The following is a 54,597-nucleotide window of genomic DNA, read 5'->3' as shown; positions in this document are numbered from 1 at the left end:
GCGCCGCACTCGGGCGCGTGGTGGACGAGGTGGTCACCGCCCATGAGCGGGTCCTCACGGTCGATCTGCACCACGTGGTCCTCATGGACCGTGAGGGGCTGCTGCACCTGCTGGACCTGCACCGGCGGGCGGAAGCCTGGGGGCTGCGGGTCCTGGTCGTGGGCTGGCAGCCCCAGCCCCAGCAGCTCATGGCCGACATCGCCGGAATCCGCGGCACCCGATCGGCGACGGGGGAACGGTACGCGCTCCCCGGGTTCCGCCGGCTCGTCGAAGAGCGTGTGCACCAGGCCCGGGCCCTCACCGACTCCGACTGGCCGCCCCGTTCCTGAACGGCGCAGTGGTGTTCTGCGAGGAGACGCGCGAGCTGTTGGACCCGTACCGGTCCGTGGACATCCGCGGAACGTCGAACGGGTCGAGGACCGGGAGGAGTCGCTGCCGCGCAAGCCCTCTCAGAAGTACCTCGGCGAGGACCCGCCGGCCGAGCCGAGGGGGTTCCCTTCGGCGTCAAGGCCGTTCGACTGCCTTCAGGTTGAAGCAGTCGGCGGGCCGGGAGCGGGGCCGGGAGCTCATGAAGAGCCCGAGGGGCGGGGCCGTATGCTGCTGCGGGCGCGGCAGGCTCGGCTGATGCCTCGCACCCGCGCTTCGCCGCCGGGTGACCCCCCTTCCACATCAGGTACCCGACGAACGGCCTGGAGGCTGACCGATGATCGCTCTGACCGCAGTCGGAGGAGTGGCCCTCATCGAACTGGGCATGGCGCTGACTCCGGGCCCGAACATGATCCACCTCGCCTCCCGCGCCATCACGCAAGGACGCAGGGCCGGACTGGTGAGCCTCAGTGGGACCGCCGTGGGATTCGTGTGCTACCTGCTGGCGGCGGCCGCGGGCCTGTCCGCGTTGTTCGCCGCCGTGCCGCTGGCCTTCACGGTGGTCAAGCTCGCCGGGGCCGCCTACCTGGCCTACCTCGCCTGGGGCATGCTCAGGCCGGGCGGCCGCTCGCCCTTCGCACCGGCCCAAGACCTGCCTCCGGTCTCCGACGCCCGCCTGTTCTCGATGGGGCTGCTGACCAACCTGCTCAACCCGAAGATCGCTCTCATGTATGCCGCCCTGCTGCCCCAGTTCCTGGACCCGCAGGCAGGTCCGGCCTGGGCGCAGCTCCTCCAGCTCGGTGCCGTGCAGATCGTCGTGGGGATCTGCGTGAACGCCCTGATCATGCTCAGTGCCGCGCGCGTGTCGGGTTTCCTGGCCGCCCGGCCCCGCGCCATGACCGCCCAGCGGTTCACGGCGGGCGGACTGCTCGGCGTCTTCGCGCTCCGCACCGCCCTGACCCGCAGCGCCGTCTCCGCCTGAGGCGGGCCCGCGCCACCGAGGCCTCGCCCCTGCCCTGATCCGACGGCGCGGCCACGCCGCGCCGCGATCCGGCCCAGCGGTCAGACGGACGGCACCCAGCGTTCGGGCACCGTTTCGGTCTCCCGTACCGCGCCCTGCCGGCGGGCAGCCGCCAGCCGGGCGCCCTGTTGCGCGACCGGCGCCAGGTCGGTGGGGGTGCATCCCGATTCCGGCGGCACGGCACGTTGACCCATCAGTTCGACCCGGCGGGCCTGCTCTTCCGGGAACACGTCGGCGGGCAGGAACCACGAGGCGGCGCCGGTGACGTCCACCTGGCGCAGCAGGCCCTCGGCGACGAAGTGCAGCCGGTAGCCGAGGTAGAGCAGGTCGGTGTCGAAGAGCAGGGTGCCGGTGACCTGTCCGTGGGCCTCCCGCGCCCAGCTCGCCAGCTTGCCCACGGCAAGCGGCAGTCGGCGGGCCCGGCCGATCGACGCCGCGTATCCGTCGGCCTCCACCCCGCCCTCGGTGAAGCGTCCCGTACCGGTGAGGGTGACGGGGCCGGGCTCGGCTCCGGTGCGGAACTCCAGGCGTCCGTCACCACCGCCGTCCGCGGTGTGGCGGCTCCACAGGCCGAAGTACCGTGCCGTGCTGAGCGCTGCCGTTTCGAAGGCTGCCGCGACCACGGTGACCCGGGCGGCCGGGTTACCGTTGAGGAGGGCCTCGGCGGTTGCCAGGGCGTGGTCCCCGCCGCCGGCCACGATCCAGCGGTCGGCGGTCGTCGCCGCGATCCGCCCGTACACCAGGGCGTCACCGAAGCAGAGCGGTCCGGCGGCGTGCTCGGTGACCCACAGGAAGGCGGCGAACGCTCGGATCGCCTCGATCGGCGCCGTTGACGCGGTCAGCAGCGCCGGGTTCATGCGGTCCAGCAACGCCAGCACGTCCGCCGGGCCGCCCCGCTGGTTGAGCAGGCCGACCAGTGCTCGCGCCGCCCCGCTCGCCACCGGACCCTGCCTGACCAGATCGGCCAGCAGGACACCCGCGGCCCAGTCGAAGGAGTGCAGCGCGGGGCCGGTGCCGGGCACGAGCTGTGCGGGCAGGCCCGGGGCGAGCGTCGGTATGCCCTCGACGTCGACGATGACCCGGTCGGCGGCCCCCGCGGGGTGGACGGCCGCGACCAGACGGCGTTCCTGGTCCACGGCCAGCTCAGCCGTGCCGTTGACCACCGGGCCGGAAGCCGCCAGCTGGTCCAGCCACATGCGGACCGCCATCGTCGGCACCCGCTCAGTGGGCGCGGCGTACGCGTAGGGGTCGAACCCGTAGGCGCTCAGGTGGCGCAGCTGATCGGGGGTGTGGCCGAGGTCGGGGAGAACGCCCCGGTGGAACACGCTGCCGCAGTCGTCGACCAGCACCGCCCCCGCCGGGCGGGCCAGGACGGCCGGCCCGCCTCCGATCATGATCTGCACAGCCTGATGGTTGCCGTCGCTCATGGCCGCTCCCCCGCGTCAGTGATCTTCTGCGCCAGGGTAGTCCGACGCACTGATGACCGCACCCTTTTATCGTCACTGAGACGATAATAAGTTATTCTCGGCTCATGAACGAAGCACCCGACGAGAACACCGGCTCCACGGACAGCTCAGCGGCCGAACACGCGCAGCGGGTGGCCGCCAAGGTCACCGCGGAGGCCGCGGGCGAGGAGTGGAAGCGGGATCACCACATGACTCTGACCTACTTCTTGGCCGGCGCGCGGTCGGCGTACGAGGAAGAGCACCACGCCCGCCGGCTGGACGACTGGAGGCAGCGGCTCGTCGACTGCCTGGAGGCGGACGCCTACGCCGAGGTCGCCGAACTGCAGGAGCAGTTGCAGGGCTGGATCCTGACGGAGCTCCGGAAGCGCGACACGGCCCTGGACGCGCTGCTGAGGGCGTACGCCCCGGCCAAGCCGCCGCGCGAGCCGCGTTCGGTCTTCCCCATGCCGGCCTCGGAAGTCCACGACGGCAAGGCCGAGTTCTACTTCGCCGACGTCTTCGACTTCGTCACCGGCTACCTGGCCCACACCATCCGCCGCCCGTTGGACGGTACGACCGCCACGTGGTGCCCGCGCTGGTGGGACCATTTCGAGGCGGGGGCCCGGCTGTCCGCACTCTGGCTGGCCTGGGAGCACCTGCGCCACGACCCGGCCCTCGGCATGACGACCTGGTGGATCCAGCACGCCGATCCGCACTTGCGCGTCCTGATGGACCCCCAGCAGGGGCCGTTCGCCGCCTGCTCGCCCGAGGGTCACACCCGGACACCGTTCGCACAGCTCCCGGTGGACCCGTACGACCCGTCCCAGTGACCCGACCCGGAGGAACCGGCCTGGACGGCGTCCCCGGCCGGGACTTCGGAGCCGTCCTCGTGGGCATCCTCGGACCATGGCCCTGAAAATATCGTGGCTGAACCACGCGATAGCCGATGCCGGTCTCATCACCGTCTACTGGTTCCCCGAGGGGGCCGGCGAGACCGGGGACGGCGTCCCGGGCGGGCTGGTCTCCTCGCGCTTTTCGCGCACCCGGGTGGTGGCGGCCGGCACACCGCAGGAGGTGACCGCCTGGAATGTTGCCGCCCTCACCTACCTGCGCGAACTCACCGAAGCCGTCGTCGAACTGGAGCAGGTCGAGGAGCGGGTCCGGCGCTGGCGCAGGCGGCTGGTGGGCCGGCGCTGGGCCGAGGCGACGTACAGGAAGGCCAAGGCGGCCTTCCTGGAACGGGTGGAGCCCGCGGCGGCCGCCTACCGGCCGGTGCGGGAGGCCGTGGAGCGGCGGATCGCCGACCAGGAGGCCCAGCGCGCCGAGGCGGGCCGACGGGCCTTCCGGGAACAGGAGCGGCGGCGTGCGGAGGCCCGGGCCCGGTTCGAGGAGTGGGAGTGGCGCCAGGCCGCCGCGGACCGGCCGCTGCCCGGCGGGAGCACGCCGCGCGAGCTGGCGGCGCGGGGCGAGACACCGGAGTCCTGGCCCGCCGAGCTGCGGGAGACCGTCGGTGACGTCGACGCCTGGTGGCAGCGTGTCCGCGCCTCGGTCCGCAACGAGCGGGCACGCGAGGAGGCCGTGCGCAAGGTGACCGGGGTGATCACCGCGACCGCGGCGGCCCTGGAGGCGGCCGGCCGGCCCGGCATCATCACCGTGAAGGACAAGCCGTACGAGGTGCGCCACGGCTGGTGGGTGCACTTCACCTGGTCCGGCCTGCCGGACGCCACCTGGCTGAGGACACCGCCGGACATGCCGACGGGACACCTGTACGCAGGGCGGTGGCGCGACGGCTCGTACCACCCCGACCGGATCCTCCTCGTACGGAGGCCCTCCGGTGCCTACGCTCTGGCGGTCGTGACCAGCGAGAGCATCGCGAACGGACTCGCCACCCGGTACACGTGGTGGGAGCGGGAGATCGAACAGTTCGCGCAGGCGCTGGTCCCCGACGGACTCGTCCACTACACGGCCCACACCTTCGAGCCCGCGGTGCGCCTGCGCCTCACCGATCACGCCGACCCGGCCGTCTTCGTGCCGTACGCCGACGCGGTCGCACGCCGCGCGACCGCGGCCTTCCGGGCGGTGGCGGCCGGTCAGTCCTGACCTGCTCCGAGGCGACCCGTACCGCTCAGTCCTCCCAGTCCTCGTCGTCGCCGCCGCGCATCGTGCGCCATCCCTTGAGGTCTTCCAGCGCCTTCCGCGCCAACTGGGCGTACTGCACCGGGCACTCCCACAGCTCGCGGGCCGAGAGCTCCGCGGGCACGGGGGTGTCGGGGTGGTCCTGCGGCGCGTACAGGTGGACCACGGCGCTGAACCGGGACTGCACGGTGGAGTCGGCGGTGGACCAGGGGTGCTGGGGGTGCTCGCAGGAGGCGTCCAGGTCGACGGTGGCGAGCGCGGCGGCCAGGTCGCGCGCGTACGAGGGCGGCAGACCCTCGTACGTCTGGGCGATGCCCATCCACAGGCACAGGAACAGGCCGATCCGCTCCTCGTCCCGCACCTGCCCGGTGAGCCAGCGGCGGGCGGACCACAGGGCGACCGGGCCGGTGTTGTTCTCCCAGCTCCGGCTGATCGCCTCCTGCACGGCGACGAGGTCGAGGCTGCCGTCGTCCCGGACGAACCGCGCGTCCAGATGGGAGACGTCAATGCCGCCGAAGAGCTCCCGGTGCGCCTCGTGCAGGCAGCCCAGGGCCTCATCGGCGAGGTCCGCGAGGAACCCCTGGCAGTCGAACACCGCCAATTCCTCCGCGTCGAGACCGTACTCCTCGGCGAAGGCGGCCCGCCCCTCCTCGGTCAGCATGCTCACCCCCGCCTCGACCTGGTACTCCGAGTCCAGATCCGCGGGGTGGGCATCGGGCGGACAGGCGCAGGAGGCCCGGTCCAGCTGCGCACGGAGCCCGTCCAGGGCCTCTGTGTACGACGCGAACAGGGACTTGCTGAAGACCCGTGCGCCGACGTACCAGCAGGTGGCATGCAGGAGGATCGTGTACCCGGTCCGCTCCCGGCGGCCCTCCGGGGTGTCGCGGCCGAGCGCCTCCACCGCGTCGCCGGCGAGGACGGCGAGGGTCGATTCGGGATCCACGTAGGGGTAGTCGCAGACGATCCCGGACAGGTCCGAGATCAGTTCGCGGTGGTCAGCGGTCAGTATGGGCGTCACTTCAGTCACATCCGTAACCGACGATCGCGCAGTCCGACTGGTTCCCCCAGCGCGTGCGGTGCCCCGGGGCGCCGTCCGCGCACCGAAGCAGCGGGACAGGGCGGCCGGGTGCCGAACCCGTCGGCGGGGGCGGCCCGTTGTCAGTGGGCCCTTTTACAGTGGCGCCATGGAGATCACCAAGCGGACCCTTGCGGAGGCCTGGCAGCGGACGGCCGCGCGGCACACCCTGCTCGACGAGGTCGGGCTGCCGCCCGTGACGCTTTCGCACGACGAGCTGGAGGAGTGGGCCGAGCGCGCCGAGGGGACGGCGGACGACGGCCTGTGGCTGCTGCTGGACGAGGACGGCACGGTGCACGGCCGTCACGGCCCCTACCGGGAGGTCTTCGCCACCCGCGACCTCGAACAGGCGCTGTACCTGATCGCCGAGGCCGCGATACGCGGGCGCGGCGGCAGCCTCGAGGAGGTGGCCGGCGCGCTGGACCTGATCGATCCGGCGTGGGGCAGGCGCTTCCGCAGTGGTGGCCTGGACGACACGGGGACGGTCGAGGCCTGTGGGCGCGATCCGCTGGAGGGGCTCGCCTGGATGGCCGGGTCCTGGCGCGAGCAGGACCCGTACACGACGCTCGCCTTCTTCCGCGCGGCGCCCGGGCAGGTCATCGACCCCGAGCGGCTGGCCCTGCTGTACGGGGCCGATCCCGCGCAGGTCGCGGCCGGTACGCGCCTGAAGGACCTGAAGGCCGTGGACGGCGGCCGGGTCCACTGGGACCGCGCGTGGGAGAGCTGCTGCTTCGGGCAGGCGGGCGGGTGGACGTTCCTGCTGCACCACGACACGCCGCCGGGATCCTTCGCCGACAAGGAGGCGTACGCGGCCCTCGGGATCAAGGAGAGCGTGTGGCTGAGCGCGACCTCCGCGAAGGCGATCTACACCTTCGACTACGTGCGGGACGGCCGCCGCGTCAGCGACGACGACCATGGCATGCTGGAGCTGATCTGGTACGAGCGCGGCCGCGCCCCCTACCTCCGCGGTGGTGAACTGGACTTCCTCAACCGGGCCTTGCGCCGGGCCGAGCTGGACCACCCCGAACTGTCCAGCACGTTCGAGCTGTACTTCCACGCCTTGGAGGAGTCCCTCGGCCTGCGTCTGCCGCGCCGGGACTTCGCGGAGGGGGAGGTGCGGGCCGCCTACTGGGCGGGGGCGTAGCCCGGAGCGCGGCGAGAGGACGCCCGGGCGGCCCGACCGCTGGGCCGGCGCTCCGTCAGATCACCAGCGGGGCCTCCGACCAGCGGCGGACCCGGTACGGGCTCCACCACAGGTGGTCGCCGAGACGGAGGACCAGGGTCTCGCCCATGAGGTCGTCCAGGATCGGCCGTGGGATCGCGTCGGCGCGGGCGCCGTCGGTGAGGGCCTCGATGGCCTCGTGGTAGTCCGGTTCGTCGATGGTGAAGCGGCGCAGTTCGCCGTAGCGCCGGTCGCGGACCTGGATGAAGCCGGGGCCGTACCGGTAGACGCATTTGCAGATGTAGTACGCGTTGCGCCACGTGAGTGCCGTCGCGGCCGGGTCGGCGGTGCCGAGGACGGCGGTCGGCGGGTGGAGATGGCCGTAGTGGCGCCAGGCGTCGGGGTCCGGGCCGGTGTGGATCTGCCAGTCGACCGAGATGGCCAGGCTGGACAGGTCGCCCACGAAGCTGAGCGCCCGGACCGACCAGGCAGCGTCGGCGGTGTCCGTCACGTCGACCGGGCGGGGAAGCGTGACGTGCCGGGCCCCGGCGGCGAAGAGCCGTCGGGCGGCCTCGCCGCCGGGGAGGTCGATCTCGTAGCGGCCCAGGGACATGCTGGGCAGCGCGCCCACCTCGGGGTCGTAGTCACGCGAGGCGGTCACGGTGAAGGGCGGGGTGCCGGTGAGTGCTGGAGTCATCGTCGTCTCTCCGTCGGGCAGTCGTCTGGCAGGCGTCAGGCGGTCGTCGCGGCGAGTTCGCCGTCGCGGGCGGAGGTGTGCCGCATGAAGTCGATCCGCAGGAACTCCTCGTTGAGCGCGGGCGGCGCGATCTGCACGAACTGCCCGCTGTCCTCGAAGACCACCCCGAGCGCACGCCAGCGCGTCAGTACCTGCCGCAGGGCGTCCTCGCCCACGTGGTGGTCCTCGTGCAGCTTGCGGGCGGCCGCCTTCACCGTGTGCGGCTGGTCGAGCAGCCGGAACAGGGCCAGCTCGAACGGGTCGGTGAGTTCCAGGTGCGTCCAGTCGAAGGCCCGGCGCTTGCTGACCAGCACGATCCGGTCCTCCAGATCGCAGTGGGTGAGACGGCTGCCCGCGTAGTTGCGCTTCCAGTGCGAGATGCCTTCGTCGAGACGGTCGACGACGTCCTCGCCGATCCCTCGCGGCGGCACGTCGAAGACGTACGCCAGGTCGAACATCTCGGCGTCGGGAAGGTCGTAGGTGAGCCGGTACGGTTCGGCCGCGCGCAGTTCGGAGAAGCCGAGCCCGGGGTTGTTGAAGTAGGGGCTGAAGCGCTCGATCGCGATCCGCGAGGACGGGCCCACGGGCGGGTTGAGGTGTTCCAGCGCGGGCAGTTGGGCCACCACGTCGTCGTAGTCCTCGACGTCCTCGCCGGGGAAGCCGTGCAGGTAGTTCCAGGCGACCGAGAGGCCGACGGTGGCGGCGTCGCGGAGCATCCGGACGTTCTGGCCGCCGGTCACGCCCTTGTCCATGAGCGTCAGCACCCGGCTGTTGAGGCTCTCGATGCCCGGCTGGACGAATATCAGGCCCGCGTCGGCGAGGGTCTGGAGCTGCCCCCGCCGCATGTTGGACTTGATCTCGATGTGCATGCGCAGGTCGAACCCGCTGTCGATGATGCGCGGCAGCACCGTGTTCACGTACCCCATGTCCAGGATGTTGTCGACGACGTACATGTCCAGGACCCGGTGCTTGCGGGCCAGTTCGATGATCTCGTCGTAGAACACGTCCGGGCTCTTGCTGCGGAACTGCATGAACGAGCCGTTCAGCCCGCAGAAGGTGCAGTGGTGCTTCTCGCCCCACCAGCAGCCCCGCGCGCCCTCGACGACCAGCTTGGGCTCGACCCAGTGCCGCGCGTGGGAGGAGGCGAGGCGCTCGAAGTACCCGGCGTAGTCCGGCGGGAGGATCGAGGCGGGCGGCAGCGGTTTGGTGCTCATGGCGTTGACCACGGGGGCGCCGTCCGCGTCGCGCCAGCACAGTCCGGGTACCTCCGACAACGGCTCGCCGGCGTCCAACGCCCGCAGCAGCGCGGGGAAGGACACCTCGCCCTCGCCGCGCAGGACGTAGTCGACGAAGGGGAAGTTGCGGTGGACGGTCTCGCCCTGCTTGCCGTCGCAGTTGGCGCCGCCCATGGCGGTGATGATGTGCGGGGCGAGGCGCTTGACGTACTTGGCGGCCGCCAGGGCGGCCGTGTTCTGCTGGAACGTCGAGGTGAAACCGACCACGTCCGGGGCGAGTTCGACGATGCGCTCGGCGATGTACCGGACGAAATCGGGCGCGGTCACGTGCAGCGCCTTCGTCATCTCCATCCGGGTTCCACGGACCCGGCTGCTCATCGCTTCGGTGAACTCGGAAACGCGCCACTGGGGGTCGTCGTAAAGGGCGGAGGAGAAGACCCAGTCGCCGCAGCCGAGGAAATAGGAGCCGAGCGCGTAGTAAGAGTAGTCCTCCAGGGTGAATTCCGTGTTCTTGGTGATCCAGTCCACGTATTCGATATTGGCGTGGAGCACGTCCGCCGTTCCGTTCGGGACGCGCTCGTCGACGCTGCGCTTGAGAATTCCGAGAGCCAGCGACGGGAGATCGATCGGGGCCCAGGGCATGTTCACCAGGAGTACGCGCATGGCTGGCCTCTTCTCATGTGGTCCGGTGTGTTCCGGTGTGACAGGGGCCGGCCGCGCACGGGGTGCGGGGCCGGCCCCTTCGTGCTACTTCTCCTCGTCCTCCATCTCTTCCGCGGAGCGGAGGTAGACGACGACTCCGACGCCCGGCTTGCGGCTCTCCTCGTCGCCCTCGAGCGGGTCGCCGTGGATGATGTCCTTCTGCATGCTGTTCACCTCCTCCCCGGGTGCGGGGACGGCTCGGCCGGCGCGGGTGCCGAAGGCAGCCCGCGGCCGAGAAATCTGAGGGACCGCCGGATCACGGCCAGGTGGTCGGCGCCGTCGTAGCCGTCATGGCCGGAGTCCAGCCACATCAGCTCGTGGGCGACCCCGCCCGCGCGCAGCACGGCCAGGTACGCCTCGATCTGCTCCGGCGGGCACTTGGCGTCCCGCCGCGCGGCGACGACGAGCAGCGGGGAGCGGATCTCGGCCGCGTACGAGGACGGGGAGGCGCGGGCGTAGGCCTCGGGCACCTGGTCGGGGGTGCCGCCGAACAGCGCCGTGTCCAGCGCCTGGAGGGCGGGCGTGGAGTGCCGGAAGGCCGTCACGCAGTCGGCGAGCGGTTTGACGGCCACCCCCACGTTCCACAGGTCCGGGCGGGTTCCCATGGCCAGCAGGGTCAGGTAGCCGCCCCACGACGTGCCGCACAGGCCCACGGCCCCCTCGCGGCCGATGCCCCGCTCCAGCAGCTCGGCCCGGGCCCTCACCAGGTCGGCGACCTGGGTGTGGCCGACGCCCTCGGAGTAGGCGGAGCGCCAGCGCGGACCGTACCCGGTGGAGCCCCGGTAGTTGACGCGGGCCACGGCGTAACCGGACCCGACGAGGGCCTGCACCATCGGGTCGTAGGCGTCGCGGTCGTGGTCGGCCGGACCGCCGTGGACGAGGAAGACCAGCGGGTGCGGTGCGGGACGGTCGGCGGGTGTGGTGACGAAGGTGTGCACCGGGCCGTCGGGGCCGGGCGTCCACAGGTCCTGGCGGTGGCCGAACCGAGGGAGGCGCCACTGGCTCTGCCCGGGCAGCGGCGCACCCGACAGGGACAGCGCGCGCGGCACGTTCACCGCGTCGGTCCAGAGGTAGTGCACGTCGCCGTCGGCCGCCGGCGCCGCGTCGAGGATGCTGCCCTGCGGGGTGGGCACCGGCGTCAGTTCGCCGCGGTCCAGGTCGGCGGTGAACAGCCGACTGCGGCCGTGCCGGTCCTGCCGGAGCAGGACGCGCGCGGCGCCCGGGCCGGGGTACCAGCGGGCGGTCGTCTCGGTGTCGAACGAGCACCAGGGCAGCAGCTCCAGTCCGCGACCGGGGGCCCAGGTGCCGAGGTGGTAGCGGCCGGCGCGCTCGCGCATGACCAGCAGCAGGGTGCGGCCGGGCGTCGGGCCGGGCCCGGAGGACGGTGCGGGGCCGGGTAACGGTACGGGACCGGGCAGCCGCGTCGGGCCGGGTAACGGCACCGGACCCGGTAACGGCGCGGGCATGGGCGCGAAGCCGAGCGCCCAGGTGCGTTCCCTGGTGCCGGAGAGCACCGCGACGGTGGTCCCGTCCGGGGTCAGCAGCGTCACGGCGTGGGCGGAGTGGGCCGGTCCGGACACCGCCAGCAGCCCGCCGTCCGGCGCGAGGTCGCACAGCGTGCCGGAGTCGGTCGTGTGCAGGACGCAGGTGCCGGTGCCGCCGCGCCGCCCCGTGTGGATGCTGAGCCCCTCGGGGCTCCGGATGCCGACGGCCACAGCGCCCCCGGCCGTCAGCGCCAGCCCGGCGGGCCGCCCGTACGGCACTCCGGCCAGCGCCGTACGGTCCGGGCCGCCGTCGAAGGGCTGGGTGCGCCAGCCTCCGCTGCCGCCGCGGTCCTCGTCGAACCACCACACGGCCTCGTCCTCGTCGATGGCGCACAGGAGCGTGCCCTGGGGACGGTCCGTGAGCTGCCGGCCGACGCCGCTGGACCGGTCCCACGCGAAGATCTCGCACCGGCCGTCGGCGTCGCCGGTGTACACCATGCGGTCGGGCGTCCGGGGGCTGGTCACCGGCAGCACCGGCCGGTAGACGCCGTAGGTGCGCGTGGCGGACTTCTGCGCGGCGGGTGTCACGACGCCTCCCGGGCCACGAGTCCCGCCCTGCCGGTCGCGTACAGCGCCAGCCCGGCGAACGCGCCCGCGCAGCCCAGCGCGACCGTACGGCCCCCGTACGCCGCCACCAGGACCCCCGCCGCCACTGGCGCCAGCACCGCTACGCCCTGGCCGGCGGTGCCCAGCACCGTCCCCATCCTGGCCAGCAGCCGGTCGGGCGTGACCAGCACGGCCCGGGTCTGCAGCACGACCACCACGGACGGCACGATCAGCGACACCCCGCTCAGCAGGAGCCCGTAGGCCCAGGTCCGGGACGCGAAGGCGAGCCCGGCCGCCGTAGGCACCATGGCCCACGACGCGCCCGTCACGATCCGCGGGGCAGCGACCCGCCGTACCAGCCACGGAGCGGCGAGTGCGCCGAGCAGCCCGCCGACGCCCGCGAGGGTGAGGATGAGCCCGATCGAGGAGGGGCTGGCGCCCTGGGCGTGGGAGGCGAACACCGCGTGGAAGTACAGGGCGCCGAGCAGCGCGTTGATCCCGGCGGTCCACACCACGACGAAGCGCAGGAAGGGTTGCGCGCACACGAAGCGCAGCCCTTCGGCGAGGTCACGGGTGAACGAACCGGCGGGGCCCTCCCGCCCGGGCGTCAGGTCCGCGCGGATCGCCTTGCTCAGCACGGCCACGAGCAGGAACGACACCGCGTCCGCGAGCAGCGGCACCCAGCGGGCCAACTGGTAGAGCACGCCGCCCAGCGTCGGCCCGACGATCTGCACGGCCTGGTCCCGTGCCTGGAGGTACCCGATCGCCCGGGCGTACCCCTCGGGCGGCACCAGCCGCCGGATCGTCCCGGAGGCGGCGGCCCCGTAGGTGGCGCTGGCCGCCTGCTCGACCACGGCCGCGACGAGGACGTGGACGAGGACGACATGGCCGAGGGCCACGGTCACGAACACCGATCCCATGGCGCCGGCCGCGACCAGGGCCGCCGTGTACATCATGGGTTTGCGCGGCCACCGGTCGGCGAACACGCCCGCGACCGGTGAGACCACCAGGCCGCTGATCAGAGCCACCGTCGCGACGAGTCCGGCGAGCCCGGCCGAATATCCGGCGCCCAGCAGGATCAGCGGAAGAAAGAGGGAGGACGCGCAGGTGCCGAGACCGTCCACGGCGCCCGCGGTCCAGAAGAGCGCGAAATCCCTTATGCGGAAGGGAGATGCGGGCGCTTCTTCGGGTAACTCAGGGCCGGAAGGTCGTAATTCGACCTCGTCCATCAATGGTCCCGCCCGGCGGGGATTGCTGACGCGAACGCACCCACAATGCCCCCTGCAATAGGTGGACTTACGGCCGTTGAGGGTTGCGATCGTATCGAACGGAGACACCCGTCACAACACCTTGTTCGAATGGAATTCTTGATCAAGGAAAGGGGATTTCCGGGGTGCCGGGCGACTGATCTACGCGGGTGGCGAATCGGGCGGTGGCCGTGCGGGAGGGACAGGGCCGGCGGCGCGGGATACGGCTGCGGCCGCCCCTCCGGTCTCCCGGGAGTGCGTCCACCCGCGTCCCGGCCCTGTCATGCTCTCGGCGTCGTTGTCGCGCGCTTTCGTGCGTGTCGCGGCGGGTCCCGGAGGCCCCGGGGCGGTCAGCGGTTGTCGTGGAGTTCCTGGTGCATCTGGGGCTGGTCGTCCTGGTCGTGGGTGAGGGCGAACTTCTGGATCCCGTTGAAGGCCTTGGAGGCGATGCCGACGATCTCCTTGTAGGGGTTGACGCCGGTGGCCTTCTTGGCTCCGCCGCCGAGGAGGCCGCCTCCGATTCCGCTGACCAGGTCATGGCCGGCCGTGATCGGCTTGGCGGCCGCGTCCAGGACGCTCTTGGGCAGGCCGGCCATGTCCGCGTACTTGTCGGTCAACGCGTGGCGGACCATCGCGATGAACGCGTCGTGGGCGCCCGGCGGGTAGAACTTCTTGTAGAAGTCGACGGCCTGCCTGGTCATGAACACCCCGTCGTCGGTCTTCTTCCACTCCTCGTCGCGGACCTGGTTCCACAGGGTCTCGACCTGGCCGGGGTCCTTGGGCAGGAGCCACTTCTCGTGCGTGCCCAGGTAGTGGCTGACGTACTGCCAGGCGCACATGAAGCCCTTGGCGTCGTCCTTGGCCACGTCGATGCCCAGCCGCTCCATGGCCTGGATGATCTGGGTGGAGAAGACGCATGCGGCGCCGGTGGTGTACTTCTGCGAAACCGGCTCGCCCCACTTGGCGTAGTCCCACTCGCCGCTCTTCTTGTGGAGCTGGCGAACCGATGCGTGGACCAGGCGGACCTTGGTGACGTTCGCCGCGAGGGTGCCGTCGCGCATGGCGTTCCTGTCGCCCATGTCGAGGAAGAGGCGGGAGGACTGCGACAGGCGGCGGCCCGGGCCCTCGACGCCGCCGAGGCGGCCGGTGGAGCGGAGGGTGAAGGCGCCCGTCGGGGAGAGGTAGGTGCCGATGAGGCCGACCGTGCCCTGGAGCATGCTGACTTCGCCGTGGTGGTGGGCGAAGAAGCTCTCCGCGGCCTTGACGTCGGCTTCGGACCAGTCCGGCGGTGCGGCCGCGGCCTCCTTGAGGAACTCCGCCAGGCGTGGGGGAAGTTCGGAGAGGTCCTGGCCGGGCTTGAGGGTGCCGATGGTCCGGAACAGGGAGTTGACCCCGTCGATCTCCTTGTTGTCGATCAGGTCCGAGACCAACTGGTCGGCCTTCGGGTCTCCGACCTTGTTCGCGGCTTCCAGTTCGGAGGCGATGGTGGCTGGCGTCAGTCCCATGCCGGGACTCCTTACTCGGGGTTGGGTGAGGGTTCGCGGCCGTGGCGCACCGCGTCTGCCGGCGCGAGGGCGGCGGCCCGGCGACGAAGCCGGGCAGTGAGGATCGTTTCGGTCGGCAGTGCGGCGGGGGAACCCGCCCGGCCTGCGGGATCGTTTTCCCCTCACCCGAACGGCCCGGCTCCGTGAGCACGCCTGACCTGCGGAAACGATCGGCCTGGCGCCCCCCGGAGAGGCCGGCGCCGGCCCGGAGAGGCCGGCGCCGCCGCTCAGACGGCGGCCGTCAGGATGTCCTGGCTGGCCTTCTCCGCCAGGAGCAGGACGGGAGCCATCAGGAAGAGGCCCGGGATGCGGGGGAAGGCGGAGGCGTCCACGACGCGGACGTTTGCCGTTCCGTGCACGCGCAGGCGGCTGTCGAGGACCGAACCGGTGCGGCCGGCCGGACCGATGGCCGCGGTGCAGGACGCGTGGTGTCCCCACGCCTCCCGCCGGATCCAGGCGGCGAGCTGGGCGTCGGTCGCGACGCGCGGACCGGGAACGGACTCGCTCAGCGGATCGACGAGGCCGACCTTGCGGTTGATGCTGCGGATCGAACGGATCGCCTCGATCATCGCCGCGACGTCCTCGTCGCCGCCCCTGCCGTCGTCCATGGAACGGAAGTTGATCTCCGGTTGCGCCGTCGGGTCGGCCGAGGACAGGCGTACCGTCCCGGAGCGGTTGGCCGCGTAGCCCTTGAGGACCAGCCAGCTGAGGTGCCGCTTGTCCTTGACCGCCAGCGTGTCGAAGTCCGGTACGTATCCCGCGAAATTGCCGGGTGCGGCGAACACGAACAGCTCCGGGTGGGCCGAGCCGCGCGAGTACCGCCGTTTGATCCCCGTGGCCACCCCGTTGGAGGCGTACGGGGCCGCGGGCCGCCTGAGCGGGTCGCGCCACTCCGTGAGGCAGGGGTCGTCCTGGTCACGGAACTCGCACTCGGCGATGGCCGCGAGGTCGTGGCCGAGCCGGGACACCACGGAGACCTCGTACCGGTCCTGCAGGTTGCCGCCGACGCCGGGCAGGTCGAGCAGGGGCGTGATGCCACGCGCGGCGAGGTGGTCGCGGGGGCCGATGCCCGAAAGCATCAGCAGTTGGGGTGTGTTGAAGGCGCCGCCCGCGACGACCACTTCCCGGGTGACCCGGACGGTGCGGCGCAGGGACGCCCGTTCGGCGTCAGCGACCGGACGGGCGTCCGCGAAGGCGCCGTAGAGGTGCCGGCCGAGCAGCAACTCCACCGCGGTGGCCCGCAGCGTTCCGCCGGCTTCTTCGAACACGATGCGTTCGGCCAGGGCGTCCGTGACCAGGTTGAGGCGGGCGGGGTGCCGGGACCGGACCGCGAGGAGGCGCTCCCGGATGGCGTGCCGGCGGCCCGCGAGGGCGGTCATCGGGGTCGTGAACACGCCTTGGGAGCTGCGGTCGACGTTCGCCCTGGAGTTCACGTCGGGGTCGAGCGGAGAAGCCACCGGCCCTTGGGGCAGCGGCTCGGAGTTCACTCCGAGCACCAGGGCGTCGAGGAACGGGTCGCGCAGGGCCAGCAGCGGACTCGAACGTTCGACGGGCTGCCAGGAGAGCACCTTCTTCCAGTGCACGTCCCACATGGTCTGCGGATCCCAGCCCTGGTCCCCGGTCAGGTCCCGGATGTACGCCCAGTCCGAGTGCTCGGGGTACATGAGGATCATGGCGTTGTGGGCGGTGCAGCCACCGAGGGTCGCGGACCGTGGGTAGAGGATGCCCTTGCCGGGCACCCACTGGCTGCCGTGGGCCGCGTCGTCGGTGTAGTGACGGACCCACATGTCCCAGCTGATCTCCGGATCGCGGGCGGCCTTCAGGTAGAAGGACGGGACCTCGTAGTACGTCTGGTTGCCCTGGGCCGGGCCGGCCTCGAGCACCAGGACCGAGTGTCCGGCCTCGGCGAGGTTCGCGGCCACGCTGCCGCCCCCCGGACCCGATCCGATGACGAGGTACTCGACTTCGTCGGGCAGGTCCGCGGCGGGGCGGCCGCTGCGGGCCGCGGCCGCCGACGCGGCCGGCAGGCCGGCGCCGGCGGCCAGTACCGCGCCGGCGGCGCCGCCGAGGACCGCACGGCGTCCGGGGCCGAGGGGGGACGCGGGGTCACGGGGTGAGTTCGTCATGCCACACCCATAGCGATCGTTCACACAACGTGACGAGTGGGGGCCGTTGGATTGGGTCCGGGTGGCCGACAAATGATCACCCGTCCGTGCGGGGACCGCTCCCACCGCGTTCGACATCGCAGCCGGTCCGTGCCCGGAACATGCCGCTTGACGTGCGGAAACGTTCCCGCGAGGATTCGAATGCGGTCGGCGCCCCCTCACGGGGTTGCACAACGGCTTCGCGACTCAGACGAGCGACTTGATGGTCTTGTCCGCGTACCGCAGCGTCTCGTCGATGGCCTTGTCCACCTCGCGCACGGCGTCGGGCTTCGCCGTGAGGAGAGCACTGACGTTGATGCTGCTCACGGCAAGGAGGCAGCCCGCCACGGCGAGGAACTCCTGGTACCGTTCCTGCCCCTCGGACCCGAGCGATGCCCAGTCCCGGGGTTCCGGCGGAAGGCTCAGCCGCCACTTCTCCAGGGCGTGGGTGCCGTGGACGGTGACGTATTCCATGGTGTCCGTGGCGCGGAGGAGTACGTCGATCATCGCGTCGAAGCCCTGCTGCGACTGGTCCAGAGCCGACTGCGCGGCATCGACCTCGGTGCGCAGACGCTCCTCCTCCTTCTTGTTCCGGCGCTTCCTCAAGACGTAGAAGCCGGCGGCCGCCAGCGCTGCCGCCGGGGCGGCGACCATGCCGGTCAGCAGGAGGATTCCGCCCGCCATGCCCGCTCCGCCCGCGGCGAGCGTGCCGCCTCCCAGGAGGGCCAGGGTCGCGTTGGTCGCGGCGACCCCGGACAGCGCCGAAATGGCCGTGCCGGTGGAGGCGGTCCCGAACAACGCGGCGGCGGTGAAAGCACCGTAGGCCGCGGCTCCGCCGGCCGCTGCCCCGGCCGCACCGCCGGCGGCGGCACCGCGGATCGCGTTGGCGATCCCGATGGACATGGCCTCGACGCGGAGCGCGGTGGGGATCTCACCCGTGCTCTCGATCTCCTCCTCACTCGGCCTCGCCGGCTCGGGCGCCCCGCTGATGCTCTCGGCCAGCTCCACGAACCGCAGGAAGAACTCGTCGCGGGCGGCATCGTGGACGTCGTTGAAGGCTTCCCCGAGTTCCTGGGTGATCTTCGACCGCTGGGCCGCCTTCTCGTTGATCTCGGCGTGACGTCGTTTCGTCTCCGCGACCTGGTCGCGCAACTTCACCGGCCGCCGGCCGCGCTGACGGGCGAGGGACCTGGTCCGCTCCTGCGCCTCGTGCTTGAGCTGCCCGGGTGTCAGCTGGAGCGCGAGGGCGATGGCGGCCAGCCGGTGTTCCCCCGGGCTGATGAGCCCGCGCTCGATCCGGGAGATCGAGACCGCGCCGCCCTTCCCGTAGTCGGCGCGCGCGGCCAGCTCTTCCTGGGTCATCGCGGGTCTCTGGGCCTGGCGGTGCTCGCGGACCACGGAGCCCATCGCCTCCGCGCTGAAATCATTCATCGGTTGCGGCCCTCTTGTTCAGCGGGCTGTGGCGACGCCAGGAGGACTGGGCCTCGCGCGCCAGCGCACCACCGGAGCGGAAGGCCCGGACGCTGTCCTCCCTGAACTGCTTGGCCGCCTTGACGACGGCCGGGTCACGACGGACTTCGTCGGCGGCCTGGACGACGGCAACGGCGGCGGCCAGTTGGGCGAGGTTGACGCGGGGCATGGCAGGGGCCTTTCGTCGCGGAGGGTGACCACGGATGTGCAACATAGCGTCACTTAGTGTCCGGCGTCGGCACTATGGCGAAACCGACTGCGAGGGCGGCTCTTTCGGTAGGGTGCTGCCTCTGCTCAAGGGAGGTACGACGTGGAAGACGAACCCCTCGACCGGTGGGCCGCCCGTCGCCAAGGCCGCCTGCGCAAGCCCGGCGAAAGGAAGGCCGTCACCCTCGGCGCCGGCCCGCAGCGCGCCGCCCACCTCGACCCCGACGCCCCGCGCCTGATCCTCGAATGGGACGGCTTCGCCTGGCAGGCGCTGTCGACGGTGGAGGACTACGCGGCGGCCTGCCGGGCCCTCGGCCCGAACCCCGAGAGCGCGCCCGCCGACCAGCCCGGGACGACCGGCCCCGTCACCGGCCGAAACCCACTGGCCCCGGGAACGGGTCGCCACCGCAAACCCCGGCCCTGACCGCGCACACCGCTGGGCCCCGCTCCCCCGGTCCCTCACCCGGCGGCCGCCGACGGTCGCGGAGCGGCCGAGTCGACCGCCTGGCCGAACACCGCCGTCCCGCGGGGCGGGGTCAGCCGCGAACAGGCAGACTGGACACATGACTTCGCTCACGCGCGCCGCCGTCCTCGCCCTCGCCCCTTCGCTCCTGACCGGCGCGACGGCCGCGAGCGCCCACGCCGAGACCGCCGCCCCCGTCACCACGGGCGCCTGCGCCAAGGCGGCGCTCGGCTACGAAGCGCACGCCCTGCCCCCGATCGCGAGCGGTGTCGTCCTGGTCACCGTCACCAACAAGGGCAACACCTCCTGCACGATCGACCGGTTCCCCACCGTGACCTTCGCCGGTCTGGACGGCTCGGCGCGGCCGGTACCTCCTGTGCAGAGCGGCCCCCACCGGCTCGGAGCGAAGGGCCGCCTCTACGCCGCCCTGCGCACCGATGACCGGAGCGGCGCGGCCCGCTACGTGCCGAGCCTGACCGTCACCGCCAACCCGGGCCACCCCGGCGGCCGTTTCACCGCGGCCGAGATCGGCGCCCCGGTGACCGGCATCGCGGTGTACGACCCGATCACCACGCTGTGGAAGGGCACCGTCGACGAGGCCGTCGCAGCACTCCCGAAGAACCCCTGACGGCCCTCCGGCAGCGCCGGCACTGCCGCCGGCAGGCTTCAGTCGTCGCGCCCGGTACCGCGATCGGGTGCGCTCATGTCTCCCGTTGCGGGTGTGCCGTCGGCGAGCCCGTAGCGCAGGTACACGGCGCCCTTCGGGCCGGCTGCCGGGGGTGCGAGGAGCGTGAGGTTGGCGGGCACCGCGCCGTCGTCGAACACCTTCTTGCCGACGCCGAGGACGATCGGGTGCACCCAGAGGTCGAGACGGTCGAAGAGCTTCTCGCGCAGGAGGGTCTGCACCAGGTTCAGGCTCCCGACGACCTTCACGTTCTCGTGCCGGTCACGGATCTCGCGCACCGCGGCGGCGAGGTCCGGGCCGAGCTGCCTGGACCCGGCCCACGAGAGGTCGGGCCTGCCACGAGAGGCCACGTACTTCGGGACGCCGTTGAAGAGCGTGGCGATCTCGTCGTCCTCGCCGCCCTCCTGGTGAGGCCAGAAGGCCGCGAAGATGTCGTACGTCCGCCGGCCGAGCAGCAGGGCGTCCGTGCCCTCGTACGCGGCGCTGACCTGCGCCCCGGCGACCTCGTCCAGCAGGGGCGCCTGCCAGCCGCCGAACGGGAACCCCACCGGGTCCTCGTCAGGACCGCCGGGCGCCTGCCCGACGAGGTCGAGGGTCGCGAACAGCTCGATGTGGATGAGGCCCATGGCTTGCTCCAGGTGAGTCGGTCGTGTCCGTCAAGAGAGGGACCCCGGCGTGTCCGCGAACTCATCGGTGCGACGGAACCGGCTTTCGGCAACGGATACCGTGGGTGACGGTGTGGTCACATGTGGGAGCCGGGCCGGTCCGCCGGACGGTCAGTCGTCGAAGTAGGCCCTGGCGACGGCATAGGTGTCCTCGTAGAGGTGGTACCGGGTGATCCGCCCGTCCCGGACCGTGGCGTGGAGGGCGAACGCGGTGGCGATGTCCCGGCCCGTCTTCTTGACCTCGGAGACCATGCGCCCGAGGAGGACCACGTCGTCGCCCTCGGCGATGACCTGGCGGAGTTCGAACTCCTTGGCGTGGACGTGGGTCCGCAACAGCTCGAAGAACGTCCGCATGCCCTCCGCCGAGTCGGCCTCGGGCACCCACGGGATGCCCGGCGGGTGCGGGACGGAGAACGACACGGAGTCGGCGAACAAGGCCGCCGCCTCTGCGCTCTTCCCTTCGGCGAGCAGCGGGAACAACCGCTGGACGGTCTGCGTCGGCGACTCTGCTGTCCTGTCCGTCATATCCGGGCACGTTACCCGGCACAGGAGCGGTGTGACGCGCATCACTCTCCGGGGATCTCGGGTCGGGCATGCGTGATCATGACCAAGATGGACACCCGTTTCCTTGGTATGGCCGATCTGTCCGAAGCCCCGTCCGTGGCGGTGGTGGTCGACGTCATGCGGGCTTTCACCGTGGCCGCCTGGGCCTTCGCCCAGGGGGCGGAAAAGATCGTCCTCGCCGAGTCCCTGGACGAAGCCCTGGCGCTGAAGACTCGCCACCCTGATTGGGTGGCGATCAAAGACGGCCCCCTCGCGCCCGGATTCGACACCGTCAACTCGCCGGGCATGCTGCGGTCCATCGACCTCGACGGACGGACCGTCGTGCAGAAGACCACCGCCGGGACGGTCGGCGCCCTCGCGGTCAAGGAGGCGCAGCTGGTGCTGTGCGCCGCCTTCGTGGTGGCGGAGGCAACGGCTCAGCTCTTGCGGACGCGCGCGAGTGACGGTGTCACGTTCGTGGTCACCGGCGAGGACGGGCAGGCCGACGAAGACCTGGCGTGTGCTCAGTACATCGCCCGGAGGGCCACCGGCTCCGGAGCGGATCCCGCCGAGTTCGTCCGGCGCGCCGCCGCGTCGCGCGCCGCCTCCGAACTGGCGGAGGGGGTGCGTCAAGGAGTCCATCCCGATGACGTCGCGCTCTGCCTCGAGGTCGACCGGTTCCCCTTTGCCATGGTGGCGAGCCTGGAAGGCCCGTTCATGGTCCTGCGTCCGCGCGCGGTTCCCCCGCTCACCGACGCGGACCCGGTCTGATCGCGGACGGCGATCAGCGCTGCCGGGGGCAGTGCCGGCAGACCCAGCCGCTGCGGCGCAGCGTGGAGGGCCGCCGGTGGCTGACGTGTCCTGCGGCGCACCGGATGCGGTGCGGGGCGTGAACGCCGAGCCAGGCGGGTTCGAGGAGGACGGCGCCATCGGCCGTCAGCCGTTCCAGGAAGGCCGCCGAGGCCGCGGCGGGGTCCTTGCGGGCGCAGGTCCGGCACAGGCCCTGCCCCTGCTGGACGTTGGACGGGCGGGGCATGCACAGGTGGCCCGCGGCGCAGCGGACCCGGTGCGGGATGCCGTTGCCGAGCCAGGCCGGTTCGACGAGCAGCGCGCCCTCGGCGGCGAGACGGGTACGGAACGCGGCTTCCGCCCGTAAGGAGTGGGCGGGGCGGCGGAGCTGGAGCATGGGGTCCCCTCGGACGGTGCGGGACTGGAGCGGTTGCGGAACACCAGTTTCGTCGCCGATCGGCGGGAGCGAAGCGGGGCGGCCGGTTTCACGACGGTTGAACTCGGCCCGCGGCACCGGAGCGTGACCGCTGCCGTGGGGCTGGAGCCGCTGCGCGGCCGGGCGGGGACCCGCTTATGATGCGTTTCATCCGTGAGAAGGGAGCCCCCAGAAGTGGGTAGCAGTGTCGAGACGCTCGAATTTCAGGCCGAGACCCGTCAGTTGCTCCGGTTGGTGATCCACTCGATCTACTCGAACAAGGACATCTTCCTGCGCGAGCTGATCTCGAACGCCTCCGATGCCCTGGACAAGCTGAGGCTGGAGTCGCTGACCGACGCGGACCTCGCGGCCGACACCTCCGACCTGCACATCACGCTGGAGGCCGACCGGGACGCCCGCACGCTGACGGTCCGCGACAACGGGATCGGCATGAGCCGGGACGACGTCGTGGAGCTGATCGGCACGATCGCCAAGTCCGGTACCGCCGGCCTGCTGCAGAAGATCAAGGAGGCCGAGGACGCCGCCGCGGCGCAGAGCCTGATCGGGCAGTTCGGAGTGGGCTTCTACTCCGCGTTCATGGTCGCGGACAGGGTCACCCTGCGGACCCGTCGGGCCGGCACCACCGCGGGAACCCAGTGGGAGTCGGACGGAGAGGGCACCTACGACATCCAGGCCGTCGACGGCCTGCCGGTCGGTACCTCGGTGACCTTGCACCTCAAGCCCGCCGACGACGAGGACGGGCTGGCCGACTACCTGACCGAGTGGAAGATCCGTCAGATCGTCAAGCAGTACTCGGACTTCATCCGGTGGCCCATCCGGATGGCGATCGAGCGGACCGGCACCGATGACGCCACCACGCACGACATCGAGACGCTCAACTCGATGAAGGCGATCTGGGCCCGCCCCCGCAGCGAGGTGACCGCGGCCGAGTACAGCGAGTTCTACAAGCAGATCAGTCACGACTGGAACGATCCGGCCGAGACCATCCACATGCGGGCCGAGGGCAACTTCGAATACGAAGCCCTGCTGTTCGTCCCTTCCCAGGCGCCGTTCGACCTGTTCTCCCACGAGAGCAAGCGCGGTGTGCAGCTGTACGTCAAGCGCGTGTTCATCATGGACGACTGCGAAGCGCTGATGCCGAACTACCTGCGCTTCGTCAAGGGTGTGGTGGACGCCCACGACCTGTCGCTGAACATCTCCCGCGAGATCCTGCAGCACGACCGGCAGATCCGCAGCGTGCGCCGGCGTCTGGTCAAGAAGGTCCTCGGCGCGCTCAAGGGCGTGCAGGCCGGCGACTCCGAGCGCTACGCGAAGCTGTGGACCCAGTTCGGCCGGGTCCTGAAGGAAGGCCTCCTGGAGGACACCGACAACACCGAGGCACTGCTGGAACTGGTGTCGGCGGAGTCCACGCACGACAAGGAGAAGACGACCACCCTGCGCGAGTACGTCGAGCGCATGCAGGACGGCCAGGACGCGATCTACTACCTGACCGGCGAGTCCCGCACCATGGTGGAGAACTCGCCGCACATGGAGGCCTTCGCCGCCAAGGGGTACGAGGTCCTGATCCTGACCGACCCCGTCGACGAGGTGTGGGCCGACCAGGTCTCCGCCTTCGACGGCCACCGTCTGCAGTCCATCGCCAAGGGCCAGGTCGACCTCGACGGGCCGGCCGACGGCGCCGAGGACACCGAGGCCGGGGCGAAGCGCGACGAGGAGTTCGCAGCCCTGCTGCCCTGGCTGACCGCCACCCTGTCCGACGAGGTCAAGCAGGTCCGCCTGTCGTCGCGGCTGACGACATCGGCCGCTTGCATCGTCGGCGACGCCCATGACATGACTCCGACCCTGGAGAAGATGTACCGGGCGATGGGCCAGCAGATGCCTCCGGTCAAGCGGATCCTGGAACTCAACCCCACGCACCCGCTGATCACCGCCCTGCGCACGGCACACGGGGCGAACGCCGACGATCCCGCCCTGGCGGACATCGCCGAGCTCGTGTACGGCAGCGCGCTGCTCGCCGAGGGGGGCGACCTGTCCGACCCGGCGCGCTTCACCCGGCTGCTCACCGACCGCCTCACGCGAAGCCTGTGACCGGTCCCGCGCGCTCGCGGAGCTGAGCGCCGGACGGGGAATGCGGCCGGTCCCGGTCCGGGGGCCGGCCGCATCCTGCGCCAGGGCCGGGCCGAGGCGGCCGCGGCACCGGGGGGGTATAGTCTGCGGGCTGCTCACCCGCGCCGGACCGGGCACCGGGCTTCATCATTCGTCGTGTTCCGGCCGGGGGATGTCATGACCAGTACGCACGAGCCGCCGCGCCTGACGACGGAGCCCGCCGCGGCGTCGGACACGGCCACGGATGCCCACGTCAGCCGGATACGCAGGCGTCTGGAGAGACTGATTGGCATCGCGGCGACCGAGGGCAACCGGCTGGTCCCCTTGCGCAACGGGGACCAGATCTTCTCCGCGATGCTGGCGGGGATCCGCCGTGCCGAGCACACCGTGGACATGATGACGTTCGTGTACTGGAAGGGCGACATCGCCCGCCAGTTCGCCGAGGCCCTCGCGGAGCGGGCCCGGGCGGGGGTTCGGGTGCGGCTGCTGCTGGACGGGTTCGGAAGCCGGCTGATCGAGGCCGAGCAGCTTCGGGCGATGGAGCGGGCCGGAGTACAGGTGGCATGGTTCCGGAAGCCGCTGTACCTCTCACCGCTCAAGCAGAACCACCGCTGCCACCGCAAGGTCCTGGTGGTCGACGAAGAGACCGCCTTCACCGGAGGGGTCGGGATCGCACAGGAGTGGTGCGGCGACGCCCGCAACCAGAACGAATGGCGCGACACCCACGTGCAGGTCCACGGTCCCGCGGTGGACGGGATCGCTGCGGCGTTCGCGCAGAACTGGGCCGAGTGCCATGACGAACTCTTCGACGAGCGCGACCGGTTCACGGAGCACCGTCCGCAGGGCGATGCCATCGTGCAGGTGGTCCGCGGCTCGGCCAGCTTCGGCTGGCAGGACATGCAGACCCTGATACGCGTGATGCTGGAGTCTGCCGAGGAGCGGTTCCGGCTGGCCACCGCCTACTTCTCACCGGACGTGTATTTCATCGACCTGCTGTGCGCGACCGCGCGGCGCGGCGTCGAGGTGGAGATCGTGCTGCCCGGGCCGCACACCGACAAACGGGTCTGCCAGCTGGCCGGTCAGCACCATTACGAGGCCCTCACGGCCTGCGGTGTGAAGATCTACCAGTATCAGCCGACGATGATGCACGCCAAAGTCATCACGGTCGACCGCGTTGCGGCTCTGATCGGCTCGACCAACTTCAACCGCCGGTCCCTCGACCATGACGAAGAGGTCATGCTCGCCGTCCTCGACCGGGAATTCACGGCCACCTTGGACGAGCACTTCGAGGCGGACGTGGCGGCCAGCGAACTGATCAGGGCGGGCCGCTGGAAAAAGCGGTCCGCCCTGCAACGGGCCGGTGAAATCGCCGTCCAGCCCATTCGCCGCTTCCTGTGAAATACCGGTTCCGCAGTACGCGCCGGCGCCGGTGAACCGGGAACCGGCCGGAACCACCGGCCGGGCGCCGGCCGTACGGAAATGCGCGCAGCTGGGGCCCGCACCCCGAAGGATGCGGGCCCCAGCTGCGAGGTGCGCGTCAGCGTCAGGCGAGGACGATGTTCTCGGCCGTCGGACCCTTCTGGCCCTGCGCGATGTCGAAGCTGACCTTCTGGCCTTCCTGGAGCTCACGGAAGCCCTGGGAGGCGATGTTCGAGAAGTGGGCGAACACGTCGGCGCCCCCACCGTCCTGCTCGATGAAACCGAAACCCTTAGCCGCGTTGAACCACTTCACGGTGCCAACAGCCATGTCATATCTCCTTTGGGGCAGTACACCGGTGTCCGCGATGTGCGGCTACCGGGTCGCCGCAATGATGCCCCGCCCGGAAAATATCCCGAGATGTAAAAAGCGCGTTCAGCGGCAGAGAATACCGGTGAAGGCGCTTTAGATTTTTGGGAACCACGACTGCAACTGAAATCGACAGTAGCATGCCGTAGCGGCCCGCGTACGATGAAGAGTTCTGCTCCGTTCATTGCGGCAAATACCCTCTCCGCACGGAACGTCAAACTCTCATCGCGCGGTCACAGATATGAACCGCCGGATCGCTCGGCCTTCGCGTTCCGGGTGTGGGGTTCAGGACTGGGACGCGGAGGAGAGGGTGGCCGGGTCGACGCCGGAGAGTTCGACGATCCGGTGCGCCGGTACACCGGCGGCCAGGGCCCGGCGCAGCAGGGCGTCCCGGTTTTCCTCGCTGTCACGGAAGGCGAGCAGATCCTCTTCGGCGCTCGCTACGGAATCCGTGGCCGTGGCGCGACGGACCGCTTCCAGTTCCTCCGCGCTCAGGGGGACCGGGAGCCGTTCGGCGTCCTCGGGAATCAGCCCGCTCTGCTCGGGGGGCACCACGCGGACGCTCGGCGACGTGGAGTTCACGCCCTGGGCGGTGAACCACGCCTGCACGGCCGGGGTGTCCAGGCACTCCAGGTCGCCTGCGAGGGCCAGCGGCGTTCCCTGCCAGCCGGCCGTGGTCTCCGCGAGGAACAGGTAGGCGTCATCCGTCATCGTGCTTCACTCTCCTGGCACACCGTGGCTGTGAACGATCGCCCGGCTCCTACCCCTCAGGCGTCGAGCGAATCGAAGTGCACCTGGATGGCCGTCAGGGCCGTTCGAAGGCCTGGAGTACGCCGCCGATCGAGAAGCACAGCGCGCCGGACAGCGTTCCCCAGTTGGCGACGGCGGTGTTGACCAGGCTTCCGGTATCGGGCCGGGTGAACGCGGCGAGTGCCGAAACCATGAAGAGCACGGACCCTAGCTGGTTCACCGCGACCACCCACCAGCCGAGACCGCGCGAGCGGATGCAGGGCCGGGACCGATGGCAGATCTCGACGAACGCGAGATGTCCCGAGACCAGGAACAGTACGCATCCGATCACGTCCGGAGCCCAGATCAGCCTGTTGGTCTGCTGAACGGTGAGCCCCTGTAGGAACGAGTCCAACAGGTTGACGCCGAACACGAGCGTCCCGGCGAACAGCGCGAACGTACTCAGCCAGTCCAGGCGCATCGGCTCGTACCCCCACCACCTCCAGCCGCCCGTGACCAGCGGGCCGCCGCCTTGGGAGTGGCGGGGCGCGTTCAGCACCTGTAGGAGCGAGACGTAGCCCCCGATGTTGAAGAACAGGCCCCCGACGAAGTAGACGGCGGCGCTCTCGCCCGCGTCGCCCGAGCCGAACTGTGAAACGGCGGCGCCGAGAGCGAAGAGTGCTCCTCCGATGACGAACGCGCCCGAGGCCACGGCGTTGAGCCGGCGGAGACGGACCAGCGCCCGCGCATCGGTACTCGGAACCGTCGCGACCGTGCCTCCGGGGCCACGGACCGACAGCGCCCCGCGCCGACGCGCGAGCCGCGATTCCCACACCACCGTTTCGCCTTCGGAGCGGTGCCAGGTGAGCCGGGTCGTGAACGGTCCTGCGCCGTCGGCGCGCTGCTCGGGCTGTCCCACGGCCGGAGCCTAGTACCTCGCACGGTCCGAACGGACGGCGAAACATACCTTTCCTCCCTCTTCCTCCCTTCGCGTCGGAGACCGGCGGGTGCCTACAGCGCCCTGTCGCTCACCGGTTCCGTGTCGGCCGTGCCGTGCCGCTCGGCCCAGTTCCGCAGCGCCGTGCGACAGGCGTGGTCGACGTGGTGCAGTCCGGAGAGGTCCAGTTCCACGGAGCGGTTCCGGGGCAGCGCCTCCAGACTGTCGAGGATCTTCGGCAACCGGAGGAAGGTCGCGTTGCCCGACAGGTACACCTGGACGGGGCCGGCTCCCTTGTCGACGACCTCCAGGTTGACGTGCGAGGCCTGCCAGGCGGTTTTCGCGACCGACAGCGCCAGACCGATGAGCACGCCTTCGAACATGTTGACCGTGACGATCGACACGGCCGTGGCCACGAGGATCAGCGCTTCACCTCGGAACGCGGCCCACATGAGCACGATCTGCCGGAACGGGATCAGCTTCCAGCCCGCGTGTACGAGGATGCCGGCGAGGGCGGGCAGCGGAATCAGTTCCAGGACGGACGGCAGGAGTGCCGCGAACATCAGCAGCCACACTCCGTGCAGCACGCGTGAGGCCTTGGTCTTGGCGCCCGCCTGGACGTTGGCCGAGCTGCGCACGATCACGGCGGTCATCGGCAGCGCGCCGAGCAGCCCGCACACGGTGTTGCCGGCGCCCTGCGCCACGAGTTCCTTGTCGTAGTCGGTGCGTGGACCGTCGTGCAGCCGGTCCACGGCAGCCGCGCTGAACAGGCTTTCCGCGGACGCGATCAACGCGAACGCGAGGATGGTGACGAAGATGGCCGGCTGCGCCAGCTGTCCGAAGGCGTCGGCCCCTGGCGGCTGGACCGCGTCGAGCAGCCCCTGCACCCCCACGGCGGTCATCGGCAGCGCGCCGAGCAGCCCGCACACGGTGTTGCCGGCGCCCTGCGCCACGAGTTCCTTGTCGTAGTCGGTGCGTGGACCGTCGTGCAGCCGGTCCACGGCAGCCGCGCTGAACAGGCTTTCCGCGGACGCGATCAACGCGAACGCGAGGATGGTGACGAAGATGGCCGGCTGCGCCAGCTGTCCGAAGGCGTCGGCCCCTGGCGGCTGGACCGCGTCGAGCAGCCCCTGCACCCCCACGGTGGCCAGCGGCAGCTCGAACGCCAGTGAGGCCAGCGTGGCCAGCAACACCGCTGCGAGCGCGCCCGGCACCGCCCGGGCCCGTTTCGGCATCCTCTTCCACAGCACCATCACGGCGATGGTGCCCGCGCCCACCCCGAGCGAAGTCAGGGCCACGGGGCTGCCGGCCGCTCGGACCAGCGCGTCCGGCAGCCCCGTGATCTTGTCGATACCGGACGCCGGTGCCTTCAGGCCCGCCGCCGCGTACGACTGACCGGCGATGATCACGAGCCCGATGCCGGCCAGCATGCCCTCGACCACCGCGACCGAGATGGCCCGGAACCAGCGGCCCAACTTGAGCACGCCCATGAGGAGCTGGAGCAGACCGGCACCCAGCACGATCACTCCGAGGGCGGCCGGCCCGAACTGGCGGACGGCCTCGAAGACGAGCACGGTCAGGCCCGCGGCCGGCCCGGACACCTGCAAGCTGCTGCCCCGCATCAGCCCGGCGACGATGCCGCCCACGATGCCGGTGACCAGGCCCAGTTCCGCCGGGACACCGGAAGCGACCGCCACGCCGACGCACAGCGGCAGCGCGACGAGGAAGACCACCAGGGAGGCGGCGAAGTCCTGTCTGAGGTGCGGAAACTTGATCAGGGGGTTCACGGCGCCGCTCACGGGGCCGGGGCGTTGTCGATGAGGGGCTGCATACGTGGTCATTCCTCCTGGCGCGCCGTGACAGCGCGTCGGACGGGCGCCTACCCGAACGGATCGATTCCCGACTGGCCTTCGACCGCGATGCGACGGGATCCGTGCGCGTGTGCGAACACCGCAGCGCACCTCTCCCCCACACTCATCACCTCTTGTGCACACCAAGTGTCGGTCAAGGGCTGGTCAAGAAACACGTTAGCCCGATGGACTTGTTTGCGCGGTTAACTCCATGTGTCCAACGGAAGAGAGCCCGAAATTGCGAGGTTCGTTGGCGCGAACCCGCCCTAACGGGTGGCGGGCCCGCTGTACGCGGTGGCCCAGCTGCCGGCTTTCACCGTGTACACCGTCAGTCGGCGGTTGACCGCGTCGCCGGCCCCGTCGAAGGTGACACGGCCCGTGACGCCGTCGAAGGCCGTCGTCGCGACGGCCTGCGGCAGTTTCGCCCGGGCGTCGCCGGGGAGGGTGCCGCCGTTGGCCGTCACCACGGCCTTCACCGCCTCGATGAGGGTCCAGGTCGCGTCGTACGCGTACGGGCCGTACCAGCCGGCGGCCTCCGGGTACCCCGCCCCGCGGTACCGGTCGAGGAAGTCCTGCCCTGCCGCCGACTCCTCGGCGGGAGCGCCGATGTTGGTCGCGAGGTCGCCCTCGGCCTTCGGGTTCGCCGTGAGGTACTGCTGGTCGAAGATGCCGTCGCCGCCCATCAGGGGGACGTTCACCCCCGCTTGCTCGATCTGCCGGAAGAGCGGCGCCGCGGTGTCGTGGTAGCCGCCGAAGTAGACGGCGTCGGCGCCCGAGGACCGCACCCTCGTGGCGAGGCCCTCGAAGGCGCGCTCTGCGGGATCGACCTGCTCGGTACCGACGACGGTCCCGCCCAGTTTCGTGAATTCGGCCGCGAACCCGGAGGTGAGGGTGGTGCCGTGGGCGCTGGCGTCGTCGACCAGGTAGAGCTTGGTCTTCTTCCGCTCGCCGTGCAGGTACCGGGCGGCGAACGGCCCCTGGTCGACGTCCGTGCCGATGGTGCGGAAGTAGGTGGAGTGGGGACGGGACTTGGTGCCGGCGGCCCAGTCGGGGCCCAGCGTCAGTACGGGGTCGGTGTTGCCCGGTGACACGTTGACCACGCCCGCCCGCGCGAGCGGTGGCACCAGGGTCCGGGCGACACCGGAGTTGAGGGGCCCGACGACCCCCAGCACCTTCTCGTCGGCCACGAATTCGGCCGCGTGCGGTGCGCCCTTGGCGGGGTCGGCGGCGTCGTCCAGAGCCTTGATCTCGAAGGTCACGCCCGGTACGTGCCGCGTTTCGTTGGCGGTCCTGGCGGCCAGGTCGGCGGAGTTCCTGATGCCGGCGCCCATCGGGGCCATCCCGCCGCTGAGGGGTGCGTCCACCCCGATCACCACCGTGACGGCGGAGGGCGCCGAGCCGTTGCCGGCCGCGCCGCCGCCGGGTGTGTCGTCACGGGTGAGGGTCCAGGTCAGGACGGAGCCGGTGGCGAGCGTGGCCAGTACCGTGCCCAGGACCGCGGAGCGCCGGGTGAGGCGGCCCCGCCGCCGGGCGGACGCCGGCTCGGCGTGTTCCATCCTGGCCGTCGCCCCGAGCGTGACCGGGTCCTCGGCCGGGGGTACCGGCACGGGCGGCCCGGCCGGCCGGTCCGGCACGGGGCGCCGCGGAGAGTCGGCGGCGGACCCGTGGTCCAGGACCGTGGGAGTCCGCGACGACGGCTCCGGCGATGGTGCCGGCTCCGGCGCCGCCTCCGGTACGGGGGTTGCCCTCGGATCGGGCTCGGACCCGGGCTCGCGGCCGGCGGGTGCGTCGGTCCTGGGCGGGGAGGACCGCAGCACCGACGCCAGCATCTCGGCCGCTTCCGCGGCACCGACTCGCTGTGCCGGATCCTTGGTGAGGAGCGCGTCCAGCACGGGCGCCAGCGGTCCGGCGTGGACCGGCGGCCGGTGCGGGCGGGTGAACACGGCCACGGCGAGGGCGTGGAGCCCCTCGGCGGCGAACGGCGGGTGCCCCTCGACGGCGTGGTAGAGGGTGGCGCCGAGCGCCCACAGGTCGTTGGCGGGGGTCGGGCGCTTGCCCTCCAGCTGTTCCGGCGGCATGTATTGCGGCGTGCCGATGACGATCCCGCTGTGACTCAGCTTGGTCGTGGCGTCCGCGAGGTGGGCGATGCCGAAGTCGGTGAGGACGACGCGGTCCTTGGTCAGGAGCACGTTGTCCGGCTTGATGTCGCGGTGGATGATCCGCGCCGCGTGCGCCTCGGTCAGGGCGTCGAGGACGGCGGCGCCGATCTCGGCCACGCGCCGCACGGGCAGTCGGCCCCGGCTGCGGATGGCGGCGGCCAGGGACTCCCCGCGGATCAGTTCCATGACGATGACGGGGGCTCCGTCGTGGTCCACGACGTCATGGATGGTGATGATCCCGGGATGGCTGAGAGTGACCGCCGCCCGGGCCTCGCCGGTGAACCGCGCGAGCAGTGCGGCCCGGTCGCCTTCCTCCATGCCCGGCGGGAAGAGGATCTCCTTGACGGCGACCTCGCGTCCGAAGAGCTGCTGGTCGAGGCCACGCCAAACCCGGCCCATACCGCCCTGGCCGATGCGTTCGACCAGCTGGTACCGGCCGGCGATGAGTTCGGGATTTTGCTCGGTCACGCGGACACTCTAGGTCCTGCTGAGCCGATCAGGTGACGGAACGGATGGCTTGATCACGCCCTGGGCGACGGGGGCACGGGCGCTGCTCACCGGGGCGCTCGGCCGTCTCATAGAGTGGGCGGCATGGGTGATCAGGAAGACGGTGTCCCGCACGTCCGGGTGGAAGGCGACGAGCACCGCGTCGTCGTGCGCGTAGGCGGCGAGATGGACCTGGACCGGGCACCCATACTGCGCGGCGCCCTGCACGCGGTGATCACCCAGCCCGACGCTCCCGGCGAGATCGTGCTCGACCTCGCGGAGCTCACCTTCTGCGACTCCACCGGCCTCAACGCGTTCCTCCAGGCCCGGCTCACCGCACTGGAACACGGCCTGCGCATCAGCCTGCACGCGCCGCCGGGACAGTTCCTGCGCCTGCTGGCGATGACGGGCACCGCCGCGCTGTTCCCGATCACGTACGGCTGACCCCGGACAGCCGCGGCGGGCGGGGCGGCCCGTCGCCCCGCCCGAACCTCTGCGAATCCTCAAGTCCCTTGCCGCGTGCGGAATCCGGCCGCAACGATGGTCGGCATGACTGGGTTTCTGGGACTGAACACGAAGCACAACTTCGTACTCCTCATCCGCGACTCGGACACGGTCGCGGCGGCCCTGCGCCACGCCCTGGCCGAGGCCTCGCCCGCCGAGCGCCCCGGTCTGGAACGGGCCGCCGCGCTCGTCGAATCCACCGCCGCCGCCACCGAAACCCAGCTGCGCGCCCGCTGGGTCCGCTCCCGGCTGGCCGATGTCGGTTTCACGGGTGACATCGACTCGGCCACCGCGGTGAGGGCGCTGCGCCAGGCGGAACCGAAGCTGAGTCTGCTGGCGGCAGCGGAGCTGCAGAAGGACGCCGTGGCACACCCCGAGTGACGTGCCGTGAACCGCCCTGGGCCGGCCGGGCGCGGCTCGGTGGGGCTGCGGGGCTCAGGTGTCAGGCTCCGGGTCGGATCGGGCCGATGACGGTGCCGGCCGCCACCGCGAAGGTGCCTTCGGCGACGGAGGTGCCCGGGATCCGGCCGCCGGCGGCGTTGAGCGTGAACGCCGCTTCGTCCGCCGGGGTGGAGCGGCCCTGGTCGGGGACCTGGATGTCGAAGTGGACGGGGCTCCCCGGCCCGAAGGTCACCGTGGTGCTCTGGTCGCCGTAACGCCCGGCCGTGATGCCGAGCGGTGCGCCGTGCCGCGCGAACACCACGTCGGCCGGGGAACCGACGAGGCTGCACGCCGCGTACCCCTTCGGCGCGGTCAGCGTGACGCGGAAGTGGAGGTGCCCGGAGCCGGCCCGGTCCCGCGTGATCTTCGCGAGGTGGTTGGCCGGCCGGCAGGCCGACGGGGCGGAGTCGTCGCCCGCCAGGGCTGCCTGCGCGGTACCCGCGCTCACAAGGACCGCCGAGATGACGGCGACGACGGTGGCGGACGTGCGGCTGGTGCGCATGCTGGGCTCTCCCTGGCTTGCCGACTGGTTCCGCGGACGTTCCCCACGGACCCACGGGTCGGTGGGATCCTTGCCCGCCACGGCTGCGCGGCAATGTCCCGAAATGCCAACAAAGCGGACCCTGGTGAGTGTCGTCAGTCCCGGTCCGTGCCGGAGAGGGCGTTGGTGATCAGGCGTGTGGCGTAGTCGCGGTCGCCCGTGATCCGGTTGATGTGCTCCGCGAGGAGGAGGGCGGTGGCTTCCAGGGGGTTCATCTCTTCCTCGGTCCACCTCCCGTACTGCCTGCGCCACAGGCTGGGGCTCAGGCCGGTGCCCGCCGCGATGACCATGGCGGCCATGGTGGGGATGGACTCGGGCCGGATGCTCCGGGACATCGTCCGCATCGTGGCCACGAAGTGGGGCACCACGTACTCGATGACGTCCTTGTCGTGCTCCTCGTGCGCCTTCCGCAGCCAGGTCATGAACATGTAGATGAGCGTGCACGCCCCGTCGAGCAGGTCCTGGGCTTCCCGGGGCTCCATCGACGCGATGAACTGGTCCGTCAGCTGCCGCTGCTCGGGGCCGGTCCCGGTCTTGCCGTCGTAGATCGCTTTGAGCCGCGAGTCGATCACCAGGAGCGCCGCACCGACGTCGCCGGCCGGGGCGTGCTGAGGGTCGAAGGACGATGGCACTGGGGCCTCCCTGTTGTCGGCGGCTTTGCGGCACCGCGTGTCAGTACCGTAGGCCGCCGATGAGCCGGCCGGGGGCGAATCCCGAGGGAAGGCGCACCCGCGACGTCGACGCGGGCCTCCATGGCGGGGGCGCCGTACGGCATCCGCTAGGGAGTGGGCGATGCCTGGGTGAGGGACATCCAGCGCCGGACGGTCTCCTGGTGGGAACCGGTCTCCGTGTCTGCGGCCACTTCCTCCGCGTCCGCGGTGGAGCACGGCGCCCCGGAGCGGGTCAGCAGGACCAGCGGCCACTCGGGGCCGGCGCCGGGCCCCGCGCCGTCGAATGCGGCCCAGTCCCAGGGTCCGTCGAAGCGCCAGGCCCGGCCCCCGGCGTCGGCGACTTCGTCTCCCGGCCGCAGGAACGCGTACGGCCGCATCAGCAGTTCGAAGGAGAACGGGGTCCCGTCTCCCGGGTGAAGGGTGTACCCCGAGCCGTTGAGATGGCTGTAGTCGGGGAACTCCCGGTACGACCGACCACGGCGCAGCACGGCCACGGTCAGTTCGGGGCGTGGCAGCCAGCCGGTTTCGAGCGGAGGGTCGTGACGGTCGACTTCGGTCACGTGGACGACGGTCGGCGGGATGCCGACCCGGCAGGTGTCTCCCGCTTTCAGGTGCTCGGGGGATGGTTCGGTGCGGAACAGCTCCATCTGGTCCTCCTGCGGGGCGTGCTCGTCCCGGTCCACGCCCAACGCGACGATTCCGTTCCAGTGGATGAAGTCGCTGGCGGTGTCGATGCGCCACCACGGCCAGACCACGGACACGTGGTTCCACGTCACGCCGCGTTCGACCGTGGTCGGCGTGAAGGGGCAGGCGACCGACAGCACGTCACCGACCCGGAAGTCCCCCTCGTACGTCATCGTGCCAGGTTAGAGCGGGCAGAGCGGACGATCCACGGCGGCCCCGCCCGCTCCCCGCCGGTCCCTCCCCGCCGCAGGTGCTCCGCTGCCGCGCCTGACCGCGCGCACCGGGCCGGCGGTCGTGGACCGGTCCTACGAGGGCTCCCCCGGGGTGAGCTTCGTGAGGATCAGCAGGGTGTCGACGAGGTCCTCGGCGGGGGCGCCGGTGGCCAGCCGGCGCAGTTGCTGGCCGAAGACCAGGGCGACGGCCGCACCGGCCAGGCGCTCGGGGTCCGGCACGCCGAGCTGGGTCAGGATCCGGGCGGCGAGCAGGTCGTAGGCGGCGAAGCACTCGGCCGCGGCGGCGCGGAGCCGTTCGTCACGGCCGGCCTGCACGTACAGCTCGAAGGGCGCGATGTGGCGGCTGTCGAAGGCGTTGCCCCCCGCGACCTGCGCCACCACCTCCGCCGCCTGTCCGATGTCGAAGCGCTCGTCGGAGCAGGTGTCGGCGAGCGAGGTGAAGTGGCGGGTCTCCTCGGCGACGAAGTGCAGCAGGCTCTCGCGCAGCAACTCGTGCTGGGTGGCGAAGTGATAGGTGACGGAACCGAGGGAGACCCCGGCCTCTTTGGCGATCCGCCGGTTGGTCACGGCCGCGATGCCGTCCTGCCCGATGATCCGCAGTACGGCGTCGATGATGCTCTGGCGGGTGTCGGAAGCCTGGGACATGTCGGCATTCTGCCGCATCGGGCGCAGTGACGGCCCTTGCGGGGCAGGCCGGTTGGGGACGTCCGCGGTGTGGACAGCCGACGGAGGGATCCCTACTGTTCGTTCGAACGAACAGTAGAGGGCCGTCGTACGGGAGTCGTTGTGGACATGTCCGGATCGAACGTTCTGCTCACCGGAGCCACCGGAGGAATCGGGTCCGCGCTCGCCGCGCGCCTGGCCGCCGACGGGGCCCGGCTCACGGTCACCGGCCGCCGGGAAGAAGCCCTCAAGGCCACCGCGGACGCCTGGGGCGCCCGTACCGTGGTCGCCGATCTCGCCGACCGGTCCGACGTGGTCCGACTCGCCGAGAGCTGCGCCGAGACGGACGTCCTCGTCGCGAACGCGGCCCTGCCCGCCAGCGGCGACCTGCTGGAGTACACCGAGGAGCAGCTCGACCGGGCCCTCGACGTCAACCTGCGCGCGCCCGTCCTGCTGTCCCGGCTGCTCGCGGAGCGCATGGTGGAGCGCGGCCGCGGCCACATCGTGCTGGTCGGCTCCATCTCCGGCAAGGCGGCGACCAAGTCGACGTCCCTGTACAACGCGACGAAGTTCGGGCTGCGCGGATTCGCCCTCGCCCTGCGTCAGGAGCTCAGGGGCACGGGGGTGGGCGTGTCCCTCGTCCAGCCCGGCTTCGTCCGGGACGCCGGGATGTTCGCGGCCACCGGCGCCACCACGCCGAACGGCATCAGGACCGTCACGCCCGGCCAGGTCGCCGACGGCGTCGTGCGTGCCGTGCGCCGGGACCGGTGCGAGGTGAACGTGGCTCCGCTGGAACTGCGGTTGCTGAGTGCCGTCGCCGGGCAGTTCCCCGGTTTCGCCGAACGGGTCCAGGCCCGGACGGACGTCGACGGCTCCGTCCGCCGCATCGTCGACGCCCAGCGCTCACGCCGGTAGGCCGGTTCGGCGTCCCCTGCCCTCCCCCACGGGACCCCGCCCCGTCGCCCCGTCCGCGCACCCCGCACGTCTTCGCACCTGCACGTCTCCCTGCCACCCACGTGAACGGAGAGCACGGCCGTGCCGAGTGAACACCTCCCGAACGATGTGCCCGCCCCCTCCCCCACCCCCGGCCCGCGCCCCGCCCCGGGCGTCGAGCGGAGGTCCCTGCTGCGGTGGGGGGCCCTACTGGCCGCGGGCGGAGCTGCCGCGCTGGTTCCCGCACCGGTCGCGTCCGCCGTGACGCGGGGCGAGGGGAGCGACACCGTGACCACCACCTACCGGGGCCGTTCCCCGTACGGCATCGACCAGTGGGCGTACGTCGCCTTCGAGGTCCCGGCCGGGGTGCAGCGGATCTCCGTCGCCGCCTCGCACGACGCCTCCGCCGGAATCCTGGACCTCGGCTCCTTCGGCCCGTCCGGCTTCCGCGGCTGGTCGGGCGGCGCACGGCCGGGCTACACCCTCTCCGCCGCGGACGCGACCCCCGGCTACGTGCCCGGGCCGATCGAGCCGGGCGGCTGGTCCGTCATCCTGGGGCCGATGGTCGGCGCCGCCGACGGCATGGCCTGGCAGGTCGACGTCACCCTGCACCACGGGGAACCGTTACCCGGCACCCCGTACGACACCCTGCCGGTCTCGGTGGCGGGGCGGGGGCCCGGCTGGTACCGGGGTGACCTGCACCTGCACAGCGTGCACTCCGACGGCCGGCGCACGGTGGACGAGATCGTGGCGGACGCCCGGCGGGAAGGGCTCCACTTCGTCGCGACGTCCGACCACAACACCAGTTCCACCGGCGTCACGTGGCGCGGAAACGTTCCGGCCGACCTGCTGGTCATCAACGCCGAAGAGGTGACCACCCGTCACGGCCACTGGCTGGCCGTCGGTCTGCCGCAGGGCGAGTGGGTGGACTGGCGCTACGGACCGGCGGACCAGGGGGTGTTCGAGGGGCACGTGCGGCGCGTGCACAGTCTGGGCGGACTCACGATCGCCGCCCATCCGCTGACCCCGGCAGCGGGCTCCTTCTGGGAGTTCGGCCTCGACCGGGTGGACGCGCTGGAGGTGTGGAACGGGCCGTGGACCCTGGACGACGCGGCCAACATAGCCGCCTGGCACGTCATGCTCTGCCTCGGCAAGCGCGTCGCGGCCGTGGGCAACAGCGACGCGCACAGCCCCGATGACGCCGTCGGCCGCCCGCACAACGTGGTGCACGCGGCCGGCCTCTCCACACCGGCCGTGCTGGACGCCCTGCGCAGGGGCCGGTCGTACGCCGTCGAATCCTCGGCCGTGACGGTGGACTTCACCGCCAGCGGGGGCGGTGCGGTCGCGGGTCCCGGTGAGGAACTCCCCCTGTCGTTCTTCGACACCGTCGACGTGACCTTGAACGTGTCGGGCGCCCCGGACAGCGTCGCGACGCTGTACACCGAATGGGGCATCATGGCTGCCACCTGCATCGACGGCAGCGGCCGGGGGCAACTGCGGTGGCGGGGCTGGGGCAAGGCCTCCCTGTTCGCCAGGGCCGAGGTGAGGCGGCTCAAGCCCGCCTCCACCACGCTGGACCAACTGGTCGCCCTCACCAATCCGGTGTGGTTCTACTCCGCCCAACTGCCTCCGTACGACGTCGAGCGGCGCGCGCTCTTCCACACCGAGCGCCGTCCCGACGGGTCGTGGGCCGGAATGCGTCCGCTGCCGGGCGCGGCCGCCGGCAGTGCCTCGTTCGCGGGGATCCAGAGCGCCGCGGCCGGGATGGCGGACGGCTCCGTCGTGGTGCTGGGCATCGCGCCCGACAACGGGCTCTGGCTGGCGACGGTGCGGGGTCCGGCCGTCCTGCGGCCCTGGCAGCGCGTCGCGGGCCCGGACGGCTCGGCCGGGTTCGGCGTGCGGGAGGCGGACATCGCGGCCTTCCCCGACGGGACCTGTCAGATCGTGGTCACGGCGATGGACGGCACCACCTACCACCAGCAGCGCCGCGCCGACGGCGGGCTGCCCGGGTTCCGGGCGCTGTCCGGCTTCACCTCGAAGAGCCGCTGGGGTGCGACGAAGGTGTCGGTCGCCGCCCTGCCCGACGGGTCCGCGCAGGTGCTGAGTTACGGGACGGACGGTGCGATGTACCACTGCGTTCGCGGGCGGGACGGTACGTGGACGCCCTGGGGGCGCCTGGCCGGATACGCCGGGGCCGCGACGTTCTCGGGCCCGGCCCTGGCGATCACCGGGATGCCCGACGGGTCCGCGCAGGTCCTCGCGATCGGGCTCGACGGGATCGTGTACCACCAGCAGCGGCGCCCCGACGGCAGCTGGAGCGGGTTCCAGCCCCCGCGGGGCGTCACCACCCCCACCATGGGGGCCAGCGCCCTCGGCATCGCGGGGATGCCCGACGGCTCCGCGCAGGTCGTGGCGGTCGGGCTCGACGGCCGGATCTGGCACAACGTCAGGAAGCCGGACGGCTCCTGGACCCCCTTCGCGCAGCCACCCGGCCCGAACGGAAGGGACCCGTTCCCGGCGGGGCAGGTGCGGATCACCGCCCTGCGCGACGGCACCGCGCACGTGACGGCGATCAGCTCCGGCTGACCGTCACGGCGACGGGGCCGGGGGCCGCGGCCACCGGCAGGGAGGGCCGTGGCTCAAGGGGCGGCCGGGCGGGTGCCGCCGAGTACGACGGCGAGCAGCCGCCCGGTGACTTCCTCAAGGTCCTCCCTGTGACCGGGCACGCGCGTCATGAGCAGGTGGTGGGTCGTGCCGACGAGCGCGAGCGCGATGGTGGCGGCGTCGGCGCCCGCGGGCAGCCGGTCCCGGAGTTGCTCCGCCCGCAGGTAGGCGGTGAAGGCGTCCTGGATCTCCTCGAACGCGGGCGCGCCGGTCCGCAGGCCTTCCCGGGTGTGCAGCGCGGCCGCCGGACGTGTCATCGCCAGCCCCACCACCGCCGGGGGCAGAGCCTCCAGCAGGGCGAGGACGACCGCCTGCAGGTTGGCCGCGACCGCGCCCTCCCCCACCTTGGCCCGCAGTTCGCCGGCCTGGCGGGCGCTGCGCGCGAACCGGTCGAGTACGAGCTCGGCGACGAACTCGTCCAGGCCTGCGAAGTGCGTGTGCAGCACGCCCTTGGCGCAGTCCGCCTCCGCCGTGACGGCGCGACTGGTCAGCGCGGCGGCGCCGTCGCGGGCCACCACCCGTTCCGCGGCCGCGAACAGCCTCTCCCGCAGGTCCGGAATCGCCACTCCGCGAGGTGACACAACAGCCCCTTCCCATAAGCCCATTGCAAGTATGGGCGAGCGCCCATACTGTTTGGGCACATGCCCATACTAGGGCCGGGACGCCTCAGCGCGCCCCGGCGGAAGGGAGTTCACCCATGGGTCACTTCGCCAACACCGCACAGGCCGAGGCGTGGAACGGCTACGAGGGCGAGCAGTGGGCCCGCGCCCAGGAGCGCTGGGACGCCGTCAACGACGGCTTCAACCAGCCCCTCCTGGAGGCCGCGGCCATCTCCGGGCACGACCGCGTGCTGGACGTCGGCTGCGGGGCCGGCCGCACCACCCGGCTCGCCGCACGCCTCACCGGCCGGGGGGCCGCGCTGGGCCTGGACCTGTCCGGGCCCATGCTGGAGCGGGCCCGCGACAGTGCCGCGCGGGAAGGCGTCGAGAACGTTTCGTTCGTCCAGGGCGACGCACAGCTGCACGCCTTCGAGGCCGAGGGCTTCGACGCGGTCATCAGCCGCTACGGCATGACCTTCTTCGCCGACCCCGTCGCCGCGTTCACCAACCTCCACCGCGCGCTGCGGCCCGGCGGCCGCCTGGCCTTCGTCTGCGCCGCCGAAGCCGAGGCCAACGAGTGGCTCGCGGCGCTCGCCTCACTCGAAGGCATCCTGCCCCTCGGCGGCTTCGGCCGGCCCGACGGCCCCGGCATGTTCTCCCTCACCGACCCCGACCGCATCCGCGGCCTTCTCACCGCGGGCGGGTTCACCGGAGTCGGTGTGCGGCGCGTGGAGGTGCCGGGGAGGTGGGGTACGGACGCGGCGGACGCCGCGGCGTTCCTGCTGGACTCGGGCCCGGGACGTCACCTCCTCGGCCAGGTCACCCCGCTCCGGCAGGCGCAGGCGCGCCTGGCGCTGACGGCAGCCCTGCGCCCGCACGAGACGGGCGGGGCGGTGTGGCTGCGCAGCAGTTCCTGGCTGGTCACCGCCGTCGGCGCCGGGCGGCGCCCGTTCACCCGCGGGGGCCCAGCCGTTCGGTCTGCTTGAAGGCCTTGGTCAGGTCGGTGGTGCAGTGCAGCGTGACGGTCAGTTCGTGGGGGGTGACGGGATCCCAGTTGGTGGCGGTGCCCTGACGGCTCCCGGTCGCGTAGACCCCGGTGGACGTGTTCTCCCAGTTCGCCTCCGGGATCGTGACGCCGACCCCGCCCGGCTCGGTCACCTGTACGCCGCGCGGGACGATCCGCCCGGGCGAGTGGTCGACGTTCTCCAGGTAGGACCCCCTGGGACACTGCATGTCCGGAACCGTGATCGAGTCCGACGGTTTGACCACCTCTTTAAAACTCTGCTGCATGGGCGCGGCCGTGGCCGCGGCCGCGCCGCCCAGGGCGAGGCCCGGGACGAGACACAGGGCGGCGCACGCCAGGCGTGCCCTGCCGTTGGTACGGCGCATGGCCTGCTCCTCTTGCTCGGGGGTTCTCACGGTCGGGTCTCCCGCCGGGTCACTTGCAGGTGAACGTCACCTGTCCGCTCCGGGCGCTCATCTTCTGGTCCGGCAGGTGCAGGGTGACGAAGGTGCTGATCGTCGGGGCGTTCGCCTGCGGGGACACCTCCACCACGTGCAGCAGGCGCTCGGTCTTCGTGCCGGCGGGGAAGTCGACGGAGCCCGGCGAGACCGGGTCGGAACTGGAGGCGAAGGTCCAGTAGAAGCGGACCTTTCCCGGTCCGGTGGCCGTGATCTTGCCGTCGAACTCGGCCGTGGTCGGCTTGGAGCAGTCGATGGCGGTCCCGGCCGGAGTCAGGATGACCACCTCCACCTTGGAGACCTTCACGTCCTGCTTGCCGCCCGGCTTCTGCGCGGGCGGCGTGGCGCACGTGACCCGTTTGCCCTGGTAGCTGACCTTGTACGTGCCGTGCGGCAGTCCCTGCCGGTCCAGTTCGCCCTTGCCGTTCGCCTTGGCCTGGAACGAGGTCTTCGGCCCCTCCACCCGCACGGACTGGTTCGCGGGGAACCCGCCGAGGTGGAGCTTGTAGACGGCGGCCCCGGCCGGATTGCCGCTCCCGCCCGGCACCAACTGGCAGGAGGGTGCGGCGGGCGCGGCGGCGGGCGGCTCCGCCGGACGGGCCTGGGCCGCGACGGCGGGTGTCAGGGCGACGGAGGAAGCGAGGAGCGGAGCGGTGAGGAGCAGGAGAAACCGATGCCGGTTCGTCTGCCGGTTCATCGTGCGGCCCTTCATGAGGAGAGCCCCCGAGGCAGGGTCCCAGGATATCGGCCGGTGCGGCCACCGGGCAGCCCGAGCCGGCGGTGCCGCAGGTCAGGGCCTGATGAGGCGGACGCGCCGCGCCGGCGCCGGGGCGAGGGGGTGCTCGTACCAGTGCCCGGTGCGACCGCCGGCCGCAACCCGGATTCCGGACGGCCGGGCGGTCAGGGCGTCGCCCCCGGTCAGGTCACCTGGCGAGGAGCTCCCGTACCAGGGCGGCGACCTGCCGGGTCTCGATGAGGAATCCGTCGTGGCCGAACGGTGAGGTGATCACCCGGACGTTCCCCTTCGCCGAGGGGACGCCCGCGGCCAACTCCTCTTGCTGCGACAGCGGGTAGAGGCGGTCTGAGTCCACCCCCGCCACGAGTGTCCTCGCTTCGACGCGGCCGAGGGCAGCGCGCGTGCCTCCCCGGCTCCGGCCGATGTCGTGGGCGTTCATGGCCTCGCACAGCACGACGTAACTGGCCGCGTCGAAGCGCGCGGCGAGCTTGGCGGCCTGGTGGTCGAGGTAGGACTCCACCTGGTAGCGCCCGCCGAGCCACGGATCCTCCCCGTCCTGCGGGCGGTGGCCGAAGCGGGCTTCGAGTTCTCCGGCACTTCGGTAGGTGGTGTGGGCGATGCGGCGGGCGATGCCGAGACCGGCGTGCGGTCCCCGTCCCGGGCCGGCGTCGTGGTAGTCGCCGCCCCGCCAGTGGGGGTCGGCGCGGATCGCGTGGACCTGCGCCGACGCCCAGGCGATCTGGTCCGCGCTCGCCGCCGCGGGGCAGGCGAGCAGCAGCAGCGCCGCCACCCGCCGCGGCAGCGACACGGCCCATTCCAGGGCGCGCATCCCGCCCATCGACCCGCCGATCACGAGCGCCCACCGGTCGATCCCCAGTGCGTCGGCGAGCCCGGCTTCGGCGAGGACCTGGTCGCGCTGCGTCAGCCGCGGGAAGGAACCGGCCCAGCGGCGCCCGTCGGAGCGCGGCGAAGCCGGCCCGGTGCTGCCCTGGCAGCCCCCGAGGACGTTCGGCGCCACCACGAACCAGCGGTCCGTGTCCAGGGCGAGGCCCGGCCCGACCAGCGCGTCCCACCAGCCGGCGGTGGGGTGCCCGGGTCCGGCCGGACCGGCGACGTGGCTGTCGCCGGTGAGTGCGTGCAGTACGAGTACCGCGTTCGAGGCGTCGGGCGCGAGCCGCCCCCACGTCTCGAACGCCAGGGTCACGCCCGGGAGCAGGCCGCCCGACTCCAACGGCAGACCGCCCGTCCGGTGGTACCAGCGGCGGCGCCCCGGCGGGTCCCCTTCCCGCCACGCTCCGGTGGCGGGGAGGAGGCCCGTCGGGTGGCCCGCCCCCGGAGCGTTCGGCGCGTCGGGGTTCAGGACGCGCCCTTCGCGGCGCGGAAGCCTGCCTCCAGGTCCGCCTTGAGGTCGGCGAGGTTCTCTATGCCGACCGAGAGGCGCACCAGCCCCGGGGAGGTTCCGGTGGCGGCGAGCTGCGTCTCGTCGAGCTGGCTGTGGGTGGTGGACGCCGGGTGGATGATCAGGCTGCGCACGTCACCGATGTTGGCGAGGTGACTGAACAGCTCGACCGCGTCCACGAAGCGCCTGCCCGCCTCCGCGCCGCCCGCCAGTTCGAAGGAGAGGACGGCTCCCGCGCCGCGCGGCAGGTAGCGGCGTCCGGTCTCGTACCAGCGGTTGGAGGGCAGGCCGGGGTAGTGGACGGCGGTGACCTCGTCGCGTCCCTCCAGCCATTGCGCCAGTGCCTGGGCGTTGGAGGTGTGGCGCTCCAGGCGCAGGCTCAGCGTCTCCACACCCTGGAGGAGCAGGAAGGCGGAGTGCGGCGCGATGGCCGGACCGAGGTCGCGCAGCAGCTGCACCCGCAGCTTGACGGCGTACGCGCCGGGGCCGAGGGCGGGCCAGTACCGCAGGCCGTGGTAGCTGGGGTCCGGGTCGCTGAAGTCGGGGAAACGGTCGGGGTGCGCGCCGAAGTCGAAGGTTCCCGCGTCGACGACGACGCCGCCGATGGTCGTGCCGTGGCCGCCGAGGAACTTCGTCGCCGAGTGGACGACGACGTCGGCGCCGTGCTCGATCGGGCGCAGCAGGAACGGGGTGGGCACGGTGTTGTCGACGATCAGCGGCAGACCGGCCGCGTGGGCCACGTCGGCGACGGCGCGGACGTCGAGCACGTTGCCGCGCGGATTGCCGAGGGTCTCCGCGAACAGGGCCTTCGTCCCGGGGCGGATGGCGGCGCGCCACGCGTCGAGGTCGTCCGGGTCGTCGACGAAGGAGACCTCGATGCCGAACTTCGGCAGGGTGTGGCGGAAGAGGTTGTACGTGCCGCCGTAGAGGGAGGCGCTGGAGACGATGTGGTCGCCGGAACTGGCCACGTTCAGGATCGCCAGCGTTTCCGCCGCCTGTCCGGAGGCGAGGGCGACGGCGGCGACTCCGCCTTCGAGGGCGGCGATCCGCTGTTCGAAGACGTCCTGGGTGGGGTTGTGGATGCGGGTGTAGATGTTGCCGGGTTCGGCGAGGGAGAAGAGGTCGGCCGCGTGCTGCGTGTCGCGGAAGACGAAGGAGGTGGTCTGGTAGATCGGGACGGCCCGCGCACCGGTGGCCGGGTCCGGGGTGGCACCGGCGTGCAGCTGCTTCGTCTCGAACGACCAGGCGGAGGTATTGGGTCCGGTCGCCTCGTCCTGGGGGGTGTGACCTGCGGTGACGGCGTCGATCGGCTGGCTCATGGTTCTCCTCGGTACGCGTACGGAGCCCGGCGGGGCGGGGTGGGGCCGCGCGGCGGCGCGCGGGAAGGCGGGCGTACGGAGCTCAGCTCCTGCGGAGCCCGGACGCTCGGGGGTATGACGGCGCGGGAGGGGTCACCGGGTCACCGGGGTGCGGTGTGCCGGGGGTCCGCGAACGGGCGGACGGAAGAAGGCGGTTCGGCCGCGCGGTGCCGCGGAAGGGGGGCGACCCGGGGTCGCCGCGCCGCGTCAGAGGGCGGCGGGACAGCCCGTGGTCGTGACACGCGCGTAGTCCACGTGGCGGCGGGTCACGAGTGGGGTCATGCGCCCAGAAAACCACAGCCCGGGGGTGCGGGCCAACGACTGCGCACCGACCGGCCCGCCGGTCCGGATTTGTTCATACGGGCGTTACGGGACGGGGGCTCGGCGCGGAGCACCGGTCCGCGAGAGGCGCGCGAAGCCCGATCCGGTCACACTGGCAGGACGACGAGCGCAGGGAGGCCGGATGAGCTGGGCTTCATGGACCACGCGCGGTGTCTTCGCCGGGCGGAACGGGGTGCTCACCGGTGAGGCGGGCGTTGTCCTCACCGGTGAGCTCGACGTGCACACCACCTGGATCGAAGCCGATGGCCTCGCCCACGTCACCGTGCAGTACAGCGGGGCGTCCGAATGGCTCCCGCTCGCGGGAAGCCCCGTCCCGTGCCCCAGCAAGGACGCGAGCCGCGCCCTGCACGACACGGTCATCGAGGCCGTACGAACCGGGGCGCCCCTCCCCCTGGAGGGCGGGACGCCCCTCGCCGGCCCCGCTCCCGCGCTCGACGACACTCCTTAGGATGACCCGGCGGCGGTCCGCCGCCGGAAGGGCCGCTACTGGACGAACAGGCTCATCCCGGGGGCGGGGCGCAGGACCTGCCCCGGCAGTACGGCGGCCGTCACCCGCCCGTCGCAGTGGGGCCCCGACCACACGAAGGCGGTCTCGTCCGTGAAGTTGGCCACCTCGGAGGGCACGAAGTCGCCCAACGGGTAGCAGCCGGACGGGTCGTGGATCGCCGCCCGGTCGATGAACAGCACCCCGTGGGCCGCCTGCGCCGTGCCCGGCGCGGCCAGCGCCAGCGTCAGCGCCGCCGCGCACGTTCCCAGTACCCGCGCCATCCGGCGTGTCTCGCGCATCCCCGGTCCACCTGCCTTTTCCGTATTGCCCCAAACCGATGTCACCGACAGTAGGCCACCGCTACTCAAAGTGACACGGCGTGCGGTGGTGAAAGGGGGCGCCCGTCGGCGGCCGTGCGGCGGTAGGGTGCCGCCCGTGTCCGAGCATCAGCGGGATCTCGTCGGGTACGGCGCCGAGCCGCCGCACGCCGCCTGGCCGGGCGGGGCCCGGGTCGCCGTCAGCCTCGTCCTCAACTACGAGGAGGGCGGCGAGCAGAACGTCCTCGAAGGGGACCCGTCCTCCGAGGGGTTCCTGCACGAGCTCATCGGTGCGCCGCCCGTCGTGGGAGGGCGCGACCTGAACGTGGAGTCCATGTTCGCCTACGGCTCACGGGCCGGCTTCTGGCGTGTCCACCGTACGGTCGCGGCGCACGGCGCGCCGCTCACCGTATACGCGGTGGCGCAGGCGCTGGAGCGCAACCCGTACGCGGCGCGGGCCATGGCCGCGGCGGGCTGGGAGGTGGCGAGCCACGGCCGGCGCTGGATCGACTACCGCCAGGTGCCCGAGGACGCCGAGCGCGCCGACGTGGCGCGTTCGATCGCGACGATCGAGCGGCTCGTCGGTCGCCGTCCGGTGGGCTGGTACACCGGCCGTACGAGCCCCCACACGCGACGCCTCGTCGCCGAGGAGGGCGGCTTCCTCTACGACAGCGACGACTACTCCGACGACCTCCCGTTCTACGTGGAAGCCGCCGGCCGGCCGCACCTCGTGCTGCCGTACAGCCTCGACGCGAACGACTTCAAGTTCCTGATCGTCCACGGCTTCACGACGGCCGACGACATGCTCTCCTACCTCGTCGACACCTTCGACGCGCTCCACTCCGAAGGGGCCGACCGCCCGCGCATGATGAGCGTCGGCCTGCACGGCAGGATCATCGGCAGGCCCGGGCGCATCCGCGCCCTCGACGGCTTCCTGAAGCACGTCGCGCAGCGCGGCGGAGCGTGGGTCACCACCCGCGAACGGATCGCCCGGCACTGGCTCGCCACCCACCCACCGCTGCGCTGAGCCCCCGCACCCTCAGGACGGGTCTCCGTAACGGGCGGCGATCAGGGCGGCGCGATCGCGCAGGGAGGTGCGCAGCGACTGCGGGGCCAGGGCTTCCGCGTCCGTGCTGAGCTGCCACAGCGCCCATTCGGCGTGCCGGGAATCCTGGAAGGTCACCTCCAGGCGCAGCCAGCCGTCCGCGTCCGGTTCCTCCGCGCGGACGGCCAGCGCGGTGTCCAGCAGTTCCTCCCGCCGCGCCGGGTTCATCCGTAGCAGCACGGTGATGTGGTCTCCGCCGGAGAGGAACCGCGCGGAGCGTTCCCGCCAGATCCGGTCCAGATCGACCCGGTTCGGCCGCTGTGCCGTTTCGGGGAGTTCCTCGGCGGCCAACACCCGCGACAGCCGGTAGGTGCGGTCCGCACCGGACCTCGTGGCCAGCAGGTAGCCCCGGTCCCGTACGGTGACCAGGCCGATCGGGTCCACGGTGCGCCACTGCGGCGTCTGGCCCGTGGCCGCGTAGTGGATGCGCAGCTTGTGTCCGGCGAGGACCGCGCGCCTGACCTCGATCATCGTGGGGCCGGGCACCTCCTCGACGGCGGCCTGGCGGCGCGAGAGCAGGTCGCTCTCCGGGTCGACGAGAAAGCGCCGTGCCGCGTCGCCCGCGGTGGCCCGGTGGCTTTCGGGGAGCGCGTCGACGACCTTCCGCATGGCCGAAGCGAGCGCCGAGCCGAGGCCGAACACCTGCTCGCTGCGCCCCGGTCCGGCGGCCAGCAGGGCGAGCGCCTCTTCGTGGTTCAGGCCGGTGAGCTCGGTCTGGAAACCGGGCAGCAGCTCGAAACCGCCGTGCCGGCCGCGTTCGGCGTAGACGGGGACGCCGGCCGCGGACAGCGCCTCGATGTCGCGCAGGACGGTGCGGGTGGACACCTCCAGCTCACGGGCCAGTACGTCCGCCGTCAGCCGGCCCCGCTGGCGCAGCAGCAGGACCAGTGAGACCAGCCGGTCGGCGCGCATACGAGAACTTTAACGGAATACATGACAGGAGGTGTCGTGATGAGTTGGGAGGCTCGTTGACACGGCGTCAGAGCCGTCGGCCACCGAGCCGACGGACGTACGCGCTTCCGATGGATCGAATGGAGATGACGTGACAGTGGAACGAACCGCGGTCAACCCGGTGACGTGGTCGGTGGCCCTGGGGTTCAACCAGGGTGAGGTCGTCTCGGGGCACACACGGACCCTGTACGTCTCGGGCCAGACCGCGATGAGCGGCGACGGCAAGCCCCGGCACGACGGTGACATGGCGGCGCAGTTGGCTCTGAGCATCGACAACCTGGAGGCCGTGCTCGGCGAGGCCGGCATGTCCCTCGCGAACCTCGTCCGGCTCAACGTCTACACGACCGACGTCGATCTGCTCTTCCCGCACTACGGAGTGCTGGCGGCGCGGTTGGGTGCCGCCGGGGTGGCGCCGGCCTCCACGATGCTCGGGGTGACGCGCCTGGCGGTCCCGGGCCAGATGGTCGAGCTGGAGGGCACCGCCGTCGCGTGACGCGACCCCGGCGCCCCGCCGCCCGTGCCGGCCGAACCGGCACGGGCGGCTGCCCGTGACGACAACGCGCCGCGCTCCGGAAGGACCGGTCAGGCGGGGACCGCGGTCCCGCTCGCCCGGTGCGCCTTCTCGTCGGCGTCGGCGAGCCAGAAGTACAGGGGCGGCAGGACCAGTTCGACGACGGTCAGCGCGACCTGGAAGCCGTCGGGCCATCCGTGCACGGCGAGCGAGAGCAGCCGGCCGACGGCGCCGAGCAGGAACACCGCGGCCAGCCAACGGACCACGCCCGCCGGGACCGGAGACTGGCGGGCGGCCCAGATCCAGGCGAGTCCGTACCCCGCGAACGTGGCGCCCAGGAACCGTCCGAGGCTGTCGACCGTGGCACCGGCGGAGCCCGCACCGGGTATCGCCGCGTTCCCGAGCGCCACGTGGGCGAGCCCGATCGCCACGCATGCGGCGCCCATCGCCAGTACGAGCCACCTGAGAGTCCTGGCCATGCTCCGACCTCCCACCCCTGGTAAGTAGACTTGTGTCTACTAGTAGCGCCCACTGGTAGACGTGTGTCAAGTAACATCGGGCGCGTGCCTCCCCGCCGACGCCTCAGCCCCGACGAACGCCGTGCCCAGCTCCTCGACGTCGGCGCACGGCTCTTCGCCCGGTACCCGTACGGCGAGGTGCTGATGGAAGACGTCGCCGAACAGGCCGGAGTCTCGCGGGCGTTGCTGTACCGCCACTTCCCCGGCAAGCGGCAGCTGTTCGCGGCCGTCTACCGGCAGGCGTCCGACCGGCTGCTCGAACAGGTCCCGCTCGACCGGCCCGGTGACCTGCTCTCGCAGCTCAGCGACGGACTCGACGTACACCTCGACTACTTCATCGCCCACCGCAACACCGTCCTCGCGGCGAACCGGCTCCTCGCGGGCGACCCGGTGGTCCAGACGATCATCGACGGCGAGCTGGACGTCCTGCGGGCCCGGCTGCTGGAGATCCTCCCGCTCGCGGACGACTCCGTCCGGGCAGCCGTGACGACGGTCCTGAGGAGCTGGCTGGTGTTCGTCCGGGTGCTCTGTCTGGACTGGCTCACCGCGGAGACGTGTACGCGGGCGGAGCTGCGCGAAACCTGCGTCGGCGCCCTGCTCGGCGCCCTCCGCCCGTTCCTCCGCGCGGACCCCGCGGACGTCGCGCCCCCGGACTGACCTCGGGTCCGGGGCCGTCGCCCCGGAGGTCCCGGCTACTGGGCGTGCGGCCGCGTTTCCTGTCCGCCTGCCGGAGCCCGCCGAGTAGGTTTGGCCCACCCTTTTTGGAGGCATCTCCAAGTTTGGAAGAGTCTCTAAATTTCCGGGGACGGGAGTCCGCATGAGGACAGGGCGCGTACCGACGACCGGAGACGGGCTGCGCGAGCGGCACAAGGCCCGCAGACGGTCCCGGATCCTCGACGCGACGCGGGAACTCCTGCGGGAGAGCCCGGAATCGGTGATCAGTACCGAGCGGATCGCCGAGCGCGCGGAGGTGTCCCCGGCCACGGTGTACAACCTGATCGGACCGCGCGAGAAGATCTGGGAGGCCCTCGCCGACGGGTTCATGGACGAGCTCGAGGAGCGGCTGGCGGCGCTGGGCGCCGGTGACCCGCGGGAGGTCGTCGGGTCGACCGTCCGGCTCTTCGTCGACGACCCGGTCGTGTCCCGTCGGATGGTGCGCGGCTGGGAGGAGAGCGGCCTCGTACTCGACCACGGCCGTGGCCCTCTCGTTCAGCTCCGCCTGGCGATGGCGGACGCCCGGACACGGGGCCTCCTGCGCGCCGACGTCGACACCGACGCCCTGGCGGCGGTGGTCAGCGCCTCGTGCGTGGGCGCGCTGCATCAGTGGGTGTCCGCCCTGATCGATGACGACCGGTTCCTCGCGCGGGCCCTGTTCGCGCTGGACGTCGCGCTCGCCGCAGGAGCCGCGGATGCCCACCGCGAGCAGTTGCTGGCCCCGCTGCGGACCCGGGGCGCGGGATGACGGCCGACGCGCTGCCACGGCACCGGAGCTTCGCGGGCCACGGCGGGATCCGGCTCGCGGCGGACGAGTGGGGCGCGGCGGCCTCTCCCCCGCTCCTCCTGCTGCACGGCGGCGGCCAGACGCGGCACGCCTGGGGCCGGACGGGCCCGCGGCTGGCCGCGCTGGGGTGGCGGGTGATCGCCCCGGACCTGCGTGGGCACGGCGACAGCGCGTGGTCGGCCGGTGGGGACTACTCCCTCGGCCTGTTCGCCGAAGACGTCCGGGCGATCGTCGCCGCGACCGGCGGCCGGCCGGTGCTCGTCGGTGCCTCGCTCGGGGGCCTCGGTTCGCTGCTCGCCGCCGGAGAGGTACCGAAGGCGGCGGTCCGCGCCCTGGTGCTCGTCGACGTCGCCCATCGACCGGATCCCCGCGGGTTTCGTCGGATCGTCGCGTTCATGCGCGGCCATCCGGACGGATTCGCCGACGAGGGCGAGGCGGCCGCGGCGGTGTCCGCCCACCTGCCGCACCGCCCCAGGCCTGCCGACGTCCAAGGGATACGGGCCAACCTGCGGCGCCGCGGTGACCGTTGGGTGTGGCACTGGGACCCGCGGATGCTGGACAGCTTCGAGGACCGGATGGACCCGCCGGGCATGGCGGAGCGTCTCCTCGGCGCCGCGCGCCACGCCGACGTACCGGTCCTGCTCGTCCGCGGCGGGCTCAGCGACGTGGTGCGGGAGGACGTCGCCGAACAGTTCTGCGACCGGGTTCCCCGGGCTCGGCGCGTCGATGTGGCCGGTGCGGGGCACATGGTGGCCGGTGATCGCAACGAGCACTTCCTGGATGCGATCGTCCCGTTCCTGGAAGCCGAGCGGGACCGCGGGTGCCCGCGGGCGGCGCCTATCGAACGTGCGCCTTGACCGCTTCGTAGACCGCACGGTCGGTGCGCAGCCCGCTGTGGTCGAGGCAGGCGGTCTTGCTGTTGAGGGCACCGGTGAGGGCCACGCTGCTCGCAGGGGTGATGAGGAGGTCGCAGGGCGAGCCCCAGGTGGCGTAGCGGGGGGAGCCGGGGGTTTCGTCACCGGAGTTGAGGGCGTTCAGGAAGGCGGATCCCGGTCGCATCTCCGCGCACGCGGCGCCGCCGCACCAGCGGGCGGTCTCGGTGCCGTGGTTGGGTCCCGCCAGGGAGACCCAGGCGTCCACCTTGGCGGAGCCGCCGAGGTTCTTGAGGTAGTGGCGGGACGAGAGGGCGCCCATCGAGTGCGTGATCACATCGACCTTGGTGGCGCCGGTGGCGTCCAGGACGCGCTGGATCTCGTCGGCGAGGCGTGCGGCGGTGGTGGCGTTGGACTGGGTGGTGTCGTAGGTCCACTGGTCGAGGCGGCCGGCCGGCCAGCCGTCGGCTCGGAAGCGTCCCGCCATGGTCTCCCAGGTGGAGCCGTCGGAGTTCCAGCCGTGCACGAAGACGACGGGGTCGGGGCCGGCGGCCTGGTGCCGGCCGCCGGCCGCGGAAGCGGGAGTGGGAAGGAGGGACATGAGGGCGAGCACGAGCGCGGGCACGCTCCGCAGCAGGTTCCTGATCACGCGAGGTTTGTAGCGCGCCCGGTGCGACCGACCGCGGCGGTCGGCCGCATCCTCACCCGCCCGGAGGCAGGGTTTCACCGCAGAAACGTAACGGCTCCCCGGCCGGCGGGCTCCTCGGCCCAGGGGGCCGGCACGTCGGCGGCCGTTCGGATGCCACCCGGCCGCCGGAGGTCTACGGCACCGGCTGCTGCTGGGTGACGCAGTGGATGCCGCCGCCGCCGGCGCCGAGGCGGTCGATGTTGAGCCGTTCCACGGCGCGGCCGGGGAACAGGCGGGCGAGCGTGGCCCGTGCCGCGCTGTCGGCCTGGGTGTCGCCGAACTGGCCGCTGATGACCGCGCCGTTGCACACGTAGTAGTTGGCGTAGGAGGCGAGGAAGTCCGGGTTGGTGGACCGGATCCGGTCGTAGTCGGGGCCCTGGAGCTTCTCGACGCTCATGCGGGCCCCGCCCGCGGTCGTCGCTGCGGACAGGATCTGGAACTGCTGGCGCGCGTCCTTGGCGTAGACGTCGTTGTCCGAGGCCAGGGGCATCTGGACGAGGGCCTTCCCGGGGGCGAGGAAGCGGGAGGTCGCGTCGACGTGGTCGTCGGTGATGTCCTGGCCGACCACGCCGTCGAACCAGATCACCTTGGAGGCGCCGTAGGCGGCGCACAGCGCGGCCTCGATCTGGGCCTGCGACCGGTTGGGGTTGCGGTTGCGGTTGATCAGGCTGCTGCGGGTGGCCATCAGGGTGCCCGCGCCGTCCTGCTCGACGGCGCCGCCCTCGCCCACCAGGCCGGCGGTGGTGAAGGGGACGCCGAGGTACGAGGCGATCCGGCCGGCGACCAGGGCGTCCTTGGCGTGGGCCTGCTTCCTGCCCCAGCCGTTGAAGTTCAGACCGACCGCGTCGAGGCCGCCGGCTCCGTCGGTGCGGAAGACCGGTCCTGAGTCGCGCATCCAGCAGTCGTCGACGGGGATGGTCGTGACGACCGTGACGGTGGACCCGCACATGGAGCGGGCCTTGGCGGCGCTGCCCGGGTTGGCGCACAGGTAGACCGGCTCGTACTTGGCGATCGTGCGGGCGATGAGCGCGATGTCCGACTGGACGCCGCTGAGCGTGCCGCCCCAGATGGACGTGCTGTCCGGCCATGCCATCCAGGTGCGGGTGTGGCGGACGTCCTCGATCGGTACGCGGAAGGTGCCCGCCGCCGGGGCGGGGCGGGCCGCCGCCCGGGCCCGTCCCTCGGTCGCGGCGAGCGCGGCGGCCGCGGCGGTGAGTCCCGCCGCTGCCAGGAATCCGCGTCTGGCCATGCCCTGACCGGTCGGACTGGTTGCGTGATCGTTCATGAGGGGTCTCCTTGGGAGCGTCAACTCCCCCCGCTGACAGCGGGGTTGACCGGAAAGCTAAAACTGACCGAGCGCTCGGTCAAGAGTTTGGACGGGGTCGTTCCGCAGGATCGGGGAAACGCGCAGGTCGCGTCGAGCGGGCTCGTTAGAGTGACGCCATGGCCGCTTCCACGAAGGACTCCCCGGACTCTCCCGCTCCCCCCGCCCCGTCGGTTCGGCCCCGGACCTCGGCGAAGGGCGAACAGACCCGGGCACGACTTATCGCCGCCGCACGGACCCTGCTGGCGGGCGGCATGAGCGAACGGTTCACCACCCGCAACGTGGCGGCCCTCTGCGGCGTTTCACACGGAATGTGCCACTACCACTTCCAGGACCGGACCGACCTCGTCCTGGCGGTCATCGCCGACATCCGCCCCGAGTGGATCCACCCCCTGGAAGAGGCGGTCGCCGCCCCCGGGTCGTTCGAGGAGCGGGCCGACCGCGTGGTCGAACTGCTGGACCGGCCCGAGGGCGCGGAACTCTCCCGCCTCCACTCGGCGTTGCACTGGCACGCCCTGAACGACCCCCGGGTCCGGGAGAGCCTGGAGACGGAGTACCGGCGCTGGCGCGGCTGCTTCGTCGCCCTGTTCCGGGTCCTGGCCGGGGAACGGACCGGGGACGTCGACGCGGACCTGCTGGGCGGGGCCGTCGCCGCCGCCGTGGACGGCCTGGCCGCCGCGGAGTCGCTGGGCTCCGAGGCCGACTCCGGGGCGGTGCTGCGCACGCTGATCCGTACGCTCGCCGCCGGAGCCTGACCCGGGCCACCCCGCTCCAGTGCCCTGGCACTAGGGCCTGTCGTCAAACTCCCGTCTGCCCCGCGACGCCTGGCACGCGCTCTCGCCGCACCGGGCGAAAGCCAAGTACGTCCAGTACGCGGGCT

The 54,597-nt window shown here is 71.9% G+C and carries 54 protein-coding genes (1 of these 54 only partly in view); 22 read left to right on the top strand and 32 right to left on the bottom strand.

Going from position 1 to position 54,597, the window contains the following annotated elements; all coding sequences use genetic code 11:
- Together ABZZ17_RS09210 and ABZZ17_RS09205 are read left to right on the top strand one after the other, a co-directional pair.
- A protein-coding gene (locus ABZZ17_RS09210; protein WP_356873910.1) for an STAS domain-containing protein crosses the window boundary here: on the top strand, nucleotides 1-329 show its 3' portion. 67 nt of this gene lie to the left of the window's left edge; only the last 329 of its 396 coding nucleotides appear in the window; the start codon falls outside the window, past its left edge; the stop codon is at nucleotides 327-329.
- Nucleotides 330-703: 374 nt separating this feature from the next.
- The gene (locus ABZZ17_RS09205; RefSeq protein ID WP_356873690.1) at nucleotides 704-1,348 is read left to right on the top strand and encodes a LysE family translocator; all 645 of its coding nucleotides are present in this window, start codon (nucleotides 704-706) and stop codon (nucleotides 1,346-1,348) included.
- A gap of 80 nt (nucleotides 1,349-1,428) precedes the next feature.
- On the opposite strand, the gene ABZZ17_RS09200 is transcribed toward ABZZ17_RS09205, so the two are convergent.
- Nucleotides 1,429-2,814 (bottom strand): hypothetical protein, encoded by a 1,386-nt coding sequence (locus tag ABZZ17_RS09200; RefSeq protein ID WP_356873688.1) that lies wholly within the window; start codon nucleotides 2,812-2,814, stop codon nucleotides 1,429-1,431.
- A gap of 104 nt (nucleotides 2,815-2,918) precedes the next feature.
- On the opposite strand from ABZZ17_RS09200, the gene ABZZ17_RS09195 reads away from it, so the two are divergent.
- Together ABZZ17_RS09195 and ABZZ17_RS09190 are read left to right on the top strand one after the other, a co-directional pair.
- Entirely contained in the window at nucleotides 2,919-3,662 is a 744-nt protein-coding gene (locus ABZZ17_RS09195) for a DUF4913 domain-containing protein (RefSeq protein WP_356873686.1), read from the top strand.
- Nucleotides 3,663-3,738: 76 nt separating this feature from the next.
- Entirely contained in the window at nucleotides 3,739-4,932 is a 1,194-nt protein-coding gene (locus ABZZ17_RS09190; protein ID WP_356873684.1) for a hypothetical protein, read from the top strand.
- A 25-nt stretch (nucleotides 4,933-4,957) separates the two neighbouring features.
- Here the strand turns inward: ABZZ17_RS09190 and ABZZ17_RS09185 are convergent, their stop codons facing one another.
- Complete coding sequence (locus ABZZ17_RS09185; RefSeq protein ID WP_356873682.1) at nucleotides 4,958-5,986, bottom strand: hypothetical protein; 1,029 nt, start codon at nucleotides 5,984-5,986, stop codon at nucleotides 4,958-4,960.
- A gap of 166 nt (nucleotides 5,987-6,152) precedes the next feature.
- Between ABZZ17_RS09185 and ABZZ17_RS09180 the strand changes: the two genes are divergently transcribed.
- Nucleotides 6,153-7,187, top strand: coding sequence for a hypothetical protein (locus tag ABZZ17_RS09180; protein WP_356873680.1), 1,035 nt, complete (start codon nucleotides 6,153-6,155; stop codon nucleotides 7,185-7,187).
- Nucleotides 7,188-7,242: 55 nt separating this feature from the next.
- On the opposite strand, the gene ABZZ17_RS09175 is transcribed toward ABZZ17_RS09180, so the two are convergent.
- The 8 genes from ABZZ17_RS09175 to ABZZ17_RS09140 form a co-directional block, all read right to left on the bottom strand.
- Complete coding sequence (locus tag ABZZ17_RS09175) at nucleotides 7,243-7,902, bottom strand: DUF5825 family protein (RefSeq protein WP_356873678.1); 660 nt, start codon at nucleotides 7,900-7,902, stop codon at nucleotides 7,243-7,245.
- Between the two features lie 35 nt (nucleotides 7,903-7,937).
- The gene (locus tag ABZZ17_RS09170; protein ID WP_356873676.1) at nucleotides 7,938-9,839 is read right to left on the bottom strand and encodes a RiPP maturation radical SAM C-methyltransferase; all 1,902 of its coding nucleotides are present in this window, start codon (nucleotides 9,837-9,839) and stop codon (nucleotides 7,938-7,940) included.
- Between the two features lie 209 nt (nucleotides 9,840-10,048).
- Nucleotides 10,049-11,950 carry a prolyl oligopeptidase family serine peptidase gene (locus tag ABZZ17_RS09165; protein ID WP_356873674.1) on the bottom strand — a complete coding sequence of 634 codons (1,902 nt, stop codon included), beginning with the start codon at nucleotides 11,948-11,950 and terminating at the stop codon, nucleotides 10,049-10,051.
- The gene (locus tag ABZZ17_RS09160) at nucleotides 11,947-13,197 is read right to left on the bottom strand and encodes an MFS transporter (RefSeq protein WP_356873672.1); all 1,251 of its coding nucleotides are present in this window, start codon (nucleotides 13,195-13,197) and stop codon (nucleotides 11,947-11,949) included. The genes ABZZ17_RS09165 and ABZZ17_RS09160 overlap by 4 nt, the downstream gene beginning before the upstream one ends.
- A 368-nt stretch (nucleotides 13,198-13,565) precedes the next feature.
- Nucleotides 13,566-14,720, bottom strand: coding sequence for an oxygenase MpaB family protein (locus ABZZ17_RS09155; protein ID WP_356873670.1), 1,155 nt, complete (start codon nucleotides 14,718-14,720; stop codon nucleotides 13,566-13,568).
- 266 nt (nucleotides 14,721-14,986) lie between these two features.
- The gene (locus ABZZ17_RS09150) at nucleotides 14,987-16,885 is read right to left on the bottom strand and encodes a GMC family oxidoreductase (RefSeq protein ID WP_356873668.1); all 1,899 of its coding nucleotides are present in this window, start codon (nucleotides 16,883-16,885) and stop codon (nucleotides 14,987-14,989) included.
- 225 nt (nucleotides 16,886-17,110) lie between these two features.
- Nucleotides 17,111-18,334, bottom strand: a complete 1,224-nt coding sequence (locus ABZZ17_RS09145; protein ID WP_356873666.1) for a hypothetical protein — start codon at nucleotides 18,332-18,334, stop codon at nucleotides 17,111-17,113.
- Nucleotides 18,327-18,542 (bottom strand): hypothetical protein, encoded by a 216-nt coding sequence (locus tag ABZZ17_RS09140; protein ID WP_356873664.1) that lies wholly within the window; start codon nucleotides 18,540-18,542, stop codon nucleotides 18,327-18,329. The genes ABZZ17_RS09145 and ABZZ17_RS09140 overlap by 8 nt, the downstream gene beginning before the upstream one ends.
- A gap of 141 nt (nucleotides 18,543-18,683) precedes the next feature.
- Between ABZZ17_RS09140 and ABZZ17_RS09135 the strand changes: the two genes are divergently transcribed.
- A complete protein-coding gene (locus ABZZ17_RS09135; RefSeq protein WP_356873662.1) occupies nucleotides 18,684-19,004 on the top strand; it encodes a DUF6087 family protein in 321 nt (106 codons plus the stop codon).
- A gap of 139 nt (nucleotides 19,005-19,143) precedes the next feature.
- Nucleotides 19,144-19,671, top strand: a complete 528-nt coding sequence (locus tag ABZZ17_RS09130; protein WP_356873660.1) for a DUF4232 domain-containing protein — start codon at nucleotides 19,144-19,146, stop codon at nucleotides 19,669-19,671.
- 38 nt (nucleotides 19,672-19,709) lie between these two features.
- Here ABZZ17_RS09130 and ABZZ17_RS09125 read toward each other — a convergent pair whose 3' ends face one another.
- The gene (locus ABZZ17_RS09125; protein ID WP_356873658.1) at nucleotides 19,710-20,354 is read right to left on the bottom strand and encodes a dihydrofolate reductase family protein; all 645 of its coding nucleotides are present in this window, start codon (nucleotides 20,352-20,354) and stop codon (nucleotides 19,710-19,712) included.
- Between the two features lie 150 nt (nucleotides 20,355-20,504).
- On the bottom strand, nucleotides 20,505-20,918 hold the full coding sequence (locus ABZZ17_RS09120; RefSeq protein WP_356873656.1) for a nuclear transport factor 2 family protein: 414 nt from the start codon (nucleotides 20,916-20,918) through the stop codon (nucleotides 20,505-20,507).
- An 87-nt stretch (nucleotides 20,919-21,005) separates the two neighbouring features.
- On the opposite strand from ABZZ17_RS09120, the gene ABZZ17_RS09115 reads away from it, so the two are divergent.
- Entirely contained in the window at nucleotides 21,006-21,707 is a 702-nt protein-coding gene (locus ABZZ17_RS09115) for a 2-phosphosulfolactate phosphatase (protein WP_356873654.1), read from the top strand.
- A 13-nt stretch (nucleotides 21,708-21,720) separates the two neighbouring features.
- Here ABZZ17_RS09115 and ABZZ17_RS09110 read toward each other — a convergent pair whose 3' ends face one another.
- Nucleotides 21,721-22,122: a hypothetical protein gene (locus ABZZ17_RS09110; RefSeq protein WP_356873652.1), complete on the bottom strand. Its 402-nt coding sequence runs from the start codon at nucleotides 22,120-22,122 to the stop codon at nucleotides 21,721-21,723.
- A 213-nt stretch (nucleotides 22,123-22,335) separates the two neighbouring features.
- Between ABZZ17_RS09110 and htpG the strand changes: the two genes are divergently transcribed.
- Both htpG and ABZZ17_RS09100 read left to right on the top strand, forming a co-directional pair.
- The gene (gene htpG / locus ABZZ17_RS09105; protein WP_356873650.1) at nucleotides 22,336-24,249 is read left to right on the top strand and encodes a molecular chaperone HtpG; all 1,914 of its coding nucleotides are present in this window, start codon (nucleotides 22,336-22,338) and stop codon (nucleotides 24,247-24,249) included.
- Nucleotides 24,250-24,444: 195 nt separating this feature from the next.
- Nucleotides 24,445-25,665 (top strand): phospholipase D-like domain-containing protein, encoded by a 1,221-nt coding sequence (locus ABZZ17_RS09100; protein ID WP_356873908.1) that lies wholly within the window; start codon nucleotides 24,445-24,447, stop codon nucleotides 25,663-25,665.
- 145 nt (nucleotides 25,666-25,810) lie between these two features.
- Here the strand turns inward: ABZZ17_RS09100 and ABZZ17_RS09095 are convergent, their stop codons facing one another.
- The 5 genes from ABZZ17_RS09095 to ABZZ17_RS09075 form a co-directional block, all read right to left on the bottom strand.
- Complete coding sequence (locus ABZZ17_RS09095) at nucleotides 25,811-26,014, bottom strand: cold-shock protein (protein ID WP_356873648.1); 204 nt, start codon at nucleotides 26,012-26,014, stop codon at nucleotides 25,811-25,813.
- Between the two features lie 324 nt (nucleotides 26,015-26,338).
- On the bottom strand, nucleotides 26,339-26,764 hold the full coding sequence (locus tag ABZZ17_RS09090) for a DUF6003 family protein (protein ID WP_356873646.1): 426 nt from the start codon (nucleotides 26,762-26,764) through the stop codon (nucleotides 26,339-26,341).
- A 94-nt stretch (nucleotides 26,765-26,858) separates the two neighbouring features.
- Nucleotides 26,859-27,701 (bottom strand): hypothetical protein, encoded by an 843-nt coding sequence (locus tag ABZZ17_RS09085; RefSeq protein ID WP_356873644.1) that lies wholly within the window; start codon nucleotides 27,699-27,701, stop codon nucleotides 26,859-26,861.
- A gap of 92 nt (nucleotides 27,702-27,793) precedes the next feature.
- Nucleotides 27,794-29,497, bottom strand: a complete 1,704-nt coding sequence (locus tag ABZZ17_RS09080; RefSeq protein ID WP_356873906.1) for a SulP family inorganic anion transporter — start codon at nucleotides 29,495-29,497, stop codon at nucleotides 27,794-27,796.
- A gap of 338 nt (nucleotides 29,498-29,835) precedes the next feature.
- On the bottom strand, nucleotides 29,836-32,196 hold the full coding sequence (locus tag ABZZ17_RS09075) for an ABC transporter substrate-binding protein (RefSeq protein ID WP_356873642.1): 2,361 nt from the start codon (nucleotides 32,194-32,196) through the stop codon (nucleotides 29,836-29,838).
- A gap of 123 nt (nucleotides 32,197-32,319) precedes the next feature.
- On the opposite strand from ABZZ17_RS09075, the gene ABZZ17_RS09070 reads away from it, so the two are divergent.
- Both ABZZ17_RS09070 and ABZZ17_RS09065 read left to right on the top strand, forming a co-directional pair.
- Nucleotides 32,320-32,658 (top strand): STAS domain-containing protein, encoded by a 339-nt coding sequence (locus ABZZ17_RS09070; RefSeq protein ID WP_356873640.1) that lies wholly within the window; start codon nucleotides 32,320-32,322, stop codon nucleotides 32,656-32,658.
- Between the two features lie 105 nt (nucleotides 32,659-32,763).
- The gene (locus ABZZ17_RS09065; protein ID WP_356873638.1) at nucleotides 32,764-33,099 is read left to right on the top strand and encodes a hypothetical protein; all 336 of its coding nucleotides are present in this window, start codon (nucleotides 32,764-32,766) and stop codon (nucleotides 33,097-33,099) included.
- A gap of 61 nt (nucleotides 33,100-33,160) precedes the next feature.
- Here ABZZ17_RS09065 and ABZZ17_RS09060 read toward each other — a convergent pair whose 3' ends face one another.
- The 4 genes from ABZZ17_RS09060 to ABZZ17_RS09045 form a co-directional block, all read right to left on the bottom strand.
- Entirely contained in the window at nucleotides 33,161-33,661 is a 501-nt protein-coding gene (locus ABZZ17_RS09060; RefSeq protein ID WP_356873636.1) for a hypothetical protein, read from the bottom strand.
- Between the two features lie 134 nt (nucleotides 33,662-33,795).
- Nucleotides 33,796-34,332, bottom strand: a complete 537-nt coding sequence (locus ABZZ17_RS09055; RefSeq protein ID WP_356873634.1) for a hypothetical protein — start codon at nucleotides 34,330-34,332, stop codon at nucleotides 33,796-33,798.
- Nucleotides 34,333-34,478: 146 nt separating this feature from the next.
- Nucleotides 34,479-35,228: a hypothetical protein gene (locus ABZZ17_RS09050; protein ID WP_356873632.1), complete on the bottom strand. Its 750-nt coding sequence runs from the start codon at nucleotides 35,226-35,228 to the stop codon at nucleotides 34,479-34,481.
- A 132-nt stretch (nucleotides 35,229-35,360) separates the two neighbouring features.
- Nucleotides 35,361-35,933: a TetR family transcriptional regulator gene (locus ABZZ17_RS09045; RefSeq protein ID WP_356873630.1), complete on the bottom strand. Its 573-nt coding sequence runs from the start codon at nucleotides 35,931-35,933 to the stop codon at nucleotides 35,361-35,363.
- A gap of 141 nt (nucleotides 35,934-36,074) precedes the next feature.
- Here ABZZ17_RS09045 and ABZZ17_RS09040 point away from each other — a divergent pair, with 141 nt between their 5' ends.
- Together ABZZ17_RS09040 and ABZZ17_RS09035 are read left to right on the top strand one after the other, a co-directional pair.
- Nucleotides 36,075-36,866 (top strand): SDR family NAD(P)-dependent oxidoreductase, encoded by a 792-nt coding sequence (locus ABZZ17_RS09040; RefSeq protein ID WP_356873628.1) that lies wholly within the window; start codon nucleotides 36,075-36,077, stop codon nucleotides 36,864-36,866.
- 120 nt (nucleotides 36,867-36,986) lie between these two features.
- On the top strand, nucleotides 36,987-39,470 hold the full coding sequence (locus tag ABZZ17_RS09035) for a CehA/McbA family metallohydrolase (RefSeq protein ID WP_356873626.1): 2,484 nt from the start codon (nucleotides 36,987-36,989) through the stop codon (nucleotides 39,468-39,470).
- A 53-nt stretch (nucleotides 39,471-39,523) separates the two neighbouring features.
- On the opposite strand, the gene ABZZ17_RS09030 is transcribed toward ABZZ17_RS09035, so the two are convergent.
- A complete protein-coding gene (locus ABZZ17_RS09030; RefSeq protein ID WP_356873624.1) occupies nucleotides 39,524-40,129 on the bottom strand; it encodes a TetR family transcriptional regulator in 606 nt (201 codons plus the stop codon).
- Nucleotides 40,130-40,245: 116 nt separating this feature from the next.
- Between ABZZ17_RS09030 and ABZZ17_RS09025 the strand changes: the two genes are divergently transcribed.
- On the top strand, nucleotides 40,246-41,133 hold the full coding sequence (locus tag ABZZ17_RS09025; protein ID WP_356873622.1) for a class I SAM-dependent methyltransferase: 888 nt from the start codon (nucleotides 40,246-40,248) through the stop codon (nucleotides 41,131-41,133).
- Here the strand turns inward: ABZZ17_RS09025 and ABZZ17_RS09020 are convergent.
- The 4 genes from ABZZ17_RS09020 to ABZZ17_RS09005 form a co-directional block, all read right to left on the bottom strand.
- The gene (locus tag ABZZ17_RS09020) at nucleotides 41,099-41,536 is read right to left on the bottom strand and encodes a hypothetical protein (protein ID WP_356873620.1); all 438 of its coding nucleotides are present in this window, start codon (nucleotides 41,534-41,536) and stop codon (nucleotides 41,099-41,101) included. The two genes, ABZZ17_RS09025 and ABZZ17_RS09020, sit on opposite strands and share 35 nt — an antisense overlap.
- A 49-nt stretch (nucleotides 41,537-41,585) precedes the next feature.
- The gene (locus tag ABZZ17_RS09015) at nucleotides 41,586-42,305 is read right to left on the bottom strand and encodes a hypothetical protein (RefSeq protein ID WP_356873618.1); all 720 of its coding nucleotides are present in this window, start codon (nucleotides 42,303-42,305) and stop codon (nucleotides 41,586-41,588) included.
- Nucleotides 42,306-42,531: 226 nt separating this feature from the next.
- Nucleotides 42,532-43,704, bottom strand: a complete 1,173-nt coding sequence (locus ABZZ17_RS09010; protein WP_356873904.1) for a homoserine O-acetyltransferase — start codon at nucleotides 43,702-43,704, stop codon at nucleotides 42,532-42,534.
- Entirely contained in the window at nucleotides 43,701-45,062 is a 1,362-nt protein-coding gene (locus ABZZ17_RS09005; RefSeq protein ID WP_356873616.1) for a bifunctional o-acetylhomoserine/o-acetylserine sulfhydrylase, read from the bottom strand. Before ABZZ17_RS09005 ends, ABZZ17_RS09010 begins: the two co-directional genes overlap by 4 nt.
- Nucleotides 45,063-45,564: 502 nt before the next feature.
- Between ABZZ17_RS09005 and ABZZ17_RS09000 the strand changes: the two genes are divergently transcribed.
- The gene (locus ABZZ17_RS09000) at nucleotides 45,565-45,891 is read left to right on the top strand and encodes a hypothetical protein (RefSeq protein ID WP_356873614.1); all 327 of its coding nucleotides are present in this window, start codon (nucleotides 45,565-45,567) and stop codon (nucleotides 45,889-45,891) included.
- 35 nt (nucleotides 45,892-45,926) lie between these two features.
- On the opposite strand, the gene ABZZ17_RS08995 is transcribed toward ABZZ17_RS09000, so the two are convergent.
- Nucleotides 45,927-46,229, bottom strand: coding sequence for a hypothetical protein (locus ABZZ17_RS08995; RefSeq protein WP_356873612.1), 303 nt, complete (start codon nucleotides 46,227-46,229; stop codon nucleotides 45,927-45,929).
- A gap of 136 nt (nucleotides 46,230-46,365) precedes the next feature.
- Between ABZZ17_RS08995 and puuE the strand changes: the two genes are divergently transcribed.
- Complete coding sequence (gene puuE / locus ABZZ17_RS08990; protein ID WP_356873610.1) at nucleotides 46,366-47,274, top strand: allantoinase PuuE; 909 nt, start codon at nucleotides 46,366-46,368, stop codon at nucleotides 47,272-47,274.
- 12 nt (nucleotides 47,275-47,286) lie between these two features.
- On the opposite strand, the gene ABZZ17_RS08985 is transcribed toward puuE, so the two are convergent.
- Nucleotides 47,287-48,264, bottom strand: a complete 978-nt coding sequence (locus ABZZ17_RS08985; protein WP_356873608.1) for a WYL domain-containing protein — start codon at nucleotides 48,262-48,264, stop codon at nucleotides 47,287-47,289.
- 136 nt (nucleotides 48,265-48,400) lie between these two features.
- Here ABZZ17_RS08985 and ABZZ17_RS08980 point away from each other — a divergent pair, with 136 nt between their 5' ends.
- Nucleotides 48,401-48,796, top strand: coding sequence for a RidA family protein (locus ABZZ17_RS08980; protein WP_356873902.1), 396 nt, complete (start codon nucleotides 48,401-48,403; stop codon nucleotides 48,794-48,796).
- A gap of 89 nt (nucleotides 48,797-48,885) precedes the next feature.
- Here ABZZ17_RS08980 and ABZZ17_RS08975 read toward each other — a convergent pair whose 3' ends face one another.
- The gene (locus tag ABZZ17_RS08975) at nucleotides 48,886-49,293 is read right to left on the bottom strand and encodes a DUF4345 domain-containing protein (RefSeq protein ID WP_356873606.1); all 408 of its coding nucleotides are present in this window, start codon (nucleotides 49,291-49,293) and stop codon (nucleotides 48,886-48,888) included.
- Nucleotides 49,294-49,377: 84 nt separating this feature from the next.
- Here ABZZ17_RS08975 and ABZZ17_RS08970 point away from each other — a divergent pair, with 84 nt between their 5' ends.
- The 3 genes from ABZZ17_RS08970 (at nucleotide 49,378) to ABZZ17_RS08960 (ending at nucleotide 51,690) form a co-directional block, all read left to right on the top strand.
- Nucleotides 49,378-49,989: a helix-turn-helix domain-containing protein gene (locus ABZZ17_RS08970; protein ID WP_356873604.1), complete on the top strand. Its 612-nt coding sequence runs from the start codon at nucleotides 49,378-49,380 to the stop codon at nucleotides 49,987-49,989.
- Nucleotides 49,990-50,149: 160 nt separating this feature from the next.
- Nucleotides 50,150-50,794 (top strand): TetR/AcrR family transcriptional regulator, encoded by a 645-nt coding sequence (locus ABZZ17_RS08965; protein WP_356873602.1) that lies wholly within the window; start codon nucleotides 50,150-50,152, stop codon nucleotides 50,792-50,794.
- The gene (locus ABZZ17_RS08960) at nucleotides 50,791-51,690 is read left to right on the top strand and encodes an alpha/beta hydrolase (protein WP_356873600.1); all 900 of its coding nucleotides are present in this window, start codon (nucleotides 50,791-50,793) and stop codon (nucleotides 51,688-51,690) included. The genes ABZZ17_RS08965 and ABZZ17_RS08960 overlap by 4 nt, the downstream gene beginning before the upstream one ends.
- Here ABZZ17_RS08960 and ABZZ17_RS08955 read toward each other — a convergent pair.
- Together ABZZ17_RS08955 and ABZZ17_RS08950 are read right to left on the bottom strand one after the other, a co-directional pair.
- Nucleotides 51,671-52,354 (bottom strand): alpha/beta fold hydrolase, encoded by a 684-nt coding sequence (locus ABZZ17_RS08955; RefSeq protein ID WP_356873598.1) that lies wholly within the window; start codon nucleotides 52,352-52,354, stop codon nucleotides 51,671-51,673. The two genes, ABZZ17_RS08960 and ABZZ17_RS08955, sit on opposite strands and share 20 nt — an antisense overlap.
- 172 nt (nucleotides 52,355-52,526) lie before the next feature.
- Nucleotides 52,527-53,678, bottom strand: a complete 1,152-nt coding sequence (locus tag ABZZ17_RS08950; RefSeq protein WP_356873596.1) for an agmatine deiminase family protein — start codon at nucleotides 53,676-53,678, stop codon at nucleotides 52,527-52,529.
- Between the two features lie 158 nt (nucleotides 53,679-53,836).
- Here ABZZ17_RS08950 and ABZZ17_RS08945 point away from each other — a divergent pair, with 158 nt between their 5' ends.
- Complete coding sequence (locus tag ABZZ17_RS08945; protein WP_356873594.1) at nucleotides 53,837-54,472, top strand: TetR/AcrR family transcriptional regulator; 636 nt, start codon at nucleotides 53,837-53,839, stop codon at nucleotides 54,470-54,472.
- The last annotated feature ends 125 nt before the right edge of the window (nucleotides 54,473-54,597 follow it).

This window comes from Streptomyces sp. NPDC006512, from assembly GCF_040611935.1.
GTDB lineage: Bacteria > Actinomycetota > Actinomycetes > Streptomycetales > Streptomycetaceae > Streptomyces.
Note: the sequence above shows the minus strand (reverse complement) of the source record. Positions and strands in the feature narration are given on the sequence as shown.

Excerpts from the sequence above, each read along its gene's own strand:
- ABZZ17_RS09205 (WP_356873690.1), top strand. The coding sequence starts at position 704 with ATGATCGCTCTGACCGCAGTCGGAGGAGTGGCCCTCATCGAACTGGGC.
- ABZZ17_RS09200 (WP_356873688.1), bottom strand. The coding sequence starts at position 2,814 with ATGAGCGACGGCAACCATCAGGCTGTGCAGATCATGATCGGAGGCGGG.
- ABZZ17_RS09195 (WP_356873686.1), top strand. The coding sequence starts at position 2,919 with ATGAACGAAGCACCCGACGAGAACACCGGCTCCACGGACAGCTCAGCG.
- ABZZ17_RS09190 (WP_356873684.1), top strand. The coding sequence starts at position 3,739 with ATGGCCCTGAAAATATCGTGGCTGAACCACGCGATAGCCGATGCCGGT.
- ABZZ17_RS09180 (WP_356873680.1), top strand. The coding sequence starts at position 6,153 with ATGGAGATCACCAAGCGGACCCTTGCGGAGGCCTGGCAGCGGACGGCC.
- ABZZ17_RS09175 (WP_356873678.1), bottom strand. The coding sequence starts at position 7,902 with ATGACTCCAGCACTCACCGGCACCCCGCCCTTCACCGTGACCGCCTCG.
- ABZZ17_RS09170 (WP_356873676.1), bottom strand. The coding sequence starts at position 9,839 with ATGCGCGTACTCCTGGTGAACATGCCCTGGGCCCCGATCGATCTCCCG.
- ABZZ17_RS09160 (WP_356873672.1), bottom strand. The coding sequence starts at position 13,197 with ATGGACGAGGTCGAATTACGACCTTCCGGCCCTGAGTTACCCGAAGAA.
- ABZZ17_RS09155 (WP_356873670.1), bottom strand. The coding sequence starts at position 14,720 with ATGGGACTGACGCCAGCCACCATCGCCTCCGAACTGGAAGCCGCGAAC.
- ABZZ17_RS09150 (WP_356873668.1), bottom strand. The coding sequence starts at position 16,885 with ATGACGAACTCACCCCGTGACCCCGCGTCCCCCCTCGGCCCCGGACGC.
- ABZZ17_RS09145 (WP_356873666.1), bottom strand. The coding sequence starts at position 18,334 with ATGAATGATTTCAGCGCGGAGGCGATGGGCTCCGTGGTCCGCGAGCAC.
- ABZZ17_RS09140 (WP_356873664.1), bottom strand. The coding sequence starts at position 18,542 with ATGCCCCGCGTCAACCTCGCCCAACTGGCCGCCGCCGTTGCCGTCGTC.
- ABZZ17_RS09130 (WP_356873660.1), top strand. The coding sequence starts at position 19,144 with ATGACTTCGCTCACGCGCGCCGCCGTCCTCGCCCTCGCCCCTTCGCTC.
- ABZZ17_RS09125 (WP_356873658.1), bottom strand. The coding sequence starts at position 20,354 with ATGGGCCTCATCCACATCGAGCTGTTCGCGACCCTCGACCTCGTCGGG.
- ABZZ17_RS09120 (WP_356873656.1), bottom strand. The coding sequence starts at position 20,918 with ATGACGGACAGGACAGCAGAGTCGCCGACGCAGACCGTCCAGCGGTTG.
- ABZZ17_RS09115 (WP_356873654.1), top strand. The coding sequence starts at position 21,006 with ATGGACACCCGTTTCCTTGGTATGGCCGATCTGTCCGAAGCCCCGTCC.
- ABZZ17_RS09110 (WP_356873652.1), bottom strand. The coding sequence starts at position 22,122 with ATGCTCCAGCTCCGCCGCCCCGCCCACTCCTTACGGGCGGAAGCCGCG.
- ABZZ17_RS09100 (WP_356873908.1), top strand. The coding sequence starts at position 24,445 with ATGACCAGTACGCACGAGCCGCCGCGCCTGACGACGGAGCCCGCCGCG.
- ABZZ17_RS09095 (WP_356873648.1), bottom strand. The coding sequence starts at position 26,014 with ATGGCTGTTGGCACCGTGAAGTGGTTCAACGCGGCTAAGGGTTTCGGT.
- ABZZ17_RS09090 (WP_356873646.1), bottom strand. The coding sequence starts at position 26,764 with ATGACGGATGACGCCTACCTGTTCCTCGCGGAGACCACGGCCGGCTGG.
- ABZZ17_RS09070 (WP_356873640.1), top strand. The coding sequence starts at position 32,320 with ATGGGTGATCAGGAAGACGGTGTCCCGCACGTCCGGGTGGAAGGCGAC.
- ABZZ17_RS09065 (WP_356873638.1), top strand. The coding sequence starts at position 32,764 with ATGACTGGGTTTCTGGGACTGAACACGAAGCACAACTTCGTACTCCTC.
- ABZZ17_RS09060 (WP_356873636.1), bottom strand. The coding sequence starts at position 33,661 with ATGCGCACCAGCCGCACGTCCGCCACCGTCGTCGCCGTCATCTCGGCG.
- ABZZ17_RS09050 (WP_356873632.1), bottom strand. The coding sequence starts at position 35,228 with ATGACGTACGAGGGGGACTTCCGGGTCGGTGACGTGCTGTCGGTCGCC.
- ABZZ17_RS09045 (WP_356873630.1), bottom strand. The coding sequence starts at position 35,933 with ATGTCCCAGGCTTCCGACACCCGCCAGAGCATCATCGACGCCGTACTG.
- ABZZ17_RS09025 (WP_356873622.1), top strand. The coding sequence starts at position 40,246 with ATGGGTCACTTCGCCAACACCGCACAGGCCGAGGCGTGGAACGGCTAC.
- ABZZ17_RS09020 (WP_356873620.1), bottom strand. The coding sequence starts at position 41,536 with ATGCGCCGTACCAACGGCAGGGCACGCCTGGCGTGCGCCGCCCTGTGT.
- ABZZ17_RS09015 (WP_356873618.1), bottom strand. The coding sequence starts at position 42,305 with ATGAACCGGCAGACGAACCGGCATCGGTTTCTCCTGCTCCTCACCGCT.
- ABZZ17_RS09005 (WP_356873616.1), bottom strand. The coding sequence starts at position 45,062 with ATGAGCCAGCCGATCGACGCCGTCACCGCAGGTCACACCCCCCAGGAC.
- ABZZ17_RS09000 (WP_356873614.1), top strand. The coding sequence starts at position 45,565 with ATGAGCTGGGCTTCATGGACCACGCGCGGTGTCTTCGCCGGGCGGAAC.
- ABZZ17_RS08995 (WP_356873612.1), bottom strand. The coding sequence starts at position 46,229 with ATGCGCGAGACACGCCGGATGGCGCGGGTACTGGGAACGTGCGCGGCG.
- ABZZ17_RS08985 (WP_356873608.1), bottom strand. The coding sequence starts at position 48,264 with ATGCGCGCCGACCGGCTGGTCTCACTGGTCCTGCTGCTGCGCCAGCGG.
- ABZZ17_RS08975 (WP_356873606.1), bottom strand. The coding sequence starts at position 49,293 with ATGGCCAGGACTCTCAGGTGGCTCGTACTGGCGATGGGCGCCGCATGC.
- ABZZ17_RS08965 (WP_356873602.1), top strand. The coding sequence starts at position 50,150 with ATGAGGACAGGGCGCGTACCGACGACCGGAGACGGGCTGCGCGAGCGG.
- ABZZ17_RS08960 (WP_356873600.1), top strand. The coding sequence starts at position 50,791 with ATGACGGCCGACGCGCTGCCACGGCACCGGAGCTTCGCGGGCCACGGC.
- ABZZ17_RS08950 (WP_356873596.1), bottom strand. The coding sequence starts at position 53,678 with ATGAACGATCACGCAACCAGTCCGACCGGTCAGGGCATGGCCAGACGC.
- ABZZ17_RS08945 (WP_356873594.1), top strand. The coding sequence starts at position 53,837 with ATGGCCGCTTCCACGAAGGACTCCCCGGACTCTCCCGCTCCCCCCGCC.